The organism is Sphingobacterium sp. Ag1, from assembly GCF_000988325.1.
Classification (GTDB): Bacteria; Bacteroidota; Bacteroidia; order Sphingobacteriales; family Sphingobacteriaceae; genus Sphingobacterium.
Window position 1 is genome coordinate 1 of record NZ_LBGU01000014.1, and the last position, 56,834, is coordinate 56,834.

Below are 56,834 nucleotides of genomic sequence, written 5' to 3' on the forward strand. Positions count from 1 at the left end.
TTATGTATATTGGAGGATACTATCAGCTTGTTCCTCTCATCGTTCTTTTTTTACTAAAAGAACGATGACAGTAACAAGCAGCTTCATAATTGTAGAACCAACAATCTATTTTTTTGTTTGGTTAAGCGTACGATACTTTTAATTTTGTAAGCTCATATTAAAATCATCTTTCATGGACAGTGACCATTTCAATATACCCGAAATACATTTTGAGGTATCATTTTCAGAAGTACAAGCTCATTATATTGAAGTAAAAATGAGCATCGCAAAGCTCAACCAGCCTTATGTCGATCTAAAAATGCCGGTCTGGTCCCCTGGATCTTATTTAATTCGTGAATATGCTAAAAACGTAGAACGATTCCGATCATTTGACAAAACAGGCAATACAGTTGCCCACCAGAAAATTTCAAAGAACACCTGGCGGATACCCACAGAATCTTTGGATCAAATCGAAGTAATATACGCTGTATACGGTTTTGAAGTTTCTGTGCGTACCAACTTTTTTGATAGTGACCATGCATTTATCGTCCCTACGGCAACTTTCTTTCATATCGATGGTCGTATAGACAATCCTTCGACAGTCAGCATTGCACTAAAAGATTCTTGGGCAAGTATATCAACTGGACTCGAACAAATTGAAGAACATAAGTTTTATGCACCAAATTTTGACGTATTATACGATACGCCCATCGAAGCCGGTAACCAGGATGTCTGGAAATTTCAAGCGGCCGGTGTCGAGCATGAATGCGCCATGGTCGGAGGTGGAAGTTATGATAAAGAACGCCTGACGAAAGATATCACACGTATCGTCGAAGAGGAAACCCGCATCTGGGGTTCGAACCCCAATGAGCGATACGTCATTATTACCCACAATTACCAAGCTGGAGGTGGAGGCCTAGAACATCTCAATTCAACAGTATTGGGAGCGTCGAGGAATGCGTATTTAAATGAGACAAGCTACAAAAACTATTTGAGTCTCGTTGCACATGAATATTTTCACCTGTGGAATGTCAAGCGCTTACGTCCAAAAGCTTTAGGACCGTTTAATTACGATGGCGAGAACTATACCACAGGCCTCTGGATCATGGAAGGATTCACTTCGTATTATGATAATTTAATTATTAAACGCTGTGGATTTTATGATGAAAAAGAGTACCTCGCTTTGCTAGCTAACGATTTCAATATTGTATTGAACCGGCCGGGGCATGCGATACAGTCTGCCGCAGCCTCAAGTTTCGATACCTGGATTAAATATTATAGGCCTGATGAAAATTCGATGAATTCAGGAATTTCCTATTACAACAAGGGGGCAATGCTGACAGCATTGTTGGATATTAAAATTATCGCTGCTACAGAAGGTAGACTAAAATTGGATGATGTTATCCGTGAGGCTTATGAGGAGTTCTACCTAAAACTTGATCGCGGATTTGAAGAAAATGAATTGAGAAGCCTTGCTGAACGCATCGCAGGCACATCATTGGACGACATTTTCAATGCTGCCCATCAGGACGGAGAACTGGATTATAACGATTATTTTAATCTCGTTGGTTATGAAATTGTGGATACCAATATTGATAACAACACATTGACACTCGGCATTACGACCAACAAAGTGGACGGGTTAATTTCGGTAGCAACAGTGGAAAAAGGCTCTGGTGCGTATGACGCTGGATTGAATGTAAAAGACGAACTGATTGCAATTAATAATAACAGGCTCGACGTGAAAGACAAGGAAATTGATTTCATTGTTCAACATGCCAAAGAGGGTGAAACATTAAACTTCCTGGTGGCACGAGATGGTTTAGTGCGTGAAATCCCTGTTCAGATCAGAAAGAGCAATAAAAAGATATACGAAATCCGCCAACTCAAAGAACAAACCTTTCTACAGGAATTGCTGGGTAAAATCTGGATGGCTTAACACGGAAGTAGTAGCATTAAAAAAGAAAAGCGGAGATCCCGCTTTTCTTTTTTAAAATTTATATCTTACTGAAAAACCGATCGGATCAAACAATTTGATACTGGATTCGTTTAGGAAATCGAAATAAGGTTTTACATCCAATGAGATTTGAAACGGAGCCTGCGGAATATTATATTCAATACCGACGATACCGTCAATACTCAGGTTAAGCTGTGAGTCAAATGAATGGCGCTGACCATCGATAATTTTGTCTTTCTCTTTATAAGAGCCTACGCTACCACCGAAACCATAATACCAATTGAATCCTCCAGTTAATGGTTTATAGATTTCATATAAGCCAACAACGCGGAAACGACGGAAGTCAGAATTGCTCTGAATGCTCATAATACCTTCCAATGCGTGGTCCGGGTTAAGCGTATGACGATACGTAATTCCCTGAGCAGACCCAAATCGTCCACCAATAGCACCCCTATTGTCCAACTGAGCCATAGCTCGATTGGATAATGCTCCAAACATCAGCATTCCACCGACAGCCAAAAATATTTTTTTCATAAAAATCGTACGCTTTTTTTTGCTTTACATTTTCCCAAACATAGATAAATTGCTTTTTATATGCAATATAATTGCAGTGCACATAAAACTATTTACCGGAACTTCCCCTACGAAGGACCTTTTCTATAGGGTAAATATCTATTACAGCTATAACGAAACAATGTTTAATTTGTTATGACAATAATCCCAAATTATCCAACTTTATTTCTGTATATTTAGGTCAATACAGCATGTAGTAGTAACCAAATAAACTCAAGTGATATGGGCAGAATTTTTGACTTTATAACCTTATATAAAGAAAAATACGCAAAGGACATCATGGTGGCAGGGCGAGATGGAAGTGGCCAGTGGAGGACGTATTCGACCAAAGAGTACACCGACGCGATTGACACCTTAAGCAGGGCGTTACTGAAACTAGGTCTCAAAAAAGGTGATCGGGTCGGAATCATGTCCGGCAACCGCCCCGAATGGAATTTAGTTGATTTTGCCTGTAATCAAATCGGTCTCGCAACTGTTCCCCTCTATCCCACTTTATCCGCACAGGACCTTTCGTTTATCGTCAATGACTCGGATGTCAATGTACTCTTTGTCAGCAATAGCGAATTGACAAACCGTATTGAACAAGCGATCAGGGAGCACGGTATACACCCACAACTGTATACATTTGATGCCATTGAAGATTATACCCAGCTAAAAACATTCATCGAAACAGCAAAAGATGACTCAACTGATCTAGCTCCGCTTCGTGATGCAGTCACAGAAGACGATCTGTTAACTTTAATCTACACCTCGGGTACAACAGGACGTCCCAAAGGCGTCTATCTCTCGCACAAAAACGTGTATAGCAACGTCTTGGCCTGCAACCACCTGATCCGGTCAGATTTCAAAACAGCACTAAGCTTTCTTCCTTTATGCCATATTTTTGAACGCATGGTGGTGTATATGTACTATTCGAAAGGAATCCAGATCTATTTTTCGGAAACCTTAGACAATGTTGTCGCCGACATCAACGATGTCAAACCCGATGTGTTTACCACCGTACCCCGAGTCCTGGAAAAAGTATACGATAAGATTATTGAAAAAGGGAAAGCCTTAACGGGATTAAAAAAGAAAATTTTCTTCTGGGCTGTTGATCTAGGGTTAAAATTTCAGGAACCTGAACATAATGGCCCTTTTTACAATATCAAACTTGCGATCGCTAGAAAACTCATATTTTCAAAATGGCAAGAAGCTCTTGGCGGAAATATCAAGATCATTGTATCGGGTGGGGCAGCTCTTCAAGAGCGACTCGCACGTGTATTCTGGGCTGCTGGACTTAAAGTACTTGAGGGATATGGGCTGACTGAAACATCTCCTGTTATTGCCGTAAACTCCTATCTACCGCATGGATTGAAATTTGGGACGGTGGGCAAACCACTGAAAAATTTGGAAGTTAAAATTGCTTCAGATGGTGAAATCCTTGTGAAAGGTCCCAGCATCACGACAGGTTATTATAAAAATGAAGAAGCCACGAAAGAGGCTTTTGACGATCATGGTTTTTTCAAGACAGGCGATATTGGAGAAATTACATCCGATGGTTTCCTTAAAATAACCGATCGAAAAAAGGAAATGTTTAAGACGGCAGGTGGTAAATATATCGCCCCCCAATCCATTGAAAACAAACTCATGGAATCTACCTTAATCGGACAGGTCATGGTTTTCGGAGAAAATAGAAAATTTCCTGGAGCGTTGATTGTTCCTGCATTCGATGTGCTGTCAAAATGGGCAAACCAAAAAGGTATTTCCAGCGGTTCAAACGAAGAAATCATCAAAAATCCGGAAGTAATCCAAAAATATCAAGAAGAAATTAACCGATTATCTACTAATTTTGGACATTGGGAAATTGTGAAGAAATTTATTCTTCTTCCAAAGGAATGGACAATAAACGACGGTCAATTGACGCCAAAATTGAGTTTAAAACGAAAAATTATTTTAAAAGAGAACGAAGCTGTAATCGATAAATTGTATCAGGAACAAAACCAAGAGTAACAATTTGCACGATTATTGGAGCTGATTATCGTACTTATGAAGCACGTTAAACTACGAGATTTATTTACACTCGCTTACTGGAAAAGTATTTGGCATGTCCTAGTTGATGCCTTTAACGGATTCAATGATGACAAATGTATGAAGAAGAGCGCTTCATTGGCTTATTATACCGTCTTCTCCATCGGTCCACTTCTTATGATTGTGATCTGGTGTATCGGATTCTTCTATGGAGAACATCTTCAAAGTGGATCTTCGGCGCAGGATCAGGTGTTGGAGGAAGTCATGGTTCTTTTTGGACAGGATGTGACCATGCAGATCCAGTCTTATCTTCAAAAGATAACTTTCGAGAATAAATCCAATATGGGGATCACGATAGGTATCGTTACATTGATCCTGTCTTCCACAACCTTATTCGTTGATATACAAGATTCGATAAACAATATCTGGAAAGTAAAACCTAAACCAAAAAAGGGATGGCTAAAATTAATTATCAACAGGTTGATCTCTTTTTCCATCGTGATCGCCTTGGGCTTTTTACTTATTGCCTCGCTCATGATTAACGGAGTCATCGTTGCCGTAACCAATTTAGTCATGACCTATTTCCCTTTCATTCCGATTGCACTAATTTCATGGGTCAATACAGGTATCACATTTTCGGTTATTGTCATTTTATTTGGCTTTATCTTTTCCTTTCTTCCCGATGCCAAAGTAAAATTCAGAGACATGCTTGGCGGAGCCATTTTTACGGGTTTACTTTTCATGTTAGGCAGGTACGGCATTTCAATTTATCTGAACCTTTCCTCCACAGCAAGTTTCTACGGGGCTGCGGGCTCTATTATAGTCATGTTATTATGGATCTACTATTCGGCTGCAATATTGTATTTTGGGGCAGAATTCACCAAGTTTTATGCCATTAAATTTGGTGCAGGCATTGTACCTTCCACATTTGCGGTAGCGGTTGAACAGACGGAAAAAGTTAAAAAAACAGGAAGCGACGCCGAAGCACATGTTGGAGACACCATTCAGGTCTTAAAACAATAAATTTATTTTTTGTCTTTTTTACCACTGATGGAACCGTCTATACCGATGACGTCAATGACTTTGTCTCCAATCTGCGTGATATCGGATTTTAAACCGATCATGACGGTAAAAATATTAACAGGCCTATCCTGTATCTTCCTAAAATTATGGAGATAACCAAGCTCGAGCCCTAAAAAGAAGCCATTAAATTTGTAATCTGCGCCAGCCCCCAATTTACTGGAGAAATTCAGGTGATTTTTATTCTCCATCTTGACGAGCTTTTGATCTGCTAGCACACGCGCTCTCGGCTCACTCGCCAGACCAACGCCAGGCCCAGCAAAACCGTAGATATTCAGTCTACGCATCTGTTTCCTAATCCCGCCCGAGAATGAAAAAGTATAGAAATTCGTATTGACATCTTCTATGCGGTATTCGAAATCGGGATCAATTAAGGGTTGTTTGTACTTAAATGAAAGTGTATAAAGCGTGGGGGATACAAAAAACATTGAATTTTTCAGGGATATATCTAAACCAATACTACCCGAAAACTTTGGCGAAAGTATATCTTTGGTTTTCCCGATCGGAAAACCCATTCCCGTTGTACCCCAATAGTAAACTTTTCGATAATGTATCGTATCAACGCCGCCCTGAGCCCGTATAGAGTTCCAACACAAAGAAAGAAGGAGAAAAGTAAAAAAGAATTGTTTCATTTAAATGCGTTCAATATTGAATAACAACAATATTAAACGCATTTTGTTCAAAAAATCGTCCGACTATAGATAACTTTTTGATTGCGGCCCTTGGTTGAACAACAAATCGATAATACTCAAATCTGGGTAAAATCCATTTTTATCAGAGAAAACCTGATAATATTCTTTTGGATAAGGCCATATACTTTCTTTTTTGGGATGTATAAGGTTGCGGAAATCGATCGCTTCTAACGGCTCGGCCACATACGCTTCTGTAAACCCTATTGTTCGTTTAAGTTTGATTGATTTTAGAATAAGCTCCAGCTGGGCCACATTAAAATCGACAAGATAGTCATATTTACCTTCGTAAAACCGTATAAAATCATCTTCATAATACTCAAAATATGCAGAACTCCGGTAAGCGGTCTGTATACTTAACCAGTGTAAACGTTGCCAGTTAAATTCATAACTTATCCGAATATCTTTTATGGGAACTCGTTCTTTATTGCCATGTTGAATGGGTACGATCAAATCCTGCACACCATTTGCTGAAGCAATGCGTGCTCGCGTACGATAGCTCTGCTTTTGAAAATGCTCGTATTTCTCGATGAACAAAGGAAGATTATGCTCTTGTATTGTATGAAAATAAGATATTGGTGGAAGATAACATGCCGGAAGTAATAACTGCGATTCCATAAAAACTGATGATTTTTGTTATAAGTGACGCAAAAATAACTTAAATTAAGGATATTTGTAAAGAACACTGGGAATTTTAGCTATAGCATGAAACAAAAAGCGTTAAACGCATTAATCTATATCATCTCTCTTCTCCCCTATTGGTTTCTATATTTGATCTCCGATGGGCTTTATTACATACTCTACTATATGATTGGATATAGGAAGAATATTGTATTTCAAAACTTAAAGAATGCTTTTCCAGAAAAAACGGATAAAGAACGCCTGGTTATTGCCAAAAAGTTTTACCGTTTTTTCCCGGATCTCCTTGTCGAATCGATCAAATTGAAAACGATTACGGCTGAGGAAGTCAAGAAAAAGATGACTTTGGAAGATGTAGAAGAATTGACGAGACACCTCGAGGCAGGCAAAAACGTAATCGGGGTAACTTCACATTATGCCAATTGGGAGCTTGGTATTCACCGTTTGAGTTTAATCACCAACTTCCCTACACTGATAGTATACAAACCACTCAACAACAAAGACATTGACACGGTGTACAATGACATGCGGGGACGGTTTGGCGCTGAAATGGTTCCAATGAAACAAATACTCCGTCATATCGTCAAGTTGAAGGGCCAGCCCAATATCAGTATACTCGTTGCCGATCAAACACCACTGTATTCGGATTCCGATTATTTTATTAATTGGCTAAATCAGGAAACATTGGTCTATACAGGAGCCGAAAGACTTTCTAGAATAAGTAAAGCACCTGTGGTCTATTGTTATATCGGAAGAAAGCCCAAAAGAGGGCAGTATTTCTGTAAATTCGTTACTTTAATCGAAGATCCAAGTGGCTTTGGCGAGCATGAAATTACCGATATACACAATCAATTTGCTGAACAGCTTATTCGTGAAAACCCAGAATATTGGTTATGGTCACATAATCGCTGGAAAAGAAAACGTAGAAAATGAGTAAATTACCCAAAGTAGCTGTCGTTATCCTCAATTGGAATGGTCGATTTTTCCTAGAAAAATTTTTGCCATCCGTATATAATAGTTCGTATCCGAATGTCGAATTTGTCATTGGAGACAATGCCTCCGATGATGATTCAATTTCATTTGTGAAACAGTACTATCCGACGATTACTATACTTGAAAATGATAAAAACTATGGCTTCGCAGGAGGTTATAACAAAATACTGCAGCGTGTAGATGCTGATTACTATGTACTCCTCAATTCGGATGTCGAAGTGAGCCAAAACTGGATTGAACCCGTGATTGAATACTTGGAAAGAAACCCTTCCCTCGCAGCAGCACAGCCTAAAATCCGTTCATTTCATGACAAGCAGAAGTTTGAACATGCCGGAGCCGCCGGTGGCTATCTGGATTACTTTGGCTTTCCTTTCTGTAAAGGGAGAATCCTACATGAAGTAGAAGATGATGCGGGACAGTACGATAAGGAATCCGAGATCTTTTGGGCATCTGGAGCTGCGCTTTTTATTCGCTCAAAAGCCTGGAAGGAAGCAGATGGCCTTGATGAAGATTTCTTTGCTCATATGGAGGAAATCGACCTGTGTTGGCGATTAAAGAAAATGGGCTACGGCATAGGCTATTGCCCTAAATCTGTTGTTTATCATGTTGGTGGAGGAACCCTCAATGCAAGTAATCCCAAAAAGACTTACCTCAATTTTAGGAATAATATGGTCATGCTGCAAAAAAACCTACCGTTAGGCAAAGCCATATGGATTATTTTCATCAGGCTTTGGTTTGACTTTGCTGCCCTTGCTAAGTTTCTGATCGACAGAAAACCTAAGGATGCTTGGGCAATCAGTCGTGCGCATCAGTATTTCTTCTTGAATATTTTCAAAAATGCTAAAAAACGAAAAAAATACAAGGCGAAAGAAAATACAAAAGGGCATTACACAAAATCAATTATCATTGATTTTTACACAAATAACAAACATAAATTTTCACAGCTAAATCCAGAGGATTTTAAATAGCATATTATTTTCCCAAAACACAAAATGCAGAAAACCGCATTTTAAAAATAAAGCAGTCATTACAACAAGATTCTTTATTTATTTTATTTAAACGTACTTTTTATTTGTAATTTTGCAAAATGTTGGTGATGGATATTGAAAAAAAGATAAAAGACTTAACGGCAGAGCTCAACCATTATAACTATCAATACTATGTATTGGCGAACAGTGTTATTTCGGACTACGACTTCGACCTTAAATTAAAGGAACTCGAAGCGCTGGAAGCTCAATATCCCAACTTTGCCGACCCCAACTCCCCGACACAGCGTATTGGTGGGGATATTACCTCCCGATTTCAAACGGAAAAACACCGCTGGCCAATGCTTTCATTGGGCAACACGTACAGTCAGGCGGAACTACTCGACTTCGACCAACGGATCCGCAAAATCATCGGCGATCAGTTTGAGTATGTTTGTGAATTAAAATTTGATGGTTTATCGATCAGTCTGACGTATGAAAATGGCCTACTAAGTAAAGCCGTTACACGCGGTGATGGCACACAAGGCGATGTTGTCACAAACAATGTGAAAACAATTCGTTCTATCCCGATCAAACTCAAAGAAGGCGATTATCCAGATCAATTCGAAATACGAGGTGAAATATTTATGCACAAATCAGCTTTTCTTCGACTGAATAAGGAACGAGCCGATAATGAAGAGCAAACCTATGCCAACCCAAGAAATTTCGCTTCTGGAACCATTAAACTTCAAGATTCTGCTGAAGTTGCCAAACGCCCATTGGACTGTTTCCTTTACTTTTTGTACTGCGACAACAGAACAAATCTATTTCACGATCATTGGAATAGCTTAAACCATGTCAAAGACTGGGGATTCCACGTCAGCGAGCATAGCAGAAAATGCAGCACATTAACCGATGTTTTTGCATTTATTGACTATTGGGATGTCGAACGTCATAACCTAGGATATGAAATTGATGGAATCGTTATTAAAGTAAATGATTATGCACAACAGGAAGAGCTTGGCTTTACGGCCAAAAATCCACGTTGGGCAATATCCTATAAATTCAAAGCCGAGCGTGTAGAAACCATTCTTAACTCGATTAGTTATCAAGTTGGACGTACCGGCGCCGTTACACCTGTTGCCAACCTTCAACCTGTACAACTGGCAGGCACAACGGTAAAGCGCGCGTCCTTACACAATGCAAATGAAATCGCACGTCTCGATCTACACGAACATGACACTGTCTTTGTGGAAAAAGGGGGCGAAATTATCCCTAAAATAATCGGGGTAAACCTCGACAAAAGGTTATCGGGATCGACAAGTTTTGTCTACCCGACTTCCTGTCCGGAATGCGGCGCAGCACTTATACGGCAAGAAGGGGAAGCAGTACACTACTGCCCGAATGAAACCGGATGCCCGCCGCAAATTGTTGGCAAAATGCAGCATTTTATCGGACGAAAAATGATGGATATCGAAGGAATGGGAGACGAGACCGTGGATACTTTCTTCAAAAAAGGTTTGTTACACAACATCGTTGACATCTATGGTCTCAAAGACCATCAGGATGATCTACAACAACTGGAACGTTTCGGTCAAAAATCAATCGATAACATGCTCAACGGCATTGAAAAATCCAAAGAAAAACCTTTTGAAAAAGTTTTATTTTCGCTTGGAATACGTCATGTCGGCGAGACGATTGCAAAAAAATTAGCCCAGCATTTCAAAAATATTGATGCACTAGCGCAAGCCTCAACAGAGGAAATCGAAGGAGTACAAGATATTGGACGTCGCATTGCGGAGAGTGTCAAAGAATATTTAGACAATCCAATTCATCAACAACAGATTGTCGCGCTGCGAAATTATGGCTTAAATTTCGAAATTGAGGAAAAGGAGATCATCCTGGCGAGCAATTCACTTGAAGGGAAAACTTTTCTGATTTCCGGTGTATTTGCAGACCATTCACGTGAAGAGCTGGCAGCAGTAATTGAAAGCAACGGCGGAAAGATGTTATCTTCTATTTCTGCCAAACTAAGCTACCTCGTGGCAGGAGATAAAATGGGACCGTCCAAACTAGCGAAGGCTGAAAAATTGGGTATCCCGATGATTAATGATCAAGAACTATTAGAACTCATTAATCCCAAGTAAGTTTTTTTAATTAAATTTATATAAATACAAAAACAAGATGAACGAGCTTCACGGCGCAGGAGTAGCATTAGTCACTCCTTTTAACTCAGATGAATCTGTTGATTTCGAAGCATTAGGTCAGCTAATTGACTTGCAAATCAACGAAGGTATGGATTATTTGGTTTCTTTAGGTACAACTGGAGAAGTTGCCACTTTAACCAATGATGAACGAAAGCGCATCTGGGATTTTACTGTCAAGCGCGTGAACGGTAGACTACCCTTGGTTGCTGGAATTGGTGGAAATAATACGGCCGAAATTGTGGAGCAAATTAAAAACTTTGATCCAACAGGTTTTTGCGCAATTCTATCGGTATCTCCTTACTACAACAAACCAACACAAGAAGGCATTTACCAGCATTATAAGGCTGTTGCAAGCGCCTCTCCACTTCCGGTTATTTTATACAATGTACCTGGACGTACGGGTAGCAATATAACAGCACAGACAACATTGCGACTGGCCAATGATTTTTCGAATATCGTAGCCATCAAAGAAGCTTCCGGCAATTTTGCACAATTCAGCGAAATTCTACGGGATAAACCAGCAGAATTTCTATTGATTTCCGGAGACGATCCGGTTACCTTGCCGATGATGTCGCTTGGCGCTGCTGGTATCATTTCAGTGATCGGAAATGCGTTACCGAAAAAGGTAGCCACATTAGCGAAGTTATGTGCTGAAGGCAATTATGCCGAAGCTAGATCAATCCACAATGAACTTCTTAACATCACAGATCTATGTTTTATTGAAGGAAACCCAGCTGGTGTAAAATACATTTTGCAGGAATTGGGGATTGGAAAAGATCAATTAAGACTTCCTTTAGTGCCTGTTAGCGAAAAAATCCAGGCAGCTATCAAAGAAGAATTAAAGAAATTGAACTAAGATATAGTCGAATTCGTTTGAGAAAAAGTTTAGATTCCAGGAAAGGGTCTAAACTTTTTTATTTCAAAGCATTGCAACATAACAATATAATAACTACCTTTGCACTTCCACAAAAGTGGAATTTTAAATAACAAAATTAATTAACAAAATGCAACAGTACGAATCTGTAATCGTTCTTACCCCGTTGCTTTCTGATGATGCTGCGAAAGAAGTAATCGCAAAATTCAAAAACATCTTAACAGAAGGCGGAGCCGAGATTGTCGCTGAAGACAATTGGGGTTTGAAAAAATTAGCGTATCCAATCCAGAAAAAAACGACTGGATTTTATCACTTAACTGAATTCAAGGCTCCAGGTGAATTAATCAATAAATTAGAGGTTGAATACAAACGTGATGAGCGCATTATGCGTTTCTTGACTGTAAGCTTAGACAAACATGCCAAAGCATACAACGAGAAAAAACGTAGCGGTGCATTCAACAAAAAAGCTGAAACTAAAACTGAGGAGGGCGCAAACTAATGGCTAACGAAAATATCCAATACGTAACTGCTCCTAAAGTAGAGGACAACCGTAAAAAATACTGTCGTTTCAAAAAGAATGGTATCAAATATATCGATTATAAAGATGCTAACTTCTTGATGAAATTTGTAAATGATCAAGGTAAAATATTACCTCGTCGTTTAACTGGTACATCTTTGAAATTTCAACGTAAAGTAGCTCAAGCTGTTAAACGTGCTCGTCACATCGGCTTATTACCTTACTTAGCTGATGCAATTAAATAAGGAGGACGATAGAGAATGGAAGTAATTTTAAAACAAGATATCAAAGGCTTAGGTGAGCAAAACGATATCGTTAATGTAAAACCAGGTTTCGGTCGTAACTACTTAATCCCGCAAGGATTTGCTATCCAAGCGACTGAATCTGCAAAGAAAGTTTTAGCTGAGAACATCAAACAAGCTCAGTTCAAACAAGAAAAAATCAAAAAAGACGCTACTGAATTAGCAGGTAAATTGGAAGCTATCAAACTTTCAATTGGTGCTAAAGCAGGTGAATCTGGTAAAATCTTTGGTAAAGTAAACAGCATCCAAATTGCTGATGCGTTGAAAGCAAAAGGCTTTGATGTAGATCGTCGTCGTATCACTTTCGAAGTAGAACCTAAAGAATTAGGTGAATACATCGCTAACTTAAACTTACACAAAGAAGTGAAAGTTCAAGTTCCTTTCGAAGTAATTGCTGAATAATTCAGTTTATTTAGTCAATAATATAAAGCGGCTATCCTTTCGGATAGCCGCTTTTGTTTTACCCCTACTTTACCCCCCAAAAAAAACTCGCGTTACGGAGAGCAACGCGAGGCATAATCTAGGGTATTTGAAAGGGAAAATCTTTATCAATCTCTATTTTTTTAAAAAAACAACTCCAAAACCACCGAGTCAAAAAAATAACATCGAAACCAGTTAAACCGAAACAAATCTTTTTCGAAACTCAATTTCAATACTCAAAAGAAGGAAAAAATATTCATTTTTACAAATTAAATTGAATTTTTTATCAAAAAATCATAAATAATTTTAAATTTCCAAAAATATAAACATAAAACAGGACAATAAATCACTAAAAACTACCATAAAACCACAAATATTTAAACAAACACAGAAAAATAACGTAAAAACATAAACGAAAACATAAAAACAACATAAAAAGAATAAAAATCAAGATAAAAATCAAAAAAAACACTAAATAAAATTCAAATAGATAAAATTTAACAGCAAAAAAAAGCCTGAAATATTATATTTCAGGCTTTTTTTTATTTTTCAGCTAAATTATGCTAATTGTTTTTCCAATTTCTCGTTCAATACTGATTTTGGAACAGCTCCAATTTGTTTATCAACGATTTCTCCATTTTTAAAGAACAATAAAGCTGGAATATTACGAATGCCATAACGAACAGAAATCTCTGGATTTTCATCTACATTCACTTTTCCTACAACAGCTTTACCTTCATAATCCTTAGCCAATTCTTCAACCACAGGACCTACCATACGGCAAGGACCACACCACTCTGCCCAAAAATCGATTAATACTGGTTTGTCTGCTTTTAAGACAACTTCTTCAAAGTTGCTATCTGTAATTTCTAATGCCATAATCTTTTAATTTTATAAACCGAAGTTATATCTATAATACTATTTAATTGCTAAAATCAATAAACAAAGATAGTAACAACTACCAATGTATTTGTAATCTTAATTACACAAATTCTAATCCAAACTAATTCAATCGGTAATTTATCCCTTCAAACTTATCTATACAATCCAAAAATTCATTTGTTAGGTTTATTTTCAGACTTTTAGCTGGCATTTCGACAGATATTTCATCTTGTGGATCCCATATTTTAAACTTCAATTGACAATTTGGCACAACTCCCTCGATCTCATTTTGCGCCAGTATATCCTTGATTCCATCAAGAAATGCTTCGTTCAACTTAGGTAAAGGAATATTGATCGTAAAACTCTTCGCCATCTTCTCACGAAGATCCGAAAGCAACTGCACACTGCGCAGCTCAAAGCCCCAATTTCCAACCTGTCTGAAACGCTCCTGTACCAAACCCCGCAATTGCACAAAATATCCCTCTTGCAAATATCCCTTCAACTTAACGTATTCTTCGCCGAAAACTGCCATATCATAAGAATCACTATAATCTTCTATGATAAATGACGCAAAAGGCTTACCTGTCTTCGTCAATCGATGGTTTGCCGATGCGATAATACCACCAATCACCAATTCTTTGTTCTTGATCCGATTAAACTCAAGCAAAGTCTCTTCATCGACCTCTGCTGCCTTAACCTTATTGATCAAGGCCAAATCTGAAACCGAATTCTGACAAAAATGTTCAATCTCAAACCGGTAGGTATCCAAGGGGTGACTGGTCAGATAAATACCTATAACATCTTTTTCATATTTAAGCTTTTCAATCAATCCCCATTGCGGACATGGCGCCAAAACTGGCTCAGGCAATTCTGCAGCCCCTCCTACACCAAACAAGCTCGCTTGGGCCGAACTTTCATTTTCCTTAAAGCGCTGGCCAAATCGGATCGCCTTTTCCATTCCTGTTGAATTTTCATCCGAATGAAAATATTGTGCACGGTGCGTATTCTCAAAACTATCAAAGCCTCCAGCATAAGCCAGACTCTCAAAAGCTTTCTTGTTGACCGCACGAAGATCGATTCGTTTAGCCATATCGAAAACAGATTTATACAATCCTGATTGCCGTGTTTGCACGATAGCGTCTACCGCTCCTGCCCCAACACCTTTCACCGCACCTATTCCAAAACGAATAGCTCCAGATTCATTTACAGTAAACTTATAATAGGATTCATTCACATCTGGCCCCAATACCTGCAAGCCCATTCGTTTACATTCCTCCATAAAGAATGTCACCTGCTTGATATCATTCATGTTATTGGAAAGTACCGCAGCCATGTATTCCGCAGGAAAATGCGCTTTTAAATAAGCGGTCTGATAAGCAACCCAAGCATAACAGGTCGAGTGGGATTTATTAAATGCATAACTCGCAAAAGCCTCCCAGTCGGTCCAGATCTTCTCCAGAACTTTTGCATTATGCCCTTTCTCCTCTGCCTGCGAAACAAACTTCGGCTTCATCTTATCGAGTACAGCCTTTTGCTTCTTACCCATAGCCTTACGCAAGACATCGGCATCACCTTTTGAAAATCCCGCAAGCTTCTGGGACAAGAGCATAACCTGCTCCTGGTAGACTGTAATACCGTAGGTTTCCTTGAGGTATTCCTCACAAGCATCCAAATCGTAAACAATGGGGTCTATACCGTGCTTACGCTTAATAAAACTTGGAATATATTCGATTGGTCCCGGACGATAGAGTGCATTCATCGCAATCAAATCGGCAAATACCGTCGGCTTAAGGTCGCGCATGTATTTCTGCATTCCAGGAGATTCATACTGGAACACCCCTATGGTTTCTCCACGCTGAAAGAGCTCATACGTAAGCTCATCGTCGATCGGAAACTGATCCGGATCCAGCACAATACCATGACTTAATTTGACATTTTCAACCGTATCTTTAATCAGTGTCAGTGTCTTTAAACCCAAAAAGTCCATTTTCAGCAAACCGGCACTTTCAACAACGTGGTTATCGAACTGCGTCACATACAGATCAGAGTCTTTTGCCAAAGAAACAGGAACGAAATTAGTAATATCGTCTGGCGTAATAATAACACCACAGGCATGGATACCTGTATTTCGAACAGAACCTTCCAAAACCCTAGCCTGTCGGATCGTTTCGGCCTCAAGCCCAGCTCCATCGGCAATAGACTTTAGCCTATTCACAGCTTCGATCTCTTCAGTTCTTAGCTTTTCCTTTAACCCCGCATCATCCAAGGTAAAAATTTTAGATAATTTAAGATTTGGGATCAGCTTGGCAATTTCATTGGCATCACCTAAAGGTAAATCCAATACGCGCGCCGTGTCCTTAATGGATGACTTGGCAGCCATGGTACCATAAGTAATAATTTGGGCAACTTGACTGGCCCCATATTTATTGATTACATATTGCATGACGCGCCCACGGCCCTCATCATCGAAGTCAATATCGATATCGGGCATGGATACACGGTCAGGATTTAGGAAACGCTCAAAAAGTAAATCATATTTGATCGGATCGATATTGGTAATACCAAGACAATAAGCGACAGCAGAACCGGCAGCCGACCCACGTCCAGGCCCAACAGAAACTCCCATAACACGAGCAGCAGCAATAAAATCCTGTACGATCAGAAAGTATCCGGGATATCCCGTCTTCTCGATTGTCGCCAACTCAAAGTCTAGACGTTCACGAATATCGTCCGTAATTTCCTGATAACGTTTTTTTGCCCCAACATAACATAGATGAGCAAGGTATTTATTCTCACCTCGTTTTCCGCCATCTTCAAGATCCGCTTCCACTTGAAATTCCTCAGGAATATCAAATTTAGGCAAAAGAACATCGCGGTTCAGTTTAAAAATCTCCACTTTATCAACAATTTCCTGAATATTTAAAATTGCTTCGGGTAGATCTTTAAAAAGGGCCTTCATTTCATCTGAAGATTTGAAATAATATTCCTGATTGGGTAAACCAAAACGGAATCCACGTCCCCTACCTTTTGGAGTCGATAGCTTCTCACCATCTTTCACACAGAGCAAAATATCATGCGCATGCGCATCGCCTTTCTTCTCGTAATACGTATTATTGGTTGCAACAACTTTGACCTGATATTTGCGGGAAAATTTAAGCAGGGTTTGATTCACACGATCTTCATCTTCCTGACCATGGCGCATCAATTCAAGATAAAAATCATCTCCAAATTGCTCTTTCCACCATAGCAGGGCCTCTTCGGCCTGGCTCTCACCAATATTCAGTATTTTATTAGGTACTTCCCCTTGTAGGTTACCCGACAGGGCAATAACATCTTCCTTATATTGAAGGATAAGATCTTTATCAATACGGGGTACATAATAGAACCCAGCAGTATACGCAAAGGAAGCCAGTTTAGCCAGGTTATGGTACCCCCGTTTATTCTTTGCCAATAATACAATTTGATACCCATTGTCCTTTCGGGACTTATCTTTGTGGTTTTCGCAAACAAAAAATTCACAACCAACAATTGGTTTTAAAAGTTGACCAGTAGGCTCCTGCCCATTTTCAATCGCCTCGGCATTCTGCGCTTCTACCTCCTTGTTATGTCCAATAACACGAGACACAAATTCAAAGGCGCCCATCATATTTCCATGATCGGTCAATGCAACCGCAGGCATATTATCCTTGACCGCTGCCGAAACCAACCTATCGTATGACATCGTGGACTGCAAGATCGAAAACTGAGAGTGGTTATGTAAATGGGCAAATTTGGCATCCTTTAAGGCTGCTAATGCGTCCGCATCAACAACAACCTTGACTTCATCTGGCTGAGACCGTTTTCTAATTTCATCAGAAGCTGCTTTTAGGTTGATATGTTTCAGTCCAACAGTGGGTATAGGACCAGGATTGTTCGTTTTAAAATCGACAAAGTAGCCCGTATCGACCTGAAGTTCTTCGGCAGTGAATACTTCTCTTCTTACAAGCTCCAGAAAACAACGTGTTGTCGCTTCCACGTCGGCTGTTGCATTATGTGCCTCAGCAAACGGTACTCCAAATAAATAAGAATGCAGCTCGGTAAGGTTAGGCAACTTATAGCGTCCGCCCCGTCCGCCTGGGATTTTCAGAAGTTCAGCTGTTACTTCCGTACAGGTATCCAATACAGGCATATTAGCCATATTGGACGTGACACCATAACGGTAAAATTCACAGCCCATGATATTCAAATCAAAACCAATATTTTGTCCAACAACAAACTTAGCTTTATTCAATGCCACATTGAATTTCTCTAAGACCTCCTGGAGCGGCAATCCCTGCTCTTCTGCCAATGCAGTCGATATGCCGTGTATTTTTTCAGAGTCATAGGGTATATCAAATCCATCTGGCTTAACCAAGAAATCGTGATGTTCGACCAAATTTCCCATCTCATCATGAATCTGCCAAGCCAATTGAATACAGCGAGGCCAATTGTCCGTATCGGTAATTGGTGCGTCCCAACGCTTAGGCAAACCCGTCGTTTCCGTATCGAAAATAATATACATAAAATTCTAAACCTCTTTAATACAACACATTAAATGCAAGACAATTTACATTTTTTTGAACTTGAAATTTACGAAATTATTAGAGAAGATTATGTCAGATTTTTGCGAAAATCCACTAAAGAAAATCTAGCATGACACAATACCGCCTGCTGGTTCCTCTTTAATAAGAAACAGCAGCATAAACTCCTCAATCTTCCTTTTTTTATGTATATCGAAAGAGTCAATATCAGGTCAAATTGTAAAACCCTCCATCTCTTTTTTTATCATGTATTTCGAAATAGCTAAACTTATACCAACGTCAATTTAACAGCTCTTTTAACAGGTATCTAATAGGGACTTTATAGGGACCTCATTCGGATGAACCCCTGTTACCTGCCCATTAAGTCCCTTTTATTTCAGGTTTTATTTTCACTAAATTATACGGTTAACCTTTACTTGTCTCTACCAAGTGTGGCAAAAATTTTCATAGGACCGATGTCGATACTCGTCTGGCTAAATTCAACAAGCCTGCACAATTAACATATTACTCCCAACACTACATTGAAAGATAATACATCTCAAACCGCAACACACTACTTATTAGGTCGGTGCCCCTTTACCCGTGTATTTCTACCCACAATACAATTAAATATCAGATAACCCTAAAGGAGTTAAAATAGCCCAAATTTAATATTGTAATACTTACACTATCCCAAGTATTTAGTATATTTGGTTTTGACCCAAAAATCCATGATTAAAGCGATCTTTTTTGACATCGATGGAACTTTGCTAAGTTTCAAAACGCATCAAGTTCCCGAATCTACTCAACAGGCATTTCAATTATTAAAAGAAAAAAATATCAAGGTATTTGTTTCAACAGGAAGATCCTACAATCAGCTGGGGCATATTCGTTACCTCGATTTTGATGGATATATCACCTTCAATGGCGGGTATTGCGTCACAAAGGAACAGGAAGTCATTTATAAAAATAACATCCCTCAAAAAGACATTCGCTCCTTATTGGATTATGCTAAAAAGCGTGAGGACCTGACTTTTTCATTTATGTCCGAAAAGGAAATTTCCTTAAACCAGGTTACACCTGAGGTACAACGGATGTACGAACAGGTCAATGTGCCGACACCACCTATTCGGGATTACGAAAAGGATTTTGATCTGGACTCTGTTATGCAGGTCAATGTTTTCATCAATCCTGAAGAAGAAGCTGAATTCATGGAAAATGTGATGCCAAATTCAGTTGCTTCGAGATGGACGCCCATTTTTGCGGATGTCAATCCGATGGGGCAAAGCAAAAAAATTGGAATAGATGTTTTTTTAGATCATTTCAACTTTACCTTGGAAGAAACTATGTCATTTGGCGATGGCGGAAATGATATTACCATGCTAGCGCACACCCATATTGGAATTGCTATGGGTAATGCAAATCCCGAGGTAAAGGAAATTGCAGATTATATAACAGACAGTGTTGATGAAAATGGTATCTGGAATGCATTAAAACACTTCAATATCATCTAAAGTTGGATAGTTAAAGTTATTCGAGAAGTATTGCTGTTGCTATTCATCAGCAAATTATGTTTTTCCGGAAAAAGATAGTCCAATCGCTGTCTAAAATCACGTATAAGTGTACTGCTAAATTGACTTTCCAGATAATGGTTCACGCGATAGCTAACTTCAAGCATAATCAACTTGGATGAGCCCGATAATCGGATCCGTACAGGATGAGAAGACATCGTATTATAACCATTCTCAACAGCATGCTGTACCACAGGAAAAAGAATGAGCGGCGGCAACATAATCTCCTCCTGAGCCTGAAGCTTATTTTCCCATTTGACGGTAAAACCTACTGGAAGAAAACGTTCAGCCAATTGTAAATATTGGTTCAACAAGCTAAGCTCCACCTGCATCGACTCCAATCGGTCAACATGAAGCTTAAGCAACTGCTCTTGGAAAGCAAAAAAGTCCGGTGGATCTATTTTGTTACTCTGTATTAGGTGATCGATCAAAAAACTGTCCAGCTGACTGTTCCTAAAAGACAACCTATCTGCCAGCGCCAAAAGCGCTTCATTTCTTACACTCTTTTTACCCAAAAAACGATTGATTATACTTGACATTTCTTAAATTGCTGTAGATTAGAAACACAAAAATAAGGAAACATTATGTCAAATATTGCAATAGTTATTGAAGAAAGAGCCGCTGACATAGGCAATTTCTTAGTTGGGCGACTTCTTCCTTTCAGGCAGAAACGTATGGTCGGCCCTTTTATCTTTATCGACCACATGGGACCTGATAACATTGCCGAACCGCACTTTATGGATATTGCACCACATCCGCATATCGGGTTATCCACATTGACTTATCTATTCGAAGGTAGCATTATGCACCGTGACAGCTTAGGAAATGCCGTTGAGATCAAACCTGGAGCAGTCAATTGGATGACGGCAGGTAAGGGTGTTACACACTCCGAACGAACCCCGGAACAACTGCGATCGACGCCGCACGACCTCCATGGACTGCAGATTTGGGTGGCCCTACCAAAAGAACTCGAAAAAATGGAGCCTAATTTTGTTCACATAGAAGAACCGCAACTTCCACATTGGACCGAAGATGGCGTATCCTATCGCTTAATTGCAGGAGAAATTAAAGATCACCGTTCCGAGGTCCCCGTATACAGCCCATTATACCTTATTGAAATCAAAGCGGAAAAAGATGCAACTATTAAACTAGGTGATCATCTATATGGCGAAAGTGGATTATATATCCTGCATGGGACTGTTCATGCGGAAGGTCAGGAATTCGGTCCAAAGCAGATTTTAGTTGCCAAAGATGCGAAACTGTGTGAATTCAAAATGGAGGCTGGAACCTCGGTCTACATTTTTGGTGGCGAACCTTTTCCTGAACAACGCTATATCGACTGGAACTTCGTCGCTTCGGACATTGAAACATTAAAAATAGCGCGCGAAAAATGGGAAAAACATGAATTTCCAAAGGTTCCTGGAGATGACGGCTATATTCCAATCCCGCCAGTAAATCCAACTTTAGGGCAGAAAAAAGCTTAGCAGCACTATTTCTTCATTTGAACTTGGCAATCGCAAACGTATCTGCCGTACGGGATTACAATTGGAAGGACAAAACAGACGAAAACAAAAAGGCTGGAAATTGTGGATAATTTCCAGCCTTTTTATTAAATAAATCTTAAAGTCAACTGTTGCAAAGAAGTACTAATGGGCTATCCCGCTCACACCACCGGATACAACCAATTTCATGGCATCTGTTGGCGACATATCTAATTTTTTCACCTTGTCTGCACTGATAATGACAACCTGTCCCGCAAAAGAATATGAATATGGAAAATACACCATAACCTCTTCTTCAAGCCCAATGCTTTTTAAATCATGTTGCGTTAAGAAACCTATCTTCTTCAGACCAAACTCATTCACCGTTACCAAGACAGGTTCATTAAATTTCTTTGCGTCACCAACAAAGGCCTCTGTAAAATCTTTAATCGAAGAATATAATGTATTTAAAAGTGGAATCCGCTGGATCTGATGATTAATCCACACTTTAATTGGATCTGTAACAAAATTTGTAAAAATAAGCCCTGCCAAAACCAACACCAAAATAACGGTCAGAATACCTATTCCCGGAATATACAAGGGATGCCCTCTATCATCTTCCAAAAAATGTTCAGTTAGATTCAATGCCGAATCAACTGATGCAACAATCCAAACTATTAAAAAAATAGCACCAGCTAGAGGAACCACCACCAGGATACCTCTTATCAAATAATTAATAAAGCCTCTAATTAATTTGCTAAACATGAATTGAAAATCAAATATTATTCAAAAATGCAGAATATCCTTTATTATTCATAAAAATATACTCTTTTTACGCGTTGGGAAATACTGGTCAGCAGTTCATAAGGGATCGTTCCTATAGCCTTCGCTGCTGACTTTATATCAGGGTACACGATAACTTCATCTTCCTCTCCAACTTCCACATCCGTTACATCCAGCATACACATATCCATACAGATATCACCTATAGTAGGGACTAAAAAACCGTTAACCAACATTTTACCGACACCATTACCAAAACGCCTATCGTAACCGTCCGCATAACCAATTTTAATCGTGGCGATCTTACTATCTCTATACAGAACACCGTGCCTATTATAACCTACGGTCTCACTTGCCGGGAGGTATTTAATTTGCGTCACATTAGTTTTCAAGGTACTCGCCTCCCTAATTGGTAAATCATGCCGCTCAATATCGATACCATAGAGACCGATCCCCAATCGTACCATATCAAAATACGCATTCGGCCACAGTTCAATACCCGAGGTTGCTGCAATATGACGTAGAAAGGAATATCCTAGACCACTTTCTAGACGTTTCGTAAAGTCATCCAGCAGATCAATTTGTCGCTGCGTAAATTCCCGGTCCTTTTCATTGCCTGCAGACGCTAAATGGGAAAAGGCAGATTTAACCTCTAAAACCGCTTCCGTACGCAACACAGCTATTAAACGATTGACCTCGTCAGGCATAAAACCCAACCGATGCATGCCAGTATCTATCTTAATATGAATCGGAAAGGAAGTTATCTGTTTCGTTTTCAGAAAATTCAAGAAGGAAAACAATATTCTAAAGCTATAAATCTCCGGTTCAAGGTTGTACTGAACGATGGACTCAAAAGAACTTTCATCCGGACTCATTACCACAATAGGCAATGTGATTCCCGCACCGCGCAAATCCACCCCCTCATCCGCAAAAGCGACCGTCAGATAATCCACCCGATTAAATTGCAAAAGATTTGCTATCTCGAAACTTCCACTACCGTAAGAGAAAGCTTTGACCATTGTCATCAGCTTAACATGCTTCGGTAACAACTGGCGGTATACATTTAGATTGTTTTCCAGTGCATTCAAATTGATTTCAAGAACTGTATCATGTGATTTTGCGACCAAAAGCTGACTGATACGTTCAAAATGAAACTCCCGTCCTCCTTTCAGTAATACCGTCGCATTTTCAAAAGAAAGCGACCTTATATCGGCCAAAAAAGCAGCAGTATCGCTATATGAAATGGAAGGCACATCAAATTGTGCAGCCAATTTAGGCAACACTTCACCTATCAATATCAATTTATCCAAACGATACTCACTAAGCAAACGTCTCAGCTTGGACAAGCTTTTTTCATCTTCGATAGTAACACCGGGAATATCCGATAATATCAACATCTTGAACGGATGCTGGCCCTGTTGATTTAAAAACTCCAGGGCTATTTGTAGTGCATCCAGATCATTACTATACGAGTCATCGATAATGGAGCTATTCTTTTTTCCTTTTTTTAACTCAAGACGCATCGCCACAGGCTGCAACTCTTTAATCCTCGATGCGATCACTTCATTTTCATAACCAAAACGTAGCATTACCGCTACACAATTTATGGCATTCTCAACATTTCCTTTATCCACAAACGGTACTTCAACAGCAAAGGTGCGCCCGGTATAATAGAAGGTTACCATAGTAAATCGGTCGTTGACCTGTTTGATGGAATACACCTCCAAAGAAAGCCCCTCATCAAGCCCCCAGGAAAATTTTCGTGGCCGATAAGGCAATTGAACATTTTCAAGGTAAGTATTCGGAAAAATCATGGTTTCAACATGCTTAAAGAGCTCGAGCTTTTCATAAATCTTTTCCTCCTTCGATTTAAAACCGGCTTTATGTGCCACACCAATGTTGGTCAATAGTCCTATGGTTGGTTTTATCATCTGCTCAAGGCGCTGCATTTCTCCTTTCTCTGAAATGCCTGCTTCGATCAGCGCAAGATTATACTGATCGGAAAGTCCCCATAACGAAAGTGCCACACCGAGTTGAGAGTTATAACTCTTGGGACTTCTATAGATCTTATATTCAGGAGACATCAGCTGAAAAAGCCATTCTTTTACTATCGTTTTACCATTGCTACCAGTAATTCCAATGACCGGGTAATCGAATTTCTGCCGGTGAAAAGTAGCCAGTTCTTGTATAGCAGACAAACTATCCGCTACCCAAAGAATGTTAGCCTCCAAAAACTCCATTTCCTGTGCACTATCGATTTGAAGCACAAAATTACGAACTCCCTTATCATAAGCTTCTCTAATATAACGGTGGCCATCTCTATTCTTCTGAAGTGCAAAAAAAATCCCGTTGTCCGCTTGGACAATTTTACGGCTGTCGTAAAATAAATGCTGGACAAAAGAATTGGGATCCGTGATAAATGTGCGATTGGGATGTAAAATCTGGGCGATTTCCGATATTTTGTACATTCTCCTGATATTTTTTGATTGTGTCAAAACTGAACATTTTTTTAGTTATTTCATATTATTTTTGAAATTTTGACAATATGTTTGACGAAGAAAAAAGAAATAAGAAGATATTAACGCAGCATCAGGCGCAGTTGAAAGCGGAAAGCTATTGCGTATATCAAGAACGCGCACAGCAAGAAGTACGCGATAAGCTCTACAGCTGGGGACTACACGAAGAAGAAGTCGAAAATATATTGGCCAATTTGATCGCCGATAATTTTCTAAATGAAGAACGCTTTGCTATTGCCTACTGTAACGGAAAGCTCCGCATGAAAGGCTGGGGTAAAGTAAAAATCAAGCAGGCACTCAAGGCAAAGCGGGTATCCGAACAATTGATAAAAATTGCATTTAAGCAAATCGATCTCGATGAATATGAACAAATCTTAAATCACATCATTGACAAAAAACTCCGTGAAATTAGCGGCAAGGACCGCTATGCGGTTAAAAACAAAGTTTATCAGTTTGCACTATCCCGCGGATTTGAGAGTGATTTAATTTTTTCTATACTGAATTCAAAGGAGTTATAAAAAACACAGAAAGAAAGTAAATAAATATTTTGCAATATTGAATTTTCGCTCTATATTTGCATCACCAAAAAGGAACGCAAGGTTCTTTTAAAAATTGAAATAAAATTCCAATGCGAAAATAGCTCAGCTGGTAGAGCACAACCTTGCCAAGGTTGGGGTCGCGAGTTCGAATCTCGTTTTTCGCTCACCTGCCTAGGTGGTGGAACTGGTAGACACGCAGGACTTAAAATCCTGTTCCCGTTAAGGGAGTGCGGGTTCGATTCCCGCCCTAGGTACAAGAAAGCTCATCTAACGATGGGCTTTTCTTGTTTTATGTCTCCTGTTTTAAAACACCTTATTTCGGGAGACCCTATACAACGATTTAAAACCGCGATATAACTGCATAAAAAAAGCGGGATATCTTAAATACCACGCTTTTTTATATTAAGAATTGGTCTGATAAACTATTTTTTATCTAAAATAGTAACTTCCACTCTTCTATTTTTTTGACGTCCTTCCGGAGTTTTATTATCGCCAACTGGATTTGACTGACCGAAACCTTTTGCCGTGATGCGTGATTCAGCAACACCTGAATCTACTAAGAACTTCTTAACAGAAGCTGCTCTTTTATCGGAAAGCCACTGATTATACTCAACAGTACCCGTAGCATCAGTATACCCATCAACTTTGATCTTATTATTACTTTCTTTCAAGATCAACGCTAATTTACTAACTTCAGTTTTTGCCTTCTCAGATAGGTAAGAAGAGTTTGTTGGAAACAATAAATCGGACGATATACTAAACTTAATCCCCTCATCAGTTCTTTTCGCATCATTAAAATCCTTCTTTACATTTTTCAAACCATCATCAGTTCCATCTTTTGTTACAACAGCACCCGGATTGACTACAATAGCTTGTTGTTTACAGGAAAATAACGATAAACTTGCACATAAGGTTAAAATCCCCAAATTAATTTTTCTAAGCATGTCGTTTCTAACGTATTTAATATCGATTTAAGCAAGTAAATATAGCGAAAAAAGTCCAATATGACATCCCTTCTACGCCATAACTAACGTAACAAATCTATTTCTTGGTATATACTTTTTCTAAAGTCTTTTTTACCTCAGGAATATTCTCATACAATTTCCAGATCATGCCTGAATTTGCATTCTCGATCATTACGGCAATCGTTGCCTGATTCCTCGCACGATAGCTTTCAGAAACATCGTTGTTTTTAATATCAATCCAGCTTCTGAAACCATATTGCGTGAACAACACATCGGCGTATTCTTCGTAAAACTTACGTAATGCTTTTAGACCGATCTCCTTTTCAAATGGGTAGGCTGCAATAGCTATCGCAGGATTCACCAAATATCGCTGATACGTATCTTCCACATTTTCCACGCCCCAAATATCTGTAAATCGCGTCCCTATGCTCATTTCATTATCTCTACGTTTATAGGCCAAAATATAATTCGACAAATATTTCTTGTAATCGACAAAGTCATCCACTTTTCCTTTCGGATCCATAATCAAAAAGGGACGATAAACAGCCATTAACGATTCATTTAAACTACCGCCGGCAATATTCTTGGCAAAAATAACTTTATCGTCGGAGTAGATCGAAACTCCGGCATTTCCAGTGTCGCCAATTAAAGGGTTTGCACTTATTGAACGCGCCAAAGAATCATCTAATTTCATTTTGAGTTCAGGAGCCAAATCATTGAAGTCATCCCCAAAATACAATTCGTTACCTTTATGTTTGGTTGCAAATCCGTTGATATAAGCTGAAATCGCTAAAGGGTGGGTAGGTGAAGACATCGCCAACAAGTAAGTACCCAGACTCTCGTTAAATCCTCCCAAAGGCCTCGATCTAGCTGTACTGTCTACTGGAGACCACTTATTCCAAAGTACATCAGGATTCTGTGCGTCCGTAAAATAATTCCAGTTTATGCGTTCCCAGAGCTTCGTAATAGTATTCCTCAAGGCCTGTTCCTCAGGATCCTCCTTAGAAAAATATTGTCGGGCGATCAGAAGCGATTCCATAATATGGGAGGTACCGCGCAAATCGTACGTTGGAACTGAATCGCGATAATAAGGTACCCCTGAACGGCCATCGTAAAGCGCTGTAAAGACCCCTTGATGTTGTTGTGCACTACTCAAAAATTTCACAATCCGTGTTAACCTGACCAAAAGAGCTTGTCGCGAGATCAAGTTGTTCTCTCCTGCCACAAGCAAACCCAAGATCGCATAGCCGGTTTCATTTGTTGATACAATAGCCTGTCTATTGCCTCGATCAGGTAGAAACATACCACTATTCACATCATAGTTGTCTATAAAATAATTCACATGAGCATTTCGGATAAAATTCAACATCTCTTTATCCGTCCCCTTTTTTGTCTGTACCTCCCTAACCTCAGAAAATGGAGATTCAACATAATTATAATCTACCCAGGCTATTTTGTAATAATAAGATTTATTATATTCATTCACCCTATCCAGCGACTTCTGTACATAGATGGGTAAAATTGCTATCGGCTGAAAATTGAGTTTATCTTCCGAACGGTAGATTTTCACATAGCGGATACTTGGTGTCAGCGGCAATTGCCAAACCAGCTCAACTTGTTTATCTACGGAACTGATCTTCGATAAGATAGCTGCTGATGAAAGTCTTACCTTTGGATAGTTTTTGGGCAAAAACTCAATTTGATCGATAAATAATTGATTTGTCTCCAGGGCAGTTCCATTCTGTTCAAGTATTAAAGCCGAAACAGACTTCCCTAATGAAATTCCTCCAAATTTATTGACTGGAATGGAAACATTAAGCCAGGTATCATAAGCAAAATCATCGATATAATTTGCGATATCCACAGCATTTGTCTTCGTGTCGTTTTGTTTTAAGGTAACTTTTGGCAATTGTCCCTTTTCAGTATTGCTTTGAATAAAAAGCTTAAAAGTTAGATGATCATCCTTGGCAATTAAATAGGGAAATTTCTGTTTGTCGTTTAAAATACTTGCCTCCCATTTACCATTAGGAGAAGAAACGTACCGCAAAGAAAGCGAATTGCCTGGCGTAAAAAACAAACTATCGGAAACCGGAAGGCTATAGCTCACGTTTTGAATCCATGATTCACCGGTATAATGAGTGATACTCTTCGCATAACTCCCGTTGATAACACTATTGTCAAATAAAACCTCAGGATAACTTTCTGACCGAACAAGAGTAGGTAAGATCAGTAACAAAAGAAAGTAAAAATATTTTTTCAGCATAAGTCAACATTTTTCACAGGCCTACAATCAAAAACTAAGCCACCAGTACGATTATAACGCAAATGTAACAAAGGAATTCCAATGATATTATCCTCCCTAATTTTAATTTCAGAAAAAATGCGCTAAATTAGCCCTCTGAATATTTTCATAAAATAGATATATGAAAACCACGTTTGATTTTGAAAAGCCAATTGCAGACTTGCAATTGCAAATTGAAAAGGTAACTCAAGTTGCCGAAAAGACTCAAGTTGACATGAGCGCAACCGTTCGTGAGCTTGAAGAAAAGCTTGCTTCTACTGAAAAAGAAATATACGGCAATTTAACAGGTTGGCAGAACGTTCAAATGTCACGCCATCCAGATCGCCCTCAGACTTATGATTATATAGAAGCTATCTGCGACGAATTTATCGAGTTGCATGGTGATAGAACCGTTAAGGATGATAAAGCGATCGTCGGCGGTATGGCTTCTATTGATGGTAATGCCGTTATGATCATCGGTCATCAAAAAGGTAAAAACACCAAAGAGCGTCAATATCACAATTTTGGAATGGCCAATCCTGAAGGCTACCGAAAGGCATTACGCTTAATGAAAATGGCGGAAAAGTTCAATAAGCCTGTGATCACTCTAATTGATACGATGGGTGCTTATCCAGGACTTGAAGCTGAGGAACGCGGACAGGGTGAAGCGATTGCGCGCAACCTCATGGAAATGGCTGTATTGAAAGTTCCGATCATCTGCGTTGTTATCGGTGAAGGAGCTTCAGGTGGAGCTTTGGGTATTGGTGTTGGAAACAGAGTTTACATGATGGAACATACCTGGTATTCGGTCATATCACCTGAATCTTGTTCCTCCATCCTATGGAGAAGCTGGGATCACAAAGAAAAAGCCGCTGAGGCATTAAAATTGACTTCAGAAGACATGTTGGGCAACGGATTGATTGATGGTATTATCCCTGAACCGCTAGGCGGTGCTCACCAGGATCCTGCGGCAGCAGCGGCTAATCTAAAAAGCCAGTTGTTGAAAGATCTTGCAGAATTGACGGCTAAAGATAGCGATACTTTAGTTACTGAAAGAATTGATAAGTTTAGCAAAATGGGTGTGGTAACTGAATAATGTATCAATACAACCCTACAGCATAAAAAAAGTCAGCAATTAGCTGACTTTTTTTATGGCCATTCTACCTTAAAACACGAATCCTCGTTCTAAAAAACTGCTTCTATACTGACCCAACTTATCCGCAAGTGTTTTAAAAGGCTTTTTAAATAAAAAATAATTCAGTAATTTTTAAATAGTTACAATTTTTATCAACAAAAAAGATAAAAACATTTTGCACAAATAACTTATTTTTCTACCTTTGCATCACTTTCAAAAACAGAAAGGATTCCGTAGCTCAGCTGGTAGAGCAATACACTTTTAATGTATGGGTCCTGGGTTCGAATCCCAGCGGGATCACAAAAAGAAAAGCTAATCGTAAGATTAGCTTTTTTTGTTTAGGAATATCAGGATTTGAAGGAAGTGTCGGTAGGGTTTGATCGGAATATGTTAATCTACAATCCAAAATGTTCTATTATTCCACAATAACGATCGTTCGTTACCTAAGCGCGGTCCTTTTCTTTTTTAATTTTTAGCTTCAACAAATTAGGATCACGTAGGGACGAAGTTCGTTCTTATCACAATGATTGTTCAGTGCTTGCTCAGTGATTGTTCAGTGCTTGCTCAGTGATTGTTCAGTGCTTGCTCAGTGATGGTTCAGTATAAACTGAATAATGACTGACTAATTACTGTCTAAAAACTGATTGTAAATTGTTTTTAGCTTTAGGCTGGTATTAGGAAATTTCAGTTTTAATATTTATCTCTATCATCTTATCATCAAGAAATTGTGGCAATTACCAAAAATTGATCTTCTCAAGGGCCCACCATCAGCAACTTTTGAAAAGCCATCCCGAACTGAGGCAGCCAATTATCGGCAATGGAGAAACCATGCCCTACTTTGGGCAGGCTGACCAATTGAACATTTTATATCCCTTTAAGGAAATCTGTCGTTGCGTTAAAGGGACAGGTCTGATCTTTTACACCATTAAGTACCCAAAACGGAGCGGTCAATTTTTCGCTACGATCCAGGTAATAACTTTTTCCAGGCTTTAAGATATGGGAAGATAATCCACTGCCCTTACAGAGTGGTTTGGTAATATTGATATCTGGACAGAAGCCTAAGGCAATCCCCCCGCGAAAAATACCTGCCGGGGCTTGGGCAATCGAGCCATAGGCCAGCGTTGCCCATAAGAGTAGCCTGCCAATATGGGTTTCTGATAGCTTTCAAACTTATATTTCTTTTGGATTGCCATGCTGAGCTGCTCGAAATCTGCAGCAGGATAATAACAATCCTTTTTTGATCGTGCCATTGAGGCAGCATAGTGATCCGGAAGCAATATGACTTCCAAAAACTTCACCATTTCTGCTCCCGCTATAGTATGGGCACGTAATTCAATGATTTGCTTGCCCTTTAGCAATGCCACCGTACCTAATTCAAGCTGACGTTCACGCAAACCAACGGAAGAAGACCCATCTATTGTAAAATCAATATTCTTCCCCCCTAAATTCAAGCTCAGTTTCCCTCCTGTACCTACAATATTTTTCACATACCGTATAGCCACCTTGAAGCGTCCGCCATTTAACACATGGGTGTCCCATCTTAACCCTTGACTTAACCTAGTCCAGCCCGTCACATAATAGCGATTCTTTTTACCGTCCCCAAACTTCATCGGATTCCCGATCTGTTTTGCATAAAAGGTCAGTAGCCGATTTTTATTGACATTATGATCCACATACATTAAATTAGGATTTATTGGATCAGTTATGCTATCCTTCAATTGCACCACTACGACCAGGTCATCCTCGTCAGAAGCAATTTGATCTATAGGAATATGCAGTCCATTTTTGTCGGACCTATATTTTCCGATAGTTTCTCCCGACAATAACGAAACCGAATTAACCTTAGCAATCAATCCGCCGACAATCAGATCATTCCGTTGAGGGCGCTCAAACACGTGTAAATACAGGGTATTTTTACGCTGAGTAATGACTCCCCAGGGCTGACGGGGTAAGCGAGATGGTGCTACATCAATGACACTTTCACTATTCCCCCGCATCCACCGACCTAATCCCTTTAAAATAGCGACATCAGCGCTGTCGATGCTTCCGTCACCCTTGGGGCCAATATTCATTAGAATATTCCCCCCCATGGCCTTAGCCTTCGCTAAGAGTTTGATAAAATGCGCTGTCGGTTTATGGCTCTTATCAGTCGACGAATAACCATAGGATTCATTTGTAGTTGGTATGGCCTCCCAATAAGCGCCAGAAGCAACTGGATAATATTCCTCAGGTCGATCTGCCGTATTCAGGTAATCGCCGTAATTCTTTTCCTCAGTACGTGCCAATCGACCATTGACTATGATATTCGGATCAGCTGTTCGAATAGCCTTTAAAATTCTCAGGTTTTCAGACAGTGGCAATTTATGCGGTGTATCAAACCATAACAAATCCGGATGATAGCGCTGAATAAGTTCATCAATCTGTGGAATCGCCTTTTGATCTACGTAATGCCGAGCCTTTGTCAACCATTCAGGATGTTTGTCAAACCAATTTGTGCCGCCCAACAATTTATCTCCGCCTGGATTACTGTAATCCCAGTCATTACCGGGAGCATCCGGATGCTCCCAGTCAAAAGCATGCGAATAATAGAAGCCAAACAAAAGTCCATGTCTATGGCAGGCAGCTGCTAATTCCGCCAATGGGTCCCTTTTAAATGCAGTGCTTGACAATGAGTAGTCACTTGAAAATGCAGAAGGAAACATCGCAAAGCCATCATGGTGCTTAGCCGTAATAATAAAATATTTCATCCCTGCATTTTTTGCCAACAATACCCATTCCTCCGCATTAAACTTTAGGGGATTAAATCGACGTGCTGAATCAAGATACTCACTACGTGGGATTTTCATCACACGCATTAAATGCTCCGCATAGCCCCCTCCCGGCCTCCCTTTCCAAATATTTCCATATTGGGAATAAACACCCCAATGAACAAACATACCAAATGAGGCTGCCCTCCATTTTTCCAGGCGTTGTTCACGAGTTAATACGGCTTGTTTCCACCAACCCGTTTCCGCCTCAACAATCGCATTTTTATCACGTGCTGTCGCATCATTAAACATATTTGAAGCCTCATTGCCTTCATTTACATTTTTAGTCTGTGCGCTCGAAAAAAAAACGCCTAAAGAAAACATAAAAAGAAAAAAACACTTGATTTTAAACATAACGTTGGTTTTATGAAGACGGCAAATACAACCTGAAAGATTTCAGACGGATACCCTTTCTAAATTTATTGGATTATAGTTCCTCGAGACCTAACGGAAGGAATGCAGGATCAATTTTAACTATAGTCAAAAATACGCCAAAACTACATTTTACAAGTGTACAATTCGTTCATTTTAGGGGAAATATTGATCCGGGTCCTCAAAATGAAAACCTATTCTTCAATAAGGTGTTTATATAATCTATACATCTTATAATAAATAAACAGTGATTTGGACAATTAGATTGGTCCATGGAAAAAGATCTTTTTCAATATTTTTAACGTAACCAGATACAAGCTATCAGTATTTATTGAATATTTGTCTAAAACTTTAAATTAATATGGAAAAACTAACCGCCAAAGCCAGCATCCAAATTCAGAAACCAATCAACGAAGTTTTTGAGGCTATTGTAGATCCCAATAAAATGAATCACTATTTTATAAAATCTTCGACTGGACGTCTAGAGACAGATAAAACGGTAGAATGGACATTTCCAGAATTTCCTGACAGTTTTCCCGTGACAGGAAAAATCATCAGCCGCAATTCATATATCTCTTTTGACTGGAGTGGGGGGCTTCCCAATCAACTGGTAGAAATCGCACTATCCACATTCGGAGAAAACGCGACTGTCATAAAGATTACAGAACACGAGATGAACAATGATGCAGATGGAATTTTAATAATGATGAGACAAACAGAGGGTTGGGCCAACTTTTTAGCTTGCATGAAAGCGTATCTAGAATATGATATCAATTTGAGAACTGGGGCTTTCGATTTTATGTTCCAAAAATAGTTCTCTCTAAAAATAGCTGCTCATCGAATTACTTCAAATACAATATATTCAATTAAGGTTATCCGAATATCCGTCAAAGACAACAACTATATATGGCAAAAAATAAAACGGCATATACCGAAGCATCTGTCCAAGACTTTATAAAAACAGTTGACGACCCACAAAAACAAATCGATAGTACAACACTGATCCAATTAATGGAAACCACAACGGGTGAGCCAGCTAGAATGTACGGACCAACTATCATCGGATTTGGAAACTATCATTATACCTATGCAAGTGGGCACGAAGGCTATGCTCCTTTGATCGCATTTAGCCCCCGAAAATCAGCAATCTCCCTTTATGTATTTACCGGTGCCGATGAGCATCGACATTTAGTCGATCAGCTCGGGAAATTTAAAATAGGCAAAGCCTGCATATACATCAAGAAATTAAGCGACATTAATATAGAAATACTCCATCAGCTTATGTCCGAAACGATACAGTTTATTGAAAATAAGTATACGAGAATCAAAGAATAGCACAAATTATGACAACGAGCATCGCAACAATAGACGAATATATCAATCAATTTGATGGGGAGAAAAAAGAATATCTGCTCAAGGTGAGACAGCTTATCGCTGGCCTAGTCCCTCCCGATGCAGATGAAACGATCTCCTATCAAATGCCTACTTTCAGATACAAGGGCAATATCATCCATTTTGCGATGAACAAAAACCATTTGGGCCTCTATCCAGGACCTGCTGCTATAGAGCACTTCGCTGCAGAACTCAAAAATTTTAAAACCACAAAAGGGGCAATACAAATTCCCTTGGATCAACCGATTCCAACACAATTAATTATCGATATTGTCAATTTTAATATTGATAAACTTAAAGACAAACAAGGCCCTAATTGGTACCAAAGCCGAGGGAACTGGCAGGAGGCTGAAGAACTCATGCAAGAGATCATCCAGCAAACTTCCTTAAAAAAGGAATTCAAATGGGGGAGCTATATCTATACCCATAAAGGGAAAAATGTCATCGGTTGGGGTGGTTTTAAAAATTTCTTTTCCCTCTGGTTTTATAATGGTGTATTCTTAGTCGATCGGGATAAACATCTCATCAGTGCCTCCGAAGGAAAAACCAAAGCCTTACGCCAATGGCGTTTTGAAGATGCCAACGCGATGGACCCCGAAAAGATTAAAGCTTATATTCAGGAATCTATCCAGACAATCGATGAAGGCAAGGAAATTAAACCTACAAAGACTCCTGCGAAGGCCCCTGCTGGTCTATTACTCGAAGCTCTGCAGGCAGATCCGACCTTTGGGGAAAGTTTCCAGGCTTTAACACCGGGAAGGCGGAAAGAATACATCGAGTACATTGATGAGGCGAAGCAAGAAAAAACGAAACAATCACGTATTGAAAAAATTAAACCGTTGGTCCTCGCTAAAAAGGGCTTAAACGACAAATACAAATAGGTGAATGCTAAAACAAAAAAAAGATGAATAATTCAATTATCCCATCCATTTGGTTCGATCAAAACGCACAGGAAGCCTTTGATCTTTACGCTGGTACCTTCCCCGGCAGCCATATTAGCAACAGCTCTCCCATCGTGGTTGAAGCTGTCCTAAACGGCGTGAAATTTATTGGAATAAATGGAGGTCCTATATTCAAACCCAACCCATCCATATCATTTATGGTCATTTGCGAAAGCAAAGAGGAAGTTGATCGTATCTGGGATTCACTTGCTGTGGACAGCAACACTTTAATGCCTTTAAACTCCTACCCTTGGAGCCCTTATTACGGATGGTTGGCCGACAAGTTTGGCGTCAATTGGCAATTATACCTCGGTAAACTGAGCGATACTAACCAACAGGCAATTGTACCGACTCTAATGTATTGCGGAGAACAACAAGGAAATTGCGAACAAGCGTTAGCATTTTATGCGGAATTATTTCAGGATTTCCGAAGCAATGGGGTCATGAAATACACCGAAGGTGAATATATCGGATCAATCCAACATACCCAATTTATAGTCCGGGATTTTACACTCATGGCAATGGATAGCGGAGTTCCCCAAATGTTCACCTTTAGCGAAGGTATTTCACTCACCATCCTCTGTAAAGATCAAAAGGAAATTGATTATTTCTGGAATAATATCACGAAGAAAGGTAAAGAGAGCATGTGTGGCTGGTGCAAAGACGAATTCGGTGTAAGCTGGCAGATCGTACCCGAACAAATTGCAACATTATTACAGCGACCGGGGGCAAATGAAGCGCTCATGAGAATGAAAAAGATCATTATTCAGGAGCTCATTGGATAATTTCAAAATAAATCTCAAGCTTAGGGGAACAGCTATTTAAAATAGTATTAAGAAAAAAGGGGATGAATAATCCCCTTTTTATGCTTTTACTTGCAATGCCAATGCGTATAATTTCATTTGCTTAATCATGGATAGCAAACCGTTTGCCCGGGTTGGTGACAAATGTTCTTTCAGTCCTATTTGATCTACAAAATATAAATCGGCATCAACGATCTCCTTGGCGGAATGTCCAGATAGCACTTTAACCATCAAACTGACCAAGCCTTTGGTGATAATCGCATCGCTATCTGCCGTAAAATACACTTTTCCATCCTTTATTTCTGGGAAAAGCCATACTTTGGACTGACAGCCTTTGATGATATATTCATCTGTTTTGTATTGTTCATCAATTAGAGGCACTTCTTTTCCCAGCTGGATGATGTACTCATATTTTTCCATCCAATCCGTAAAGAAAGCAAAATCCTCAATTAATTCATCCTGTATTTCATTAATGGTCATACCTATTTTTTATTAAACCAACATATTGACCGCGCGTTGGATCCCTGCGACCAAAATATCTATTTCCTCTTTTGTATTATATACGGCTAAAGAAGCACGAATAGTCCCTGGGATGCCGAACCTATCCATGACAGGCTGGGCACAATGGTGACCTGTACGCACAGCAATACCTAATTTATCCAAGATCACACCAACGTCATAAGGATGCGTGCCATCAATGACAAATGAAATAACGGAACATTTCTGCTCGGCCGTTCCAATAAAACGCATGCCCGGAATTTCAGCCAACTTCTCCGTAGCGTACTGCAACAAATCATGTTCGTAGGCCTCGATATTTTCCATACCTATTGAATTAATATAATCGATGGCCTCATTCAAACAGATACCGGCTTCAATATTAGGCGTGCCGGCCTCAAATTTAAAAGGCAATTCATTATAGGTCGTTTTTTCAAAAGTAACCTCTTTAATCATATCTCCACCACCTTGATAAGGTGGCATCGCGTTCAATAAGTCCTCTTTACCATACAACACACCCACACCTGTAGGGCCATACATTTTATGTCCGGAAAATACCAGAAAATCTACGTCAAGCTTTTGAACATCAATCTGTATATGTTGAACAGCCTGTGCAGCATCAACTAAAACAACAGCACCATGTCCATGAGCAATAGAAATCATTTCACGCACAGGATTGATTGTCCCAAGGGAGTTTGAAACATAGGTTACAGCAACTAATTTGGTTTTCTCATTAAACAAATTGCTGTAGGCATCCATATCAAGCTCACCTTTATCATTCATCGGAATGACCCGAATTTTACAGCCCTTTTCATCACAGAGCATCTGCCAAGGCACAATATTGGAATGGTGTTCCATGGCTGAGATAATAATCTCATCACCTTCGTGAATAAAAGCTCTACCATAACAGGTTGCAATAAGATTAATCCCCTCCGTCGTCCCTTTGGTGATTATGATTTCCTTATCGTCCGCGGCATGGATGAAAGCTTGCACTTTTCTTCGAGTTACCTCAAAAGCGTCTGTCGATATCTGACTGAGATAATGTACGCCCCGATGCACATTACTATTCATATCTGCATAATAATGTACAATCGAATTGATAACAGAACTCGGTTTCTGTGTTGTCGCGCCGTTATCCAAATAAACCAGTGGTTTACCATTCACCTCTCTTTTCAGAATTGGGAAATCGGCACGTATTTTATCTATATTAAATTTTTCCAACGTCGTCTAAATAATTTATACAAAGTTAATAGTATTTTATCGAATACAGGACGGTCAATCTGTTTTTTATGTCATTATCAATGTCGCTTTTCTAAGGTATTCTCAGCCAAAAAAGTAATTTCTGGCATTTTAAACAATTATAGTTAGCTTTTATAATTTATTGATGCTATTTAGTACCTTTGTAATGATATGCAAGAATTACCTCTAAATTTACCAGAAGGCTCACGTAAAGAAGTGATGACCTATTTGGAACCGTTCATGCTCAATGAGATGAGCGAATACCTGAAGCCTGTTGAAGAGATGTGGCAACCTGCCGATTTTCTTCCAGATTCTTCTAGGGACACTTTTTTTGAGGAAGTAAAAGAGTTGCAGGAAAGTGCAAAAGAGCTCTCTTATGATTTGGTCGCAGTATTGGTTGGAGACACCATCACCGAAGAGGCCCTTCCAACGTACGAGTCATGGTTGACCATGGTAGAAGACGTTGACAAAAACGAGCAAGGTGGATGGATGAAATGGGTACGCGCTTGGACGGCTGAAGAAAACCGTCACGGTGACCTATTGAACAAATACCTTTATTTGTCGGGTAGAATAGACATGCGCCAATTTGAAATGTCTACACAATATCTTATTCAAGATGGTTTTGATATTGGTACTGGTGCAGACCCTTACCGAAATTTTATTTATACTTCATTTCAGGAATTAGCGACTAACGTTTCCCATCGTCGTGTATCTGGGCTTTCCAAAAAAAGCGGCGATAAGCTTTTAGCAAAAATGTGTGGGGTCATCGCATCTGATGAAGCACGTCATGCCAAAGCCTATATGTCTTTTATTTCAAAAGCAATCACCGTAGACCCGAGTGAAGTCATGGTTGCATTTGAGGATATGATGCGTAAAAAAATCGTTATGCCGGCCCAATTCTTAAGAGAAGCAGGCGAACCCCAAGGAGAAGCATTTGCACATTTCTCGGACGCAGCCCAACGATTGGGAGTATATACTGCTTTGGACTACGTCGATATCTTGAAAGAGCTGAACAGTGAATGGAAAATAGATCAAGTCACTGGTCTGAATGATAAAGGAGAGAAAGCGAGAGATTATCTCCTAAAACTGCCAGATCGTTTGGCTAGACTGGCTGATCGGATGAAGGTTCCAGAAAAAGATTATAAATTCAAATGGATTTATTAATATAAAAAAAGCTTGATTATTAAATCAAGCTTTTTTTATATCGAAAGAATAACCTTACTATGTTAAAATTGTTAACGCTTATTTCACGTTCCCCATCAACTTACGCACAACTGGCGACAAGGCGATAAGCACCACACCGGCAATCAAAGAATATAAGCCCAATTGTTTATAACTCTCCGTATAAGTCACCAGTTTATCCGCCAATGAACTTCCTTCCTTAGCTTCGGCCATACTAGCACCAATCAAACCTGCTACATATTGACCGTAAGCACTCGCCAAGAACCACATGCCCATCATGATACCTTGCAATCTCGCCGGAGACAATTTCGTCATAATGGAAAGACCAATTGGTGATAGACAAAGCTCCCCAACGGTAATAACCAGCAGTGCAAGGGTAAAGACGTCCAATGAGGTCATACCATCGTGAGCAAATAATCGCGTAGCAAATAGGACATAATAACCTAATCCCAAGAAAACAAAACCAAGGCCAAATTTAATAATGGTATTTGGCTCAAGTTTACGTTTGCCCAGCCAAATCCAAAAAAGACCAAAAAGAGGTGCTAATGCAATAATAAATAATGCTCCACCTGAATTGTTAACGCCATTTGGATCGAGCGTCATAACGCCCAATAAAGAATCATTCAAATGCTTAGCAGCAAAGATGCTTAAGGAACCGCCACTTTGCTCATATATTCCCCAAAAAATAATCGAGAAAAGGATAAACACCAGCGCGGCAATTAATTTATTCCGCTCTTCAGCAGTCACTTTAGACATTTCATAAAAAAGATATAACAGCGTCAATGGGCCGATTGTATACATAAAATAGTCTGTATACTGCGTTTTTGATACCATGACCTGAATAATTGGGATAAAAATCAAGGTAGCAATATATACCGCATATTCTACCCATTTCGGTAATGCTTTCGTCTTTACTATGGCTTCAGGATCCCCAGGCTGAAGTCCTATTGGTCCTAAATGCCTTTTGGTAAAGTGAAAATTCACTAAACTAACCAACATCCCTACCGCCGCCAAACCAAAAGCAACATTCCAACGATGTCCCTCAGAAATAATTGACGTCAACATATACCCCTTACCGATCGCCACACAGATATACCCGCCTAAGAATGCACCTAAATTTATTCCCGCATAAAACAAGGAAAAACCGCCATCACGACGAACATCTCCTTTTTTATACAGTTCGCCGACCATTGTCGATATATTAGGTTTAAAAAAGCCGGTACCTATAATGATAAATGATAAACCAAAAAAGAAATATTCATGTGGATCTGCTGCAAGAAATAAGCTTCCTACGATCATCAATAAGCCACCCCAAAATAAAGACTTTCTAAAACCAAGAATCTTGTCTGCAAACAGCCCACCAATGAATGTAAACGCATAAACAAATGCCTGCGTCGCTCCATACTGTAAATTGGCATCCTTTTCAGCAAAGTTGAGTTGTGTGATCATAAAGAACACCAACATACCGCGCATACCATAGAAACAGAATCTTTCCCACATCTCGGAAAAAAACAAACTCCAGATTTGCTTTGGGTACTTTCCCTCAAAATTTTGAATCTCTTCTAGCGATTCCCTTGTACTAACCTCCATACTAATTTATATTAATCAAAAAAGCTTCTTTCGTAAAAGAAGCTTATCTATTTGTTATTTAATTCCGTGCATCAATCGTTTAATCAATGGATTAAACAGCATTACTAACAGGCCTGCTAAGGCAGGAATTGCTGTAAATAAGAAGAAGAAATAACTCAAGGAGTGTTCCTCTTGAATTGTTTCCACTTGTCCTCCTAATACCGCTGCAACCTTCTGTGCAATAGCAATCGCCAAATACCATATTCCAAACATAAATGCGAGCATGCGAGCCGGCACCAATTTGGATACGTAAGAAAGACCTACCGGTGAAATAAATAATTCGCCCAATGTATGGAACAAATAGGTCAGCACCAAAAATACCATCGAGATTTTAGCCCCTTGGCTTATCCCCATAGATCCCAACCCAATAATAAAAAATCCTATCGCAACCAAAATCAAACCAAAGCCATATTTAAAGGCTGCCGATGGGTTATATTTGGACTCCCAAATTTTGGATACCGAGGAGGCAAGTGCAATGATAAAAAATGAGTTTAGGATCGAAAACCAGGAGACTTTAATTTCTGATGCTTCTTTATTGAATTCATTGTACAACATCCAGATTACTGCTCCCCAGATCAACCCAAAACAGATAAACAATACGATATTTGAAATGGCAATTTTGTTCCAGGTTACTTTTGCCAATTTAATCAGAACCCAAGAGATAATCGAAAGCGGTACAATCGTCAATAAACCATTTACCACATTAAAGGTCGTCAATGCAGCACCAGTAAGTGATCTATCAATATTATCTCTAGCCACAAGAACCAACGAAGTTGCCCCCTGCTCAAAGCTCATAAAAAAGAAGACCAAGAAAAACGCCAGCAACACGACCGCAAACATCCGATCCCTTACAACCTTATCATAACGCAAAATCCGTGTCACAATAAGATATATGAAGAGAATTAACGCCACAATGACCATAATATATTGACCTCTAAGAAACGGTGTATCCAAACCAGAAAACACATCAACAATACCATTCTTAGACAAAGGGTCATTGAAAGCATATACGAAACCGATAATAGAAACTATCGCGATCAATACATAATCCCGTATGGTAAATGGATTTCTGGTATCGGTATCCTCAGCGATAACTTGGTGTTCCCCAGTGGCAGACTTAGTTAAAACACCCAGATTTCCCATGAGCGGTTTTGCGAAAACAAACTGCAGTGTTCCCAGAAGCATAAAGATACCAGCTAAGCCGAATCCCCAATGCCAACCATAAGTTTCGGCAATATATCCACATAGCATCATGCCAAAGAAAGCACCAGCATTGACCCCCATGTAGAATATGGTATAAGCTCCATCTTTTTTCTCTGGTAGATCTTTATACATTTCACCCAAGATAGAAGGCATATTGGGTTTGAAAAAACCTGTTCCAATAACTAAACAGATCAAACCCAGAAAAAACATAATGGAAGTATCAAAGGCCATGGCAGCATGACCCAGCGTCATAATCGCTGAACCGATGATCACAGCTTTCCGTGATCCAATATATTTATCCGCTATAATTCCTCCTAGAATAGGAGTTAAATAGAGCATCATGGCATAGGTTCCATAAAGTGCTCCCGCTTGTTGTGCCGTCCAGGACCATCCCGAGAAAGGACTACCTTGAATAACTGCAGCAGTTAAAAACTGCATTAAGAGTACACGCATCCCGTAGAACGAAAAACGTTCCCACATTTCAGTAAAGAAAAGGACAAAGAGTCCCGAACGCTGTCCCAATACATTTGACTTAAAAAAATCAGTCGACGGGCTAGTAATCATATCCCCGTTTAATCTCCCCATAAATAATCAACCTTTATTTTTTTTATAAAATACTTACAAAGAAACAAAAACAAAATCACTTTTGACCAAAATAAAGTTGCATAAACAAAAAAAGGCAACCCTTTTGGATTGCCTTTTCGGTAACAATTTTAATATGCCTTATCTTTTGTGCAATTGCTCATAAAGATCAATAACCTTTTTCTGCAATTCAATTACTTCGCTATCGCGTTGTTGTAATTTTTGCGTCAAAGCATTCACCTCGTTTACATACTCTTTATCTTCTTCAGAATCTGAAGTAGACAAAAGTTGAACAACAGTCAAATTGAATAATTTTGAGATTTGATTCAGGCGAGACAAATTCACATCTGTAATCCCTGTTTCAATTTTAGAAAATGCTGGGATTGAGATATCCAATCGTTTTGCAACATCCTCTTGACTCCACCCCTTTTGGTGTCTAAGTAATCTGATTTTTTTTCCTAATGCATTCATCTGGTAGATATTTTAAACAAAAATAATAAATTACAATTTAATTTACATTAAATTATAAATTTTTCTCTAAAAATCTCGAAAAAACCGATCAGCCAGCACAGACAAATTAACCCCATTATAATTATTTAAACTCATAAGAAGTAAATTGTAACCTTTTGATTTGACACCATCTAAAAATGAATAGAGCCCATCCAAACTCACAACAACCTCTAAATCAGGGTTATTAAAATTATCCTTAATATTATTGGGGACACTTTCGATATCTTTATTAAGTTCTTTACAGGAATTTATATTCACGTAGACCACAGAGACATCCGACTCTTTCATTGAGTTTGCATATTGTAACAAAAACGATGAATCTAAACTATCATACGAGTTTAATTCGATAATTGTAACCAATTTCTGATTAGGAAATTGCTCTTTCACGGCGTGAATACTCGACTTCACTTTATCCGCATTACAGGCATAATCCTGATAAACCACAGATCCTTCCGAGCTTGCAACAAACTCCAAATAACGAATCGAAGTATTAAAACTTTTTATGGCCTCAAAGAACTCTTTCTTTTTGATCCCCAACCATTCGCAGATCGTATACGCCCCAGCAATATTAGATAGGTTGTGCTTACCAAACACTTGCAATGGAACGTCGCCATCCGGTGTATTGATGTAAGTCACCCCCTTATTAATTGTATAATCAGGAATCTTATAGCCATGTCTATTGATCTTACAATCTTTTGTATCTTGAAGAACCTTCTGTAACACAACATCTTCCTTATTATAAATTAAGGTACCTTTAGGCGGAATTGAATCAATAAAATCTTCAAATTGTTTAATATATTCCTCTTGAGATATTTTCGAGTTAAACTCATTCCATACAATACCCGAAATTAACGCTATATTCGGTTTATAATACAAAAATTTGGACTTCGGATCAATCTTAGATGAAACATATTCATCTCCTTCGATAATAATAATCTTATTATGCTTAGTAATATCGACCAACTTATCAAAGCCTCTTAATTGAGCTCCTACCAAATAGTCAAATTCTTTTCCTAGAAATCGCATAACATGCATCACCATGCTCGTTATGGTTGTCTTACCGTAACTTCCAGCGATAACCACCCGGATTTTATCCTGTGAAAGCTCTTGTATAAATTCTGGAAAAGAATAAATTTTAAGACCTAATTCCTGGGCCCGCTTTAATTCAGGATTATCAGCCTGAGCATGAGCACCCAAAATCACAGCATCAATATCCTCCGTCACTTTTTCTTCAAACCACCCCAATTGATTAGGAAGCAATCCTGCTTCAATCAAATGAGAACGGGAGGGCTCGACGATCTGATCGTCAGAACCGGTCACTTGATGCCCTTGTTTTGCCAATGAAATAGCAAGGTTATGCATCACACTACCACCTATTGCTATAAAATGAATCCGCATAGCTAAATTATCGCTTCACAAACTTGGCTGCACACCAATTATTTAAAACTTTATTGGAGATAAACTCAAAACCTAATGTGGTCGCCGCATCGCTTAAGATTGCTAAATCTTCCTGCTCATAGAAACCACTTAGGTACAGCTCACCCCCTGTACGAATGCTCAAGGCATACTGAGGTAATTGTTCTAAAAGAATGTTACGGTTAATATTTGCCAAAATCACATCAAAGACCCGACCAGCCAAAACTTCGTAAGATCCACAGAGCGCTTCGATATGCTCAACATGATTGAGTGCCCTATTTTCGATCACACTTTCAACACATATCTCATCATAATCCACAGCCAATACAGCTTTCGCGCCTTTTTTTGATGCCAAAATGGCCAGGATCCCTGTACCGCAGCCCATGTCTAAAACCTGCTTGCCCATAAAATCATTCTCCAAAATATACTGAAGCATCATCGAAGTTGTTTGATGATGGCCGGTGCCAAAAGACATCTTCGGATCTATAATGATTTCATAGGGAAACTCAGGTTTGGCCTCATGAAAAGTTGCACGCACATAGCATTGCCCTCCTACCTCTATTGGGTTGAAATTGCTTTCCCACAATTTATTCCAATTCTGATTTTCTATTTCCTGTATCTTATAATCGACCTCTAGGCCTTCATAAGGTTGAAGCATCAACGTTTCTAATGCTTGCAAGTCAAGATTTGCAGCTGAAATATAAGCTGCAAATCCAGATTCGGTATCCTCAAAAGTATCAAAGCCAATATCAGCCAAATCAGATATCAACAAATCCTTCTGCCATTCTTCACCTGATCGCATTTGAAAGATAACCTCTACGTATTTCATTTCTAAAAATTAGCCGTTAAATACTTTAGCGATATCAATAAAATCTCTCGATTTTAAAGAAGCACCTCCAATCAAACCACCATCGATGTCGGCTTGAGCAAACAAATCTTTTGCATTGCCTGGATTACAAGACCCTCCATATAGAATACTTGTATTATCAGCAATCTCCTGACCATATTGATCAGCTAGCACCTCACGAATAAATTGATGAACCTCTTGTGCTTGCTCAGGGCTAGCTGTCAAGCCAGTACCGATTGCCCAAACTGGCTCATATGCCAATACCACAGCTGCAAAAGCTTCTTTAGACAAGTGGAACAATCCATCTGTCAATTGTGTTTTGATCACATCAAAGAAAGCTCCAGATTCGCGTTCCTCTCTTGTTTCTCCAATACAGAATATTGGTGTCAAATCATGCTTTAATGCAATATCCACTTTAGATGCCAACAATGCATCAGTTTCACCAAAATAAGCACGTCTTTCAGAGTGACCTAAAATAACATGTGAAGCACCTACTGATTTTACTTGTGAAGCCGAAATCTCACCTGTATAAGCACCCGACTCCGCTTGGTGAATGTTCTGAGCACCAATATTTACATTCGCGACATTTTTAGACAGTTGCCCAAGACTTGACAAATGAATAAATGGACTACAAACAACCAATTCCTGGTTTCCAATCACTTCATCTTTGGCCATATTGATAATTTCAGAAAACAAGCTCAATCCTGATTGATAGTCTAAATTCATTTTCCAATTACCAGCTACGATTTTTTTACGCATGATTTTACGATTTAATTATATTTTTTGTTAAGTTGATTCAATTTATCTTTAATCTGCTCCGTGAGCTCTTCCCCTTTTGATGTATACAGCGTCTCCAGATATGCCATAAACTTATCAAATTCATAAGTCTGAGCACCTCCGTCAAACACCCAAGCAAATGACGGTACAAATTTAGCATAAAAACTTGTATCTGCTAGCATGCTTGCAATTCCAATTACTGTTCCTGTATTTAAAGCCGAATTGATGCCAAGGCGAGTATAGTCTCCAATAAAGGCTCCACATTTTAAAAGACCTGTATCCCGCACTCCATCCAATGCATAATCGTAAATTGAAACGGTCTTTAAGTTATTCTTCAAATTGGAATTAGAGGTACCAGCTCCTAAATTACACCAATCTCCTATTACCGAGCAACCTAGATAGCCATGATGCCCCTTGGCCGAAAAATCACCAACGACCGAATTTCCAATCTCTCCCCCTATGACACTCTGCTTCCCTATCGAAACATTGCCATAAATCGTCGCCCCCATTTTTACAACGGCACCTTTACCAAGGTATAATGGACCACGTAAATGCGCGCCCTCCATAATTGTAACATCTTCATCGATATATATGGGACCTTGTAGGGTATTGAGCGTAGCACATTCCATGCTAACACGATCAGCCACATAAAGATCATTACCTAACAATTGATTTGTTCCAGATATACTGGACGACTGAACACCTTGTACCAGATGATTGAAATCATGTGTTATTTCAGTCCCTGTGAGCAAAAATAGATCTTCTATCCCTTTTAATAGATCAACGGATATATCAACCTCTTGCACACGATAAGAGTCTATATGTGTATAACAACAAGCTAAAACGTATCCGCCCTGTACAAGGACCTCTCCTACACGCAAGCGCTGTAGAAGCTGTAATAAGGCTACTGACGGAATAACGTTCTCAGACACCCATATAAGCCCCTCCTTATCCGCATCGTTGGCAACATAGTGTACATCAAATTTTAAAGCTAATTTTCGCCATTTCTCCCGTAAAGTCAGTATACCAACCCGAAGGTCCAAACAAGATTTCACGAAAGTAAATGGATAAAGACTCTTTCTATCAAAAGTAGTTAATGGGGTGCTAAGCTTATCCAACAATTGGATCGAATCAAAGCAATCTGTAAAGAAGATTTTCACAAATTAAAAATAACAAAAAAAACCCGACAAATTATATTTATCGAGTTCTTAATATTGTAATATACAGATCTGCTACAATTATTTTTTGTTGTAACGGTTACGGAATTTGTCGATACGACCAGCAGTATCAACCAATTTCATTTTACCTGTATAGAAAGGGTGTGATGTATGAGAAATCTCTAATTTTACAACTGGATACTCATTTCCGTCTTCCCATGTAATAGTCTCTTTTGTATCAACACAAGATTTTGTAATAAAAGCATAGTCATTTGACATATCTTTAAATACAACTAATCTGTAATTTGAAGGATGCAAATCTTTTTTCATTATTATTATGATTACGTATATTCAATTATTGAGGTGCAAAGATAACTTATAAAAATGTAACTTACAACAATTACGAAGAATAATTAGTTGAAATTTTCCACATTTTAGTTAACAGCACTTATCAAGGGCACAAATGTAACAATCTTTATCCTAACCAAAGAATAATTTTGTTTATCGACTTTTTTACCTAACTTAACTTACTACAATTAAATCACTTACATAATTATGAGCAAATTAGATGAAAAAATTGCTGCATATGTTGCAGAATCAAAAAAGCTAGGCTTATCATTAGATGAAGCATTTATTGCAAAAGTAACAAAAGGAATAGGACCTTCCATTTACAATGCAGACTCGGAAACCATTGCTGCATCAGATCCCGAAGAACTTAACCGTGTCAAACAAAACTTTTTGATCAAAAAATTAGGTCTAAAAGATGGCCCTGATTTAGACAAGGCACTAGAGGAAGTGATTACCGCTATTGGCAAATCCAATAAAAATAAATACCGTGTATTAGTATATGCTTTATTGGCAAAGAAATTCAAAAAAGAATCTGTTTACCAATAAGCATCACCTTTTTTCACTCAACTCCTAACCAAAGACCATTTCTCCAAAAAACTCAGGGAGATGGAAATTAGGAGTTGGGTTTTCTATTTTATTCCAAGAGATAAAATGTGGTTGTTTGAGATGATCACCACATTTGTAAAAATTCCCATGTATCCGTTTACCTTTCAGGTCTACAACATCGTCAAACTGAAATACAGCAAGTGGAATGACCTCAATCATACTCCATCGCTTATCGGAACCATTACGCTCAATTAAAGAGTAAGTACGCACCTGTTCTATTGTTGTACTATCCAATCGATTTCTACTCGCCTTTTCGGCCGGACCATAACCGATCAAGCCTGTTCCAATTAGATTAAATTCCAGGTTATAATAATGTTCGCGTCCATCAAAAGAAATAAAGAACTCCACACAGCTATCTTCCCATACATTTTGATTTGTTTCGGAATAATTACCCCGAAGTTGTTCTTCGACGACATCATATTGCAACACAAGATACTCCTGGGTATAGCCAATCTTAAATTGTACCTCAGGTTTATACGGGAAAGATTCGCTCCAGTTATTAAACTCCAGCGAATGCGATTCAAAATTGCTCAAGAGCTTCGACAAAGTATGATAATCAAGTGTATTGGCCAGCTCCGCTGCGATAGGCAAAATGGTTAGTTTTTTCATTCGAATATTTTTTTACAGAAAAAAGAAGCTTCATCTACGCGATGGAAGCTTCTCAATATGATTAAAGGTATAAAATTGTTAAATGCAATCAAAAACTACCTTCCGCATAAATGCTTCATTCTTTTCCATCTCTTCAACCAATTTCAATTGCGTATTTGTACGCACCAGATTATGGTCATCATATTTAGTTTTGTAGTAATGATCTCCTTCCAAATAGTCCGTTAAGAAACGTACTCCTTGCATATAGGGCAATAAGAAGGCCCCATCGACTAATGTTTCTTTCTCTAAAGTTGTCAAGAAGTCATTAGCTTCCTCCAAATAACCTTCGGCATAGGCCTTATATAAGGCAAGATTTAGCAGAATTTTCGAAACATCCATCTCATCTTCGGCAACAGGGTTAATAATCGTCCGAATCGCATCTCCAAAATCGTATGCCACATAGCCTGGCATAACTGTATCCAAATCGATCACACATTGCATCTTATCGTGGCGATCTAAGAGCACATTATTAAACTTGGTATCATTATGTGTAATGCGCAGTGGAAGTTCCCCCTTGTTACCAAGTTCAAGAATGGTTTTCATTCGATCTTCACGACTAAAGATAAAATCCAATTTGTCCTTTACCGACGCTACACGTTGGCACACATCTTTAGCGATTGCTTTTCGAAGATTTTCAAGTCTAAACTCTATATTATGAAAGTTTGGAAGTACTTCAACGATCAACGAAGCATCTAAATCCGACAGCTGTTTTTGAAACAACCCAAAAGCACGGCCACCTTCGGCTGCTTGGACTTCTGTCTCTACAATATCGTAGCTTTTCGTATCCTCTATGAGAATAAACATGCGCCAATAATTATCCTGACTATCTTTTATATATAATTCCCCACCTTTTGTAGGAACAATTGTCAATACATGATCGCTGATTCTTTTTCCTTCAGCGACTTTAACTTTTTTGCTAAGATGCTTGGTGACAATCTCAATATTATGCATTAATCCATCCACGTTCGGAAAAACATGGTGATTAATACGTTGTAATAAATGCGATATACCGCTATCTACAGTAGTAACTACACGATAGGTATCATTGATATGACCAGAACCAAACGGTTGCACTGAAATGATATCTCCTTCTAATGTGAATTGTTTTGCTGCGCTCTCTACTACTAATTGGTTAAAATCAGACATTAAACTATGTTTTTTAAATCATCAATGTGCTTGCAATATCACAAATTGAATTAATAAATGATAATTTTTATTTCAATCAAACGTTTGCATGAAATTTAATAAAATTAAGCAAACGTTTGCACTTTCATTTATCCCAAATGAAATAATATATTTGTTAATAGTACCCAGTCTCAAAGACTGTTTTCAAACAAGTAAATAACTAATATACAAACTCCTTATATCTCAAAACAATGGATAGAAGAAATTTCATAAAATCGACTGCCATCACTACAGCTGGAATCGGTGTCCTTTCAAGTACAGAATTATTTGCCCAAACAAATGGCAAGATAAAAATCGGTTTTATTGGTGTGGGTCTTAGAGGACGTAATCACGTTCAAATTGCCCTAAACAGAGATGATTTAGAAATCGTGGCTGTCTGTGACACCCAAGAAGAATCTCTAGCACAATGCCGTAAACAATTCAACGCAAAAGGCACCAAACTTCCAAAAGAATATACTGGTGGCGTTGATGCTTACAAAAAGATGTTAAGCAATGAAAAATTAGATGCTGTCATTATTGCAACACCTTGGCAATTCCACAAAAACCAAGCTATTGACGCAATGAAAGCTGGACTATACGTAGGTTGCGAGGTAATAGCAGGTCTAACACTACAAGATCACTGGGATATTGTGAAAGTATCCGAAGAAACCGGAAAGCCTTACATGACCCTAGAAAATGTGGCATTCCGTCGTGACGTACTTGCTGTATTGAATATGCACAGACAAGGGCTATTTGGTGAATTGTTGCACCTGGAAGGCGGTTATCAACACGATTTACGCGAAGTATTATTCAATGACGGAAAAGCGTATTATGGCCATGGCGTTGAATATGGCCCGAAAGCGATTTCTGAGGCACAATGGCGTACACAGTTCAATATCGATCAAGATGGTGATCTATATCCTACCCACGGTTTAGGTCCAATTATGCAATTTGCAGATATCAACAAGGGCAACAGATTCACCCATATCACTTCGTACTCAAGTAAAGCCCGTGGATTGGCAGCCTATGTCAATAAAGTTTCCCCAGGACACCCCAACGGTAAGATCAATTACAAAAATGGTGATATCACACAAACGATGTTACAATGTGCAAATGGAGAAACCATGTTATTAACGCATGATACACACTTGCCAAGACCTTACTCTATCGGCTTCCGCGTACAAGGAACAGATGGTATTTGGATGGATGTTGCAAAAGGTATTCACATCGAGGGTAAATCCAAACCACACACGTGGGATTCTGCAGATGAATGGGTAAAGAAATACGATCACCCAATCTGGCAAAAATATGAAGCGGTAGCAAATGGTTCTGGTCATGGTGGCATGGACTGGTTTGTATTCAATGCGTTCATTCAGGCAGTAAAACAAAAGGTACAGACGCCAATTGACGTATATGATTCAGTAACCATGAGTGCTGTATTCCCATTATCAACCGAGTCTATTGCAAAAGGAAATAAAACGTTGGAATTCCCTGATTTCACAAAAGGAAAATGGAAAACCAAGAAAAATACTTTTATGCTAGATGACAGTGGAATGTAATTGAAAAAACATTCTTATTATTATAAAAGCCGTATTGAAAGATATACGGCTTTTTTTATGGATGCTTGACATAATCATAATAATCCTACTTTTTAGCTGGTCTTTTCCGTAAATTAGCACTAGCAAACAACTTTTTCAACTCATTATGCTTACCGAAGCAATTATTATTTTAGTCCTGATTATTCTAAACGGAATACTATCGGCATCAGAAATATCCATCGTATCCAGCAGAAAGGCAAGGCTACAGGCTGAAAGCGATAAAAACAATGCGGCAGCCAAAATAGCGCTAAACCTAAAAGAATCGCCCAACAACTTTCTATCCACTGTACAAATAGGCATTACCCTTATCGGCATTCTAACCGGTTTTTTTTCTGGTGGTAGTATTTCCACATATCTAGTCGGCATATTTAATAAATCCAGTATTATAGCCCCCTATAGTGAACAGCTCGCTGTAATCATTGTCGTCTTTATCATCACCTACTTTTCGTTGGTGCTTGGTGAATTAGTCCCCAAACGTATCGGTATGGCTATTCCGGAGAAGTATGCCATGCTAATCGCTTACCCGATGAACCTGCTCAGCAAAATCGTACGACCATTTGTATGGCTACTCAGTATGTCGACAGAATTTATTGTCAAAATACTCAATATCAAGAGTAGCGGTAATAGTGTCACGGAAGAAGAAATTAAGGCGCTAGTAGACGAAGGTGTCGACAGTGGTGTCATCGAAGGTATTGAGCACGATATCGTCGACCGTCTATTGAGTTTAGGGGACAAAAAGGCGGTCAACCTAATGACTCACCGCAAAAACATTGTTTTTTTGGATCTGGAAGATTCTTTTGAAGAAAACAGAAAGATCATACTGGACAACGATCATTCCATCTACCCGGTCTGTGAAGGTGGACTCGACAATATTAAAGGTGTTGTTCATGTAAAGTCCTTACTACGACAATGCCTCCAAAACGAACCATTTGATCTAAGAATGCTTATGTTACCCATCAAATTTGTGAACGAATTTAGCTCATCTTATAGCATCATGAATACCCTCCGCACCTCCAGTATACATCAGGCGGTTGTCATTGATGAATATGGTTCGCCACAGGGAATCATTACGTTACGGGATATCGTTGGCGATTTGGTAGGGAACATCACCGAAAGCGACCTAAGTGCCCGACCGACAATACGTCAATTGGAAAACGGCGATTATGTTGTCGACGGACAATATCAGATCGAGGACCTTTTGGATGAATTTGAAATCGGTCTTTCTGAGGAAGACGAAGATGAGATCAACAATGTAACTACCGTAGGAGGCCTAGTGTTCCTAAGATTAGATCACGTGCCCGAAGAAGGCGAACGTGTCCGATTTAAAAATCTGGTTTTCGAAGTGCTTGATATGGATGGGCACCGCATCGATAAACTACTTTTGAAAGTGGAGGAATAAAAGAATATAAAAAGCGGTTGGTTGATCGATGTACTGATCAGCCAACCGCTTTTATATGCTCACCTTCTACAACAATTTAGTTGATGCCGTGCATCATTTTTTTCAATAAGGGGTTAAAGATAATCAACAACAATGCAGTAACTCCCGGAACTATTGCAAATATCATAAAGAAGTAAGACATCGAATGTTCTTCTGTAATGCGATCAATGTATGACCCTAAAAATCCACCGATAAAATTGGCAATAGCCGAAGCACAGAACCAACAACCGAAAAGAAGTCCCAAAAATTTCTTTGGAGAAAGCTTACTGACATAAGACAAACCAACAGGAGACAAACAAAGCTCTCCTGCAGAATGGAAAAAATAGGCGATTACAAGCCAAATCATACTGACCGATGCTGTCTTGGCACCTTGAGGAATCTCGCTTGCCCCATAAGCCAGTGCCGCAAATCCGATACCCACTAATATTAAGCCCAATGCAAACTTAACAGGACCAGATGGATTCCATATTTTTTCCCAGAATTTACTAAATGACGATGCCAGTGAAATGATAAAAAATGCATTCAAAATCTGAAACCATGAAGCGCCGACTTCTGATCCAGTTATTCCTATTTCTCTAAAGACTTTCCAAAGTCCCAAACACCAAATTATACCAAAAGAAATACCAGTAAATAAGATTGTTAACGGATATTGTTTATATATCTTTCTAGCCAATGCCGTTAAAACGATCGTCACAATGACAATTGGCACAATGGTCAAAATAGTATCAATCCATTTAAATGTCACCGCCGAACTTCCAGACAGAACCCTCTGTGTATAATCCTTTGCGAATATTGACATGGATCCGCCTGCTTGTTCAAAAGACAGAAAGAAAACCACACTAGCCAACATGAATATGGTGACGACGATCAATCTATCTCGGACAACATGTGCTGGAATGACCTCTTCCTCTTCTTCGTGATTCTTAATCTTTTTTTCATGGTAAGCCTGAAGTGCTTTAGGAGAATCTCCGATGATACCAAATATCTTTTGTCCAAAATAGAATTGCAACATACCAAAGAACATAAACACTCCAGCAAGTCCGAATCCATAATGCCAACCGATCTTCTCACCAATGTAACCACATAATAGCATTCCTAAAAATGATCCGGCATTGATTCCCATATAAAATATGGTATAACCAGCGTCCTTTTTAGGACTTTGATCTGGGTAGAGATTTCCCACCATGGAAGAAATATTAGGTTTAAACATCCCGTTTCCTAGGATCATTAAGACAAGACCAAGATAAAAGAAATTTGAATTAACGCCCTCAAATGCCATAGACAAATGCCCCAAGGTCATGACCAAAGCACCGATCAAAATTGCCTTTTTAAAACCGGTTAGCTTATCCGCTATCATTCCACCGATCAATGGTGTCAAATAGACGAAACCAGTATACAAACCGTAAAGTTTCATGGCCCGTTCATTACTCCATTCCCATCCTCCATCAGCAATGGAACTTATTAAAAATAAGGTCAACAATGCCCGCATACCGTAATAGCTAAACCGCTCCCACATCTCTGTAAAGAATAGGACAAATAATCCGGCAGGATGTCCATTTACCATCTTGTCATCGATCCCCTGCTTAGCAAGATGCGCTACAAGAACTTGATCTTTTTCTTGATTCATATAATTTCAATAATTTTTTTATAACTCAGGTTTTGTTTTTATTTTGATAAAAATCGCTTGAAGATACACTATTTTTCTATGAATTAATCAATTCCATGCATCATCTTTTTTATTTTTTTGTTGCCTAGAATAAGAAATACAGCAGCCACCATAGGGATCACTGTAAATACAGCAAAGAAGTAAGACATCGAATGAGATTCAGTAATCTTATCAATATACGACCCAATAAAGCCCCCTATAAAATTAGCTATGGCATTGGCACAAAACCAAAAACCAAACAATAACCCCAGGAATTTTTTGGGCGATAGTTTACTGACATAAGAAAGTCCAACCGGACCAATACACAATTCGCCCACTGTATGAAAAAAGTATGCCAATACCAGCCATATCATACTAACAGAGGCCGTCCTTGCACCGGTAGGAATCTCGGAGCTTCCAATAGATAGTGCTGCAAAACCAACTCCAACCAATGTCAGTCCCATTGCAAACTTAATTGGACCAGAAGGATTCCATACTTTCTCCCAGATCTTACTAAATGATGTAGCCAGCGTAATGATAAAGAAAGAATTTAACATCGGAAACCAGGATACAGTAACTTCCGAATTCATACCATAATACTCCCGATAAACCTTCCAAAGACACAAGGACCAGATGATCACAAAAGAAATGCTCGAAAAAAGTATAATCATCGGGTATTTGCGTATGATTTTCTTCGCTAAAACAAACAGTACCCCAGTAATTACCACAATCGGCAAAACCGTCAATGCAGCGTCGAACCATTTAAATAAAACCGCCACGTCACCACTCAATACCCGCTGTGTATAATTTTTTGCAAAGATCGTCATCGAGCCACCCGCTTGTTCAAAAGCTAAATGGAAGACAATACTTGACAACATAAAAATGGCTATTACAAGCAATCGATCACGCACAATATGTTGCGGATTTTCTTCTTGATCCGCTGCAATATCGGTTAGCTCTTCTTGTTTCTCGGGTGTATTTCCAATCTTTCCGAAGATGGGCTGCGCAAAATAAAATTGCAACATTCCCAAAAACATAAATATTCCGGCAAGCCCAAAACCATAATGCCAGCCGATCTTCTCACCAATATAGCCGCATAGCATCATACCCAAAAATGCCCCTCCATTGATACCCATATAAAAAATGGTATACCCCGCATCCTTTTTACCGCCTTTATCTGGATATAATTTTCCTACCATCGAAGAAATATTGGGTTTGAACAGACCATTTCCCAAAACAATCAGCACCAACCCTGCCAAAAAAAAGCTTTTATTAAATCCCTCTAAAGCCATAGCGATATGCCCGAGAGTCATAATTATAGCCCCCACCATAATGGATTTTTTATATCCTGTAAGACGGTCGGCTATAATCCCGCCGAACAAGGGCGTTAAAAATACCATCCCGGTGTACAAACCGTAAAGCTTCATAGCTTCGGAGTTGGTCCAGCCCCATCCTTGTTGGGCGATGGTAGAAACTAGAAAATTCACCAACAGCGCCCGCATACCATAATAGCTAAAACGCTCCCACATCTCTGTGAAGAATAATACGAACAAGCCGGCTGGATGCCCTTGCACCAATACATGTTCCGCCCCTACTTTTTGCAAATGGGTTTCAAGAACAGCATTTTTTTCAAAATTCATGTTTTTTTTAGTCGTTATTTTTCAAAATAAGGTAGTGCGATTTCCATTTATAAAGTATACCATCAGTAAATGGAAAAATCCGATGGTCCTCTACACCAAGAAAGTAGTTATTTACTCATCTTCATATACTCAAGCAAGATAGTGAAGATTTTAATAGGTTTCTAACAAATGGACTTCAGTTTTTTTAGTTGTTGCATCCGAGCAACACATCAATTAAAACCTATTTAACTATTCGAGTGCTGTCCATAGACAGAACGCGAATAGTTAAATTTTAAATCAAAGGACGCAAGCGTTCCAATAATTTTTTAGTAGCAAAAATACCCTCTTCCTTACTCAACTTACTTCCCTCATATTCAATCCCCACATAACCTTTGAATTTTGCTTTTTTAACAATCTTCAACATACGCTCATAGTCAATTTGCGTTTCATTACCATTGGCATCAAAATCATGTGTTTTGGCACTCACACAATGCGCATAAGGCATTAAATCCGTTACACCTTG

The 56,834-nt window shown here is 39.0% G+C and carries 47 protein-coding genes, 3 tRNA genes and 1 pseudogene; 25 read left to right on the forward strand and 26 right to left on the reverse strand.

The features are described from left to right. Positions 1–172 precede the first annotated feature (172 nt). Entirely contained in the window at positions 173–1,918 is a 1,746-nt protein-coding gene (locus AAW12_RS00850) for a M61 family metallopeptidase (protein ID WP_046671740.1), read from the forward strand. A 51-nt stretch (positions 1,919–1,969) separates the two neighbouring features. Here the strand turns inward: AAW12_RS00850 and AAW12_RS00855 are convergent, their stop codons facing one another. Further along, a complete protein-coding gene (locus AAW12_RS00855) occupies positions 1,970–2,470 on the reverse strand; it encodes a hypothetical protein (RefSeq protein ID WP_046671741.1) in 501 nt (166 codons plus the stop codon). Positions 2,471–2,731: 261 nt separating this feature from the next. On the opposite strand from AAW12_RS00855, the gene AAW12_RS00860 reads away from it, so the two are divergent. Continuing rightward, the gene (locus tag AAW12_RS00860; protein WP_046671742.1) at positions 2,732–4,498 is read left to right on the forward strand and encodes an AMP-dependent synthetase/ligase; all 1,767 of its coding nucleotides are present in this window, start codon (positions 2,732–2,734) and stop codon (positions 4,496–4,498) included. 36 nt (positions 4,499–4,534) lie between these two features. After that, positions 4,535–5,539, forward strand: a complete 1,005-nt coding sequence (locus tag AAW12_RS00865) for a YihY/virulence factor BrkB family protein (RefSeq protein WP_046671743.1) — start codon at positions 4,535–4,537, stop codon at positions 5,537–5,539. Between the two features lie 2 nt (positions 5,540–5,541). Here AAW12_RS00865 and AAW12_RS00870 read toward each other — a convergent pair whose 3' ends face one another. Together AAW12_RS00870 and AAW12_RS00875 are read right to left on the reverse strand one after the other, a co-directional pair. Further along, positions 5,542–6,228, reverse strand: a complete 687-nt coding sequence (locus AAW12_RS00870) for a hypothetical protein (protein ID WP_046671744.1) — start codon at positions 6,226–6,228, stop codon at positions 5,542–5,544. Positions 6,229–6,291: 63 nt separating this feature from the next. Then, complete coding sequence (locus AAW12_RS00875) at positions 6,292–6,903, reverse strand: WbqC family protein (protein WP_046671745.1); 612 nt, start codon at positions 6,901–6,903, stop codon at positions 6,292–6,294. 87 nt (positions 6,904–6,990) lie between these two features. On the opposite strand from AAW12_RS00875, the gene AAW12_RS00880 reads away from it, so the two are divergent. The 7 genes from AAW12_RS00880 (at position 6,991) to rplI (ending at position 13,184) form a co-directional block, all read left to right on the forward strand. Beyond that, positions 6,991–7,857 (forward strand): lysophospholipid acyltransferase family protein, encoded by an 867-nt coding sequence (locus AAW12_RS00880; RefSeq protein WP_046671746.1) that lies wholly within the window; start codon positions 6,991–6,993, stop codon positions 7,855–7,857. Continuing rightward, positions 7,854–8,885 carry a glycosyltransferase family 2 protein gene (locus AAW12_RS00885; RefSeq protein WP_046671747.1) on the forward strand — a complete coding sequence of 344 codons (1,032 nt, stop codon included), beginning with the start codon at positions 7,854–7,856 and terminating at the stop codon, positions 8,883–8,885. The genes AAW12_RS00880 and AAW12_RS00885 overlap by 4 nt, the downstream gene beginning before the upstream one ends. Before the next feature lie 119 nt (positions 8,886–9,004). Continuing rightward, positions 9,005–11,029 carry an NAD-dependent DNA ligase LigA gene (gene ligA / locus AAW12_RS00890; protein ID WP_046671748.1) on the forward strand — a complete coding sequence of 675 codons (2,025 nt, stop codon included), beginning with the start codon at positions 9,005–9,007 and terminating at the stop codon, positions 11,027–11,029. 37 nt (positions 11,030–11,066) lie between these two features. Further along, positions 11,067–11,945: a 4-hydroxy-tetrahydrodipicolinate synthase gene (gene dapA, locus AAW12_RS00895; RefSeq protein ID WP_046671749.1), complete on the forward strand. Its 879-nt coding sequence runs from the start codon at positions 11,067–11,069 to the stop codon at positions 11,943–11,945. Between the two features lie 148 nt (positions 11,946–12,093). Continuing rightward, positions 12,094–12,462 carry a 30S ribosomal protein S6 gene (gene rpsF / locus AAW12_RS00900; protein ID WP_046671750.1) on the forward strand — a complete coding sequence of 123 codons (369 nt, stop codon included), beginning with the start codon at positions 12,094–12,096 and terminating at the stop codon, positions 12,460–12,462. Continuing rightward, positions 12,462–12,725, forward strand: coding sequence for a 30S ribosomal protein S18 (gene rpsR / locus AAW12_RS00905; RefSeq protein ID WP_028071347.1), 264 nt, complete (start codon positions 12,462–12,464; stop codon positions 12,723–12,725). The genes rpsF and rpsR overlap by 1 nt, the downstream gene beginning before the upstream one ends. Before the next feature lie 15 nt (positions 12,726–12,740). Continuing rightward, positions 12,741–13,184: a 50S ribosomal protein L9 gene (gene rplI, locus AAW12_RS00910; protein ID WP_046671751.1), complete on the forward strand. Its 444-nt coding sequence runs from the start codon at positions 12,741–12,743 to the stop codon at positions 13,182–13,184. A gap of 576 nt (positions 13,185–13,760) precedes the next feature. Here rplI and trxA read toward each other — a convergent pair. Further along, on the reverse strand, positions 13,761–14,081 hold the full coding sequence (trxA, locus tag AAW12_RS00915) for a thioredoxin (RefSeq protein ID WP_046671752.1): 321 nt from the start codon (positions 14,079–14,081) through the stop codon (positions 13,761–13,763). Between the two features lie 124 nt (positions 14,082–14,205). Further along, positions 14,206–18,624: a DNA polymerase III subunit alpha gene (dnaE, locus tag AAW12_RS00920; protein ID WP_046671753.1), complete on the reverse strand. Its 4,419-nt coding sequence runs from the start codon at positions 18,622–18,624 to the stop codon at positions 14,206–14,208. Positions 18,625–19,353: 729 nt separating this feature from the next. Here dnaE and AAW12_RS00925 point away from each other — a divergent pair. Beyond that, the gene (locus AAW12_RS00925; protein ID WP_046671754.1) at positions 19,354–20,136 is read left to right on the forward strand and encodes a Cof-type HAD-IIB family hydrolase; all 783 of its coding nucleotides are present in this window, start codon (positions 19,354–19,356) and stop codon (positions 20,134–20,136) included. On the opposite strand, the gene AAW12_RS00930 is transcribed toward AAW12_RS00925, so the two are convergent. After that, entirely contained in the window at positions 20,133–20,732 is a 600-nt protein-coding gene (locus AAW12_RS00930; protein WP_046671755.1) for a hypothetical protein, read from the reverse strand. The genes AAW12_RS00925 and AAW12_RS00930 overlap by 4 nt on opposite strands. Before the next feature lie 45 nt (positions 20,733–20,777). Between AAW12_RS00930 and AAW12_RS00935 the strand changes: the two genes are divergently transcribed. Continuing rightward, positions 20,778–21,677 carry a pirin family protein gene (locus AAW12_RS00935; protein ID WP_046671756.1) on the forward strand — a complete coding sequence of 300 codons (900 nt, stop codon included), beginning with the start codon at positions 20,778–20,780 and terminating at the stop codon, positions 21,675–21,677. Between the two features lie 162 nt (positions 21,678–21,839). On the opposite strand, the gene AAW12_RS00940 is transcribed toward AAW12_RS00935, so the two are convergent. Beyond that, positions 21,840–22,439 (reverse strand): DUF502 domain-containing protein, encoded by a 600-nt coding sequence (locus AAW12_RS00940; RefSeq protein WP_046671757.1) that lies wholly within the window; start codon positions 22,437–22,439, stop codon positions 21,840–21,842. A 44-nt stretch (positions 22,440–22,483) separates the two neighbouring features. Further along, positions 22,484–24,925 (reverse strand): bifunctional UDP-N-acetylmuramoyl-tripeptide:D-alanyl-D-alanine ligase/alanine racemase, encoded by a 2,442-nt coding sequence (locus tag AAW12_RS00945; protein ID WP_046671758.1) that lies wholly within the window; start codon positions 24,923–24,925, stop codon positions 22,484–22,486. Between the two features lie 77 nt (positions 24,926–25,002). Between AAW12_RS00945 and AAW12_RS00950 the strand changes: the two genes are divergently transcribed. From AAW12_RS00950 to AAW12_RS00960, 3 genes are all read left to right on the forward strand, one after another. Continuing rightward, on the forward strand, positions 25,003–25,491 hold the full coding sequence (locus AAW12_RS00950) for a regulatory protein RecX (protein WP_046671759.1): 489 nt from the start codon (positions 25,003–25,005) through the stop codon (positions 25,489–25,491). 112 nt (positions 25,492–25,603) lie between these two features. After that, positions 25,604–25,676 (forward strand) — tRNA-Gly (locus AAW12_RS00955). Positions 25,677–25,681: 5 nt separating this feature from the next. Further along, positions 25,682–25,766, forward strand: a tRNA-Leu gene (locus AAW12_RS00960). A gap of 168 nt (positions 25,767–25,934) precedes the next feature. Here AAW12_RS00960 and AAW12_RS00965 read toward each other — a convergent pair. Together AAW12_RS00965 and AAW12_RS00970 are read right to left on the reverse strand one after the other, a co-directional pair. Next, positions 25,935–26,456, reverse strand: a complete 522-nt coding sequence (locus AAW12_RS00965; RefSeq protein WP_046671760.1) for an OmpA family protein — start codon at positions 26,454–26,456, stop codon at positions 25,935–25,937. A 97-nt stretch (positions 26,457–26,553) separates the two neighbouring features. Continuing rightward, the gene (locus tag AAW12_RS00970; RefSeq protein ID WP_046671761.1) at positions 26,554–28,740 is read right to left on the reverse strand and encodes a glucoamylase family protein; all 2,187 of its coding nucleotides are present in this window, start codon (positions 28,738–28,740) and stop codon (positions 26,554–26,556) included. 160 nt (positions 28,741–28,900) lie between these two features. On the opposite strand from AAW12_RS00970, the gene AAW12_RS00975 reads away from it, so the two are divergent. Beyond that, the gene (locus tag AAW12_RS00975) at positions 28,901–29,854 is read left to right on the forward strand and encodes an acetyl-CoA carboxylase carboxyltransferase subunit alpha (RefSeq protein ID WP_046671762.1); all 954 of its coding nucleotides are present in this window, start codon (positions 28,901–28,903) and stop codon (positions 29,852–29,854) included. A gap of 266 nt (positions 29,855–30,120) precedes the next feature. Continuing rightward, positions 30,121–30,193 (forward strand) — tRNA-Lys (locus tag AAW12_RS00980). Between the two features lie 758 nt (positions 30,194–30,951). Here AAW12_RS00980 and AAW12_RS00985 read toward each other — a convergent pair. Then, the gene (locus AAW12_RS00985; RefSeq protein WP_231585172.1) at positions 30,952–33,054 is read right to left on the reverse strand and encodes an alpha-L-fucosidase; all 2,103 of its coding nucleotides are present in this window, start codon (positions 33,052–33,054) and stop codon (positions 30,952–30,954) included. A gap of 379 nt (positions 33,055–33,433) precedes the next feature. Here AAW12_RS00985 and AAW12_RS00990 point away from each other — a divergent pair, with 379 nt between their 5' ends. The 4 genes from AAW12_RS00990 (at position 33,434) to AAW12_RS01005 (ending at position 36,190) form a co-directional block, all read left to right on the forward strand. Continuing rightward, the gene (locus AAW12_RS00990) at positions 33,434–33,886 is read left to right on the forward strand and encodes an SRPBCC domain-containing protein (RefSeq protein ID WP_046671763.1); all 453 of its coding nucleotides are present in this window, start codon (positions 33,434–33,436) and stop codon (positions 33,884–33,886) included. Between the two features lie 92 nt (positions 33,887–33,978). Beyond that, positions 33,979–34,407, forward strand: coding sequence for a DUF1801 domain-containing protein (locus tag AAW12_RS00995; RefSeq protein WP_046671764.1), 429 nt, complete (start codon positions 33,979–33,981; stop codon positions 34,405–34,407). Positions 34,408–34,415: 8 nt separating this feature from the next. Beyond that, the gene (locus AAW12_RS26435) at positions 34,416–35,345 is read left to right on the forward strand and encodes a DUF1801 domain-containing protein (protein WP_084823034.1); all 930 of its coding nucleotides are present in this window, start codon (positions 34,416–34,418) and stop codon (positions 35,343–35,345) included. Between the two features lie 23 nt (positions 35,346–35,368). Next, positions 35,369–36,190, forward strand: coding sequence for a VOC family protein (locus AAW12_RS01005; RefSeq protein ID WP_046671765.1), 822 nt, complete (start codon positions 35,369–35,371; stop codon positions 36,188–36,190). A gap of 78 nt (positions 36,191–36,268) precedes the next feature. Here the strand turns inward: AAW12_RS01005 and AAW12_RS01010 are convergent, their stop codons facing one another. Next, positions 36,269–36,688, reverse strand: a complete 420-nt coding sequence (locus tag AAW12_RS01010; RefSeq protein ID WP_046671766.1) for a SufE family protein — start codon at positions 36,686–36,688, stop codon at positions 36,269–36,271. Between the two features lie 12 nt (positions 36,689–36,700). Beyond that, entirely contained in the window at positions 36,701–37,924 is a 1,224-nt protein-coding gene (locus tag AAW12_RS01015; protein WP_046671767.1) for a cysteine desulfurase, read from the reverse strand. A gap of 189 nt (positions 37,925–38,113) precedes the next feature. On the opposite strand from AAW12_RS01015, the gene AAW12_RS01020 reads away from it, so the two are divergent. Continuing rightward, positions 38,114–39,106 (forward strand): acyl-ACP desaturase, encoded by a 993-nt coding sequence (locus AAW12_RS01020; protein ID WP_046671768.1) that lies wholly within the window; start codon positions 38,114–38,116, stop codon positions 39,104–39,106. Positions 39,107–39,184: 78 nt separating this feature from the next. Here the strand turns inward: AAW12_RS01020 and AAW12_RS01025 are convergent, their stop codons facing one another. The 8 genes from AAW12_RS01025 to AAW12_RS01060 form a co-directional block, all read right to left on the reverse strand. Next, a complete protein-coding gene (locus AAW12_RS01025; RefSeq protein WP_046671769.1) occupies positions 39,185–40,714 on the reverse strand; it encodes a peptide MFS transporter in 1,530 nt (509 codons plus the stop codon). Positions 40,715–40,768: 54 nt separating this feature from the next. Then, complete coding sequence (locus tag AAW12_RS01030; RefSeq protein WP_231585173.1) at positions 40,769–42,541, reverse strand: peptide MFS transporter; 1,773 nt, start codon at positions 42,539–42,541, stop codon at positions 40,769–40,771. 138 nt (positions 42,542–42,679) lie between these two features. Further along, positions 42,680–43,009, reverse strand: coding sequence for a helix-turn-helix domain-containing protein (locus AAW12_RS01035; RefSeq protein WP_046671770.1), 330 nt, complete (start codon positions 43,007–43,009; stop codon positions 42,680–42,682). Between the two features lie 66 nt (positions 43,010–43,075). Then, on the reverse strand, positions 43,076–44,446 hold the full coding sequence (locus AAW12_RS01040) for a Mur ligase domain-containing protein (protein ID WP_046671771.1): 1,371 nt from the start codon (positions 44,444–44,446) through the stop codon (positions 43,076–43,078). A gap of 7 nt (positions 44,447–44,453) precedes the next feature. Next, positions 44,454–45,293, reverse strand: coding sequence for a 50S ribosomal protein L11 methyltransferase (prmA, locus tag AAW12_RS01045; RefSeq protein ID WP_046671772.1), 840 nt, complete (start codon positions 45,291–45,293; stop codon positions 44,454–44,456). Positions 45,294–45,302: 9 nt separating this feature from the next. Beyond that, entirely contained in the window at positions 45,303–46,070 is a 768-nt protein-coding gene (gene tpiA / locus AAW12_RS01050; protein ID WP_046671773.1) for a triose-phosphate isomerase, read from the reverse strand. 11 nt (positions 46,071–46,081) lie between these two features. Then, a complete protein-coding gene (locus AAW12_RS01055; RefSeq protein WP_053003479.1) occupies positions 46,082–47,248 on the reverse strand; it encodes a putative sugar nucleotidyl transferase in 1,167 nt (388 codons plus the stop codon). Positions 47,249–47,326: 78 nt separating this feature from the next. Then, positions 47,327–47,575 (reverse strand): type B 50S ribosomal protein L31, encoded by a 249-nt coding sequence (locus tag AAW12_RS01060; RefSeq protein WP_046671774.1) that lies wholly within the window; start codon positions 47,573–47,575, stop codon positions 47,327–47,329. Positions 47,576–47,800: 225 nt separating this feature from the next. Between AAW12_RS01060 and AAW12_RS01065 the strand changes: the two genes are divergently transcribed. Then, positions 47,801–48,139, forward strand: a complete 339-nt coding sequence (locus AAW12_RS01065) for a DUF2853 family protein (protein ID WP_046671775.1) — start codon at positions 47,801–47,803, stop codon at positions 48,137–48,139. 24 nt (positions 48,140–48,163) lie between these two features. Here AAW12_RS01065 and AAW12_RS01070 read toward each other — a convergent pair whose 3' ends face one another. Together AAW12_RS01070 and AAW12_RS01075 are read right to left on the reverse strand one after the other, a co-directional pair. After that, positions 48,164–48,808, reverse strand: a complete 645-nt coding sequence (locus AAW12_RS01070; protein WP_046671776.1) for a carbohydrate-binding family 9-like protein — start codon at positions 48,806–48,808, stop codon at positions 48,164–48,166. 78 nt (positions 48,809–48,886) lie between these two features. Next, positions 48,887–49,993: a phosphotransferase enzyme family protein gene (locus tag AAW12_RS01075; protein WP_046671777.1), complete on the reverse strand. Its 1,107-nt coding sequence runs from the start codon at positions 49,991–49,993 to the stop codon at positions 48,887–48,889. Positions 49,994–50,223: 230 nt separating this feature from the next. Here AAW12_RS01075 and AAW12_RS01080 point away from each other — a divergent pair, with 230 nt between their 5' ends. Next, positions 50,224–51,570 carry a Gfo/Idh/MocA family protein gene (locus AAW12_RS01080; protein WP_046671778.1) on the forward strand — a complete coding sequence of 449 codons (1,347 nt, stop codon included), beginning with the start codon at positions 50,224–50,226 and terminating at the stop codon, positions 51,568–51,570. A gap of 145 nt (positions 51,571–51,715) precedes the next feature. Further along, a complete protein-coding gene (locus AAW12_RS01085) occupies positions 51,716–53,008 on the forward strand; it encodes a hemolysin family protein (RefSeq protein WP_046671779.1) in 1,293 nt (430 codons plus the stop codon). Positions 53,009–53,084: 76 nt separating this feature from the next. Here AAW12_RS01085 and AAW12_RS01090 read toward each other — a convergent pair whose 3' ends face one another. The 3 genes and pseudogenes from AAW12_RS01090 to AAW12_RS01100 all read right to left on the reverse strand — a co-directional run. Continuing rightward, the gene (locus AAW12_RS01090) at positions 53,085–54,674 is read right to left on the reverse strand and encodes a peptide MFS transporter (protein ID WP_046671780.1); all 1,590 of its coding nucleotides are present in this window, start codon (positions 54,672–54,674) and stop codon (positions 53,085–53,087) included. A gap of 83 nt (positions 54,675–54,757) precedes the next feature. Further along, complete coding sequence (locus AAW12_RS01095; protein ID WP_084823035.1) at positions 54,758–56,332, reverse strand: peptide MFS transporter; 1,575 nt, start codon at positions 56,330–56,332, stop codon at positions 54,758–54,760. Between the two features lie 271 nt (positions 56,333–56,603). Further along, a pseudogene (locus AAW12_RS01100) lies at positions 56,604–56,834 on the reverse strand (sugar phosphate isomerase/epimerase); the annotation flags it as partial.

What these genes read in the sequence shown, in the direction of transcription:
- AAW12_RS00975 (WP_046671762.1), top strand. Translation starts at nt 28,901, where the DNA reads ATGAAAACCACGTTTGATTTTGAAAAGCCAATTGCAGACTTGCAATTG.
- AAW12_RS26435 (WP_084823034.1), top strand. Translation starts at nt 34,416, where the DNA reads ATGACAACGAGCATCGCAACAATAGACGAATATATCAATCAATTTGAT.
- AAW12_RS00850 (WP_046671740.1), top strand. Translation starts at nt 173, where the DNA reads ATGGACAGTGACCATTTCAATATACCCGAAATACATTTTGAGGTATCA.
- AAW12_RS00865 (WP_046671743.1), top strand. Translation starts at nt 4,535, where the DNA reads ATGAAGCACGTTAAACTACGAGATTTATTTACACTCGCTTACTGGAAA.
- AAW12_RS01040 (WP_046671771.1), bottom strand. Translation starts at nt 44,446, where the DNA reads ATGCGGATTCATTTTATAGCAATAGGTGGTAGTGTGATGCATAACCTT.
- AAW12_RS00935 (WP_046671756.1), top strand. Translation starts at nt 20,778, where the DNA reads ATGTCAAATATTGCAATAGTTATTGAAGAAAGAGCCGCTGACATAGGC.
- AAW12_RS00970 (WP_046671761.1), bottom strand. Translation starts at nt 28,740, where the DNA reads ATGCTGAAAAAATATTTTTACTTTCTTTTGTTACTGATCTTACCTACT.
- AAW12_RS00945 (WP_046671758.1), bottom strand. Translation starts at nt 24,925, where the DNA reads ATGTACAAAATATCGGAAATCGCCCAGATTTTACATCCCAATCGCACA.
- rpsF (WP_046671750.1), top strand. Translation starts at nt 12,094, where the DNA reads ATGCAACAGTACGAATCTGTAATCGTTCTTACCCCGTTGCTTTCTGAT.
- AAW12_RS01090 (WP_046671780.1), bottom strand. Translation starts at nt 54,674, where the DNA reads ATGAATCAAGAAAAAGATCAAGTTCTTGTAGCGCATCTTGCTAAGCAG.
- AAW12_RS01060 (WP_046671774.1), bottom strand. Translation starts at nt 47,575, where the DNA reads ATGAAAAAAGATTTGCATCCTTCAAATTACAGATTAGTTGTATTTAAA.
- AAW12_RS00880 (WP_046671746.1), top strand. Translation starts at nt 6,991, where the DNA reads ATGAAACAAAAAGCGTTAAACGCATTAATCTATATCATCTCTCTTCTC.
- AAW12_RS00925 (WP_046671754.1), top strand. Translation starts at nt 19,354, where the DNA reads ATGATTAAAGCGATCTTTTTTGACATCGATGGAACTTTGCTAAGTTTC.
- AAW12_RS00965 (WP_046671760.1), bottom strand. Translation starts at nt 26,456, where the DNA reads ATGCTTAGAAAAATTAATTTGGGGATTTTAACCTTATGTGCAAGTTTA.
- AAW12_RS01005 (WP_046671765.1), top strand. Translation starts at nt 35,369, where the DNA reads ATGAATAATTCAATTATCCCATCCATTTGGTTCGATCAAAACGCACAG.
- AAW12_RS01035 (WP_046671770.1), bottom strand. Translation starts at nt 43,009, where the DNA reads ATGAATGCATTAGGAAAAAAAATCAGATTACTTAGACACCAAAAGGGG.
- AAW12_RS00940 (WP_046671757.1), bottom strand. Translation starts at nt 22,439, where the DNA reads ATGTTTAGCAAATTAATTAGAGGCTTTATTAATTATTTGATAAGAGGT.
- AAW12_RS00950 (WP_046671759.1), top strand. Translation starts at nt 25,003, where the DNA reads ATGTTTGACGAAGAAAAAAGAAATAAGAAGATATTAACGCAGCATCAG.
- AAW12_RS00995 (WP_046671764.1), top strand. Translation starts at nt 33,979, where the DNA reads ATGGCAAAAAATAAAACGGCATATACCGAAGCATCTGTCCAAGACTTT.
- AAW12_RS01065 (WP_046671775.1), top strand. Translation starts at nt 47,801, where the DNA reads ATGAGCAAATTAGATGAAAAAATTGCTGCATATGTTGCAGAATCAAAA.
- rpsR (WP_028071347.1), top strand. Translation starts at nt 12,462, where the DNA reads ATGGCTAACGAAAATATCCAATACGTAACTGCTCCTAAAGTAGAGGAC.
- AAW12_RS01030 (WP_231585173.1), bottom strand. Translation starts at nt 42,541, where the DNA reads ATGGGGAGATTAAACGGGGATATGATTACTAGCCCGTCGACTGATTTT.
- AAW12_RS00930 (WP_046671755.1), bottom strand. Translation starts at nt 20,732, where the DNA reads ATGTCAAGTATAATCAATCGTTTTTTGGGTAAAAAGAGTGTAAGAAAT.
- ligA (WP_046671748.1), top strand. Translation starts at nt 9,005, where the DNA reads ATGTTGGTGATGGATATTGAAAAAAAGATAAAAGACTTAACGGCAGAG.
- AAW12_RS01095 (WP_084823035.1), bottom strand. Translation starts at nt 56,332, where the DNA reads ATGAATTTTGAAAAAAATGCTGTTCTTGAAACCCATTTGCAAAAAGTA.
- dnaE (WP_046671753.1), bottom strand. Translation starts at nt 18,624, where the DNA reads ATGTATATTATTTTCGATACGGAAACGACGGGTTTGCCTAAGCGTTGG.
- dapA (WP_046671749.1), top strand. Translation starts at nt 11,067, where the DNA reads ATGAACGAGCTTCACGGCGCAGGAGTAGCATTAGTCACTCCTTTTAAC.
- trxA (WP_046671752.1), bottom strand. Translation starts at nt 14,081, where the DNA reads ATGGCATTAGAAATTACAGATAGCAACTTTGAAGAAGTTGTCTTAAAA.
- AAW12_RS01020 (WP_046671768.1), top strand. Translation starts at nt 38,114, where the DNA reads ATGCAAGAATTACCTCTAAATTTACCAGAAGGCTCACGTAAAGAAGTG.
- AAW12_RS00860 (WP_046671742.1), top strand. Translation starts at nt 2,732, where the DNA reads ATGGGCAGAATTTTTGACTTTATAACCTTATATAAAGAAAAATACGCA.
- AAW12_RS01025 (WP_046671769.1), bottom strand. Translation starts at nt 40,714, where the DNA reads ATGGAGGTTAGTACAAGGGAATCGCTAGAAGAGATTCAAAATTTTGAG.
- AAW12_RS01010 (WP_046671766.1), bottom strand. Translation starts at nt 36,688, where the DNA reads ATGACCATTAATGAAATACAGGATGAATTAATTGAGGATTTTGCTTTC.
- AAW12_RS01080 (WP_046671778.1), top strand. Translation starts at nt 50,224, where the DNA reads ATGGATAGAAGAAATTTCATAAAATCGACTGCCATCACTACAGCTGGA.
- AAW12_RS00985 (WP_231585172.1), bottom strand. Translation starts at nt 33,054, where the DNA reads ATGTTTAAAATCAAGTGTTTTTTTCTTTTTATGTTTTCTTTAGGCGTT.
- rplI (WP_046671751.1), top strand. Translation starts at nt 12,741, where the DNA reads ATGGAAGTAATTTTAAAACAAGATATCAAAGGCTTAGGTGAGCAAAAC.
- AAW12_RS00875 (WP_046671745.1), bottom strand. Translation starts at nt 6,903, where the DNA reads ATGGAATCGCAGTTATTACTTCCGGCATGTTATCTTCCACCAATATCT.
- AAW12_RS01085 (WP_046671779.1), top strand. Translation starts at nt 51,716, where the DNA reads ATGCTTACCGAAGCAATTATTATTTTAGTCCTGATTATTCTAAACGGA.
- AAW12_RS01070 (WP_046671776.1), bottom strand. Translation starts at nt 48,808, where the DNA reads ATGAAAAAACTAACCATTTTGCCTATCGCAGCGGAGCTGGCCAATACA.
- prmA (WP_046671772.1), bottom strand. Translation starts at nt 45,293, where the DNA reads ATGAAATACGTAGAGGTTATCTTTCAAATGCGATCAGGTGAAGAATGG.
- AAW12_RS01075 (WP_046671777.1), bottom strand. Translation starts at nt 49,993, where the DNA reads ATGTCTGATTTTAACCAATTAGTAGTAGAGAGCGCAGCAAAACAATTC.
- tpiA (WP_046671773.1), bottom strand. Translation starts at nt 46,070, where the DNA reads ATGCGTAAAAAAATCGTAGCTGGTAATTGGAAAATGAATTTAGACTAT.
- AAW12_RS00870 (WP_046671744.1), bottom strand. Translation starts at nt 6,228, where the DNA reads ATGAAACAATTCTTTTTTACTTTTCTCCTTCTTTCTTTGTGTTGGAAC.
- AAW12_RS00885 (WP_046671747.1), top strand. Translation starts at nt 7,854, where the DNA reads ATGAGTAAATTACCCAAAGTAGCTGTCGTTATCCTCAATTGGAATGGT.
- AAW12_RS00990 (WP_046671763.1), top strand. Translation starts at nt 33,434, where the DNA reads ATGGAAAAACTAACCGCCAAAGCCAGCATCCAAATTCAGAAACCAATC.
- AAW12_RS00855 (WP_046671741.1), bottom strand. Translation starts at nt 2,470, where the DNA reads ATGAAAAAAATATTTTTGGCTGTCGGTGGAATGCTGATGTTTGGAGCA.